The following is a 57,085-nucleotide window of genomic DNA, read 5'->3' as shown; positions in this document are numbered from 1 at the left end:
AGGCTCACCGGTTTGATGGGTGGGCGGATACGGTAGTAACCAACCTCCGCCACGGGCTTCGCATGTTCCTCGGCGAGCAGTTTGGCGACTGTCAGGCCGCATAGGCGTCCCTGGCACGGCCCCATGCCGCAGCGGGAGAACGACTTGGTCTGGTTGGGTCCGGTGCAGCCGAGACGCGCCATCGCACGAATCTCGCCTGCGCGCACTTCCTCGCAACGGCAGACGATGGTTTCATCCGCGGGACGGCGAAATGCGTCTGCTGGACGGTAAAGCGTATCGAGGAAAGGGCGCACCGCACGGTGCCGCTCAAGTTCGCGCCGCAGCGGTGCGGCGTGCTCATCACGCGCCTCACGACTCACCGCGCCAAGCCGATGAGACAGGGCCAGCGCGGTCAGCGCACCCGCCGTCTGAGCTGCGATTGCACCGTGGATGCCGCCGCCGTCACCCGAGATGAAGAGACCCGACACCGTGGTCTCCCCCCATGCGTCGGCGCACGGATGCCAGCAAAGTTGTGCCTCGTCCCAGCGATGCTCGCAGCCGATCGAGCGTGTGAGTTGCACATTCGGCACGACCCCCTGATGCAGCAGAACGACGCTCGCGGCGAGCCTCGTCGTACGCCCTTTCGCGATGTATTGCACCGCGTCTGCGCGACCGTCGCCTTCCACCGAGAGTCGTGTCACATGCCGGATGTGTGGAATGCCACTACGCCGGATCGCAGTCAGCAGACGCCTGCCCTTGAGCAGATACGCCGGCGTACGCAATGCGCGAGGCAAGTCCGCAAGCGCACGCCAATAGTTGCGCGAAGGCGTCGTATCAAGGATGGCCGCCGGTGCCCTGCCCGCCTGAATGAGCTGCCATGCAAACAGATACATGAGCGGTCCGCTGCCTGCGAGCACGACCGGCCCATCGGGTAGCAGCGCGGACGACTTGAACAGCGTCTGCGCCGCGCCAACCCCCATGACCCCAGGCAGGGTCCAGCCCGGAACCGGACACGGCCGCTCGTAGGCGCCGTTGGCGACCATCACGGCTTTCGCCTGAATCTGTCCGCTCGCCGCGGTACCGCTGCGGCGTGTGAAGCTGATCTCCAGCGAGCGCGTGATCTGCCACACGAGGGTTTCGGGCCAGTAGCGTATGCCAGATTGCGCGAAGCGCGCGACGAGATCCGCGCCCCGGGTATAGTCGTCACCGAGCAGCGCCGCATTCGGCAACGGCGAGCGCCCGACATTGCGATAGATTTGCCCGCCCGGCATCGGGTTCTCGTCCAGAACCAGCACATCGAGGCCGGCACGCGCCGCATCAAGCGCGCATGCCATGCCGGCTGGGCCGGCACCGACGATCACGAGGTCCACCGTCTCGATTGTCATACGAGTGCCCTCGCGCCAACCATGGCTTTCACTTCCATCCCGTCGCGCACGCGCACCATACAGGCCTGCTGGTTCGGCAAGCCGTCGATTTCAACCAGACAATCGAAGCACACACCCATCATGCAATACGGCGCGCGCGGCGCAGCACCCACAGGGGTATGACGGAAGACAGTGACGTCGGCGTACAGGAGTGCGGCCGCCACGCTGGCGTATTCCGGCACGTCCACACTGCGCCCATCGACGACAATCCGCACGGTGCGGGGCGACGCGCCGTCGATCTGACTAAACAGAGAAACGTTTTGCATAGAAGTAGTCGAGAAGAGAAGGACGTTGGCCGCCGAGCAACCAGGCGACGAGCAATTCGCAATGCGCGGCAGCAAGCGTCACGCCGCTGTGGCAGGTTGCGACAAACGCACCGGGATGCGTCACGGATTCTTCGTAGACAGGCATGCTGTCCGATGTCATCACGCGTAGTGCGCCCCATGCGCGCACGACCCGCACGTTTTTCAGAAGAGGAAACTGCGACACGGCTTTGCGGGCGATGTGCGCGACGATCTCAGGCGTCACGCCGTCGTCCATGCCCACGTCCTCCGCGGATTCACCGAGTAATACCGACCCCTCTGCCGTCTGTCTCACGGACATCGTCGGGTACTTGAGGAACGGACGCACGCGTTCCGTCACGAGGATCTGACCACGCAGAGGAACGACGGGCGCGGTGAGTCCGACCATCGGCGCGAGTTCGCGGTTGCCGAGACCCGCACACAGCACGACGCGCCCAGCTTCGAGGGTGCGCTTGCCGGTGTCGATACGAAAGCCGCCGTTCGCGCGTTCAATCGACTGCACAGGCGCCTCCGGCACGTAGTTGCCGCCTGCTCGCTCAAAGGCAAGGAACAGCGCTCGCAGCGTATAGAGCGGGCTCACATGACCGTCGTTTTCCGAGTAGACCGCACCGGCCACGTTCTGGCCGACCTCCGGGATGCGTTCAGCCAGTTGCTGACGGTCGAGAATGTCGTACGTGAGGCGTGCATCCTGGGCGTGTAAGTGGCACAGCGCATCCACACTGCCCGCCAGCGCGTCATCGGTCATCGCGATGCTGATACCACCCGGGCGCGAGTAGCCGATACTAAGCGCCGACGCTTCTTCAAGCTCAGCCGCGAACGCTGGCCACAGCAGCGCCGATTCGAGCGACCAGCGACCGTAATCGACCTGCCTCCTGCCTTTCCCCGAGACCCAGATCAGGCCGAAGTTTCCGCGTGCGGCACGTACGCTGGAATCCTCTCCATCGAGCACGATCGTCTTCTGGCCGCGCTTGGTGAGCCCGTAAGCGATCGCCATCCCAACCAGACCGCCGCCAACGATCGCAAAGTCGTATTCCTGTTTCATCAATGCTTCCCCATCAGAACCTTGTCGAGCCCCACGAGCCTGTCGAGTACGAACATCAGGCCAAGCGTGACCGCCATGATCACCGTTGCGACTGCCGCGACCATCGGATCGACGGTTTCAGTCATGCTCATGTAGATACGCACCGGCAGCGTGATCGTGGTCGGCGCCGCGATGAAGATCGTTGCGGTCAGCTCGTCGAAGCTGCTTGCGAAACCCAGCACCCAGCCGGCGGCAATACCCGGCACTAACGCGGGCAACGTGATACGCCGAAAGGTGGTCCATGCGTTTGCCCCGAGCGAGACGGCGGCGTGCTCGGCATCGCGCGTCGTCGTGACCAGCGAAGCCATGATGAGCCGCAGGCAATACGGGAACACCAGCATCACGTGCGCCATCACGAGCGAGACAAACGACCCGGACACGCCAATGCGCGTGAACAGCTGCAGCAGCGCGACGCCCAGCACGACGGGTGGAATCATCAGTGGCGAGAGCAGCAGCGAATTGATCGCGTCGCGACCGGCAAAGCGGTAGCGTATGAGACCCAGCGCGGCCGGCACGGCCAGGATCGCCGCGAGCGTGGCGGAGAGCGTCGCGAGCCACAGACTGTTCGCAAACGCCTGAGTGAAATCCGGATCGTCAACGATCGCCTTGAACCAGCGCATCGAAAAATGAATGGTCGGCACGCTGAGCAGATTGCTCGGCGTGAAGGCGACGAGACAGACGATCGCAAGCGGCGCGATCAGAAACACGGTGAACGCGGCGTGAAAGCCGAGCGCAACGGGACCGTTTCGATTCATGATGTAGCCTCCCCAAAACGGCGTTTGAGACGTCGCTCGACAAAGCGGCCATAGAGCCCAATGGCGCCGATATTCAGCACCAGCAGGCAAACCGCAATCGCGGCGCCCATCGGCCAGTTCATGCTGTGCAGGAATTCGTCGTAGGCTGCCGTTGCGACTACCTTGATGCGTCGGCCGCCGATCAGCGCAGGTGTCGCGAATGCGCTCGCGCTCAAGGCGAACACGATCAGGCTGCCGGACAGAATGCCCGGTGTGGCCTGCGGCAGGACGATGCGGCGCCATACCGTGAGTGGGCCGGCTCCGAGCGAGATGGCCGCGTTGGCGATCTGTGTATCGACGCTTTGCAACGAGGTCCAGACGGACAACACCATCAGCGGCACCAGTGCATGCACCAGCACCACCACCACGGCCCAAAACGAGAACAGCGTCTGCGGCGGTGCGTCGACCAGATGAAGGCGCATGAGCAATTGCGCGACGACGCCCTGACCGTCCAGCAGGATCGACCAGCCGAGCGTGCGCACGACGGCCGAGATAAACAATGGCCCGAGCGTCAGAATCAGGAAGAACGCGCGCCAGCGAGCCGACATGCGGAAGATGATGTAGGCCTCGGGCACACCCAGCACGACCGTTCCAAAGGTCACGCTGAGCGCGAGTCCGAACGTGCGCAGAAAGATCTCGTGATAGTACGGATCGACGACGATCTGCGCATAGTTATGCCAGGAGTAGACGTCGAGCACACCGCCCGAAGCCGCGTCGAAGCCTTGCAGGCTCAGCACGCTGACGAGCGCCATCGGAATGATGAGCAGCAACGCGAACAGCAGCGTCACGGGCGCGACGAGGAGCGGACCGTCCGGCCGCTTGCGGCGAGGGGCGCGTGGTGGCAGTGGCCGGATCATGGGGCGGGCGGCGCTCATCGTGGGCCACCTTCAGCGTGCGGCGCGAGCGGACGCAGCGCGCCGCCGGGCCAGTTGAGGCCAACCGCGTCGCCGACGTTCGCGACATCGCCGCCACCGTTCGCAAGCTGCACCTGCAGTTCGCCGATATCAGTACTCACGTTGACCGACCAGCAGTTGCCGTGAAACGCGCACGCCTTGACGAGCCCGTCCACGTGTCCGGCACCGCTTGCGACCAGTTCGATGCGTTCGGGACGTAGCGAGAATGCGTATTCGCCGCATGCGTGCGGCGCGTCAAGCGGCAGACTCGTGGGCCCCACTTTGAGCACCCGCTCCACGCCGTCGTGCGACACGTGTCCATGCAACACATTGGCGCGACCCATAAAATCTGCGGCGAAGAGACTGCCGGGATCGTCATAGATGCCGGTCGGGGTATCGAAACGGACCACCGCACCCTGATTCAGGAGCGCGACGCGGTCGCTGATTGCCAATGCTTCCGCCTGATCATGCGTGACCATGATGGTCGTGGTACCGACCTTCTGCTGGATTGCACGCAACTCGGCCTGCATATCGTGACGCAGTTTCGCGTCCAGGTTGGACAGCGGCTCGTCAAGCAGCAGCAAGGGCGGCTCGATGACGAGAGCACGCGCGAGCGCGACTCGCTGACGCTGCCCTCCCGACAGTTCGCGCGGGTACTTCGATGCATGGCGGCCGAGTTGAACCAGGTCGAGCGCGGTCATACACCGGCGCTCACGGGCCGCCCCGTCGACGCGCCGCATCTGCAGCCCGAACTCAACGTTCTCCGCAACCGTCATGTGAGCAAACAGTGCGTAGCTCTGGAACACAATGCCGAGGCCGCGCTTTGCAGGCGGCGTGCCGACCAGCGATCGGCCTTCCAGGCTGATATCGCCCGACGTAGGTTCGACGAAGCCAGCGATCATCTGCAGGGTCGTCGTTTTGCCGCAGCCCGACGGTCCCAGCAGGGAGACGAATTCCCCGCGCGCGACGTCGATGCTTAGGCTGTCAACCACGAAAGTCTCGCCGTACTGCTTGTTCAGGCGTTCGATGCATAAATAAGTCATGAGTTTGGTAGACCTTGCGATTCCTCTGGCGACCACAGAAAGGCACCCGGCAGCGTCGCCCACCGCGCACAGGTGCCATCAAACAGTCAGCGTTCTACGTCACGATTCCATTGTTGGGTCCACGTCGCGCGCTTGTCGTTGACCACGTCCCAGTCGACCTTGAGCATGTTCGCAACCGCACTCGGACCCGGTACACGCGCGGCAACGGCCGCCGGCAACTGAGTTTGTTTGTTGACCGGCGCGACGCCTTCTTCGTCTGCGTACAGCGCCTGGACTTCTGGCGACAACGAGTACTGCACGAACTTTTGGGCGAGATCGTTCGGCGCGTCATGTTTGAGCGGGCACATACTCAGCCCGAGTACGACCGCCCCTTCCTTTGGCGCGACGAACTTGACCGGCACGCCCTGGTTGCGCAATGCCTGCGAGCGGCCATCGCCCCATGCGGCAAGCGCGATGCTGTCGCTCTGGAAGAGTTCGGAGATCTTCCCCGGCGACGGATCGAATGACAGCACGTTCGGTGCGATCGATGCTTTCACCGTGTCGAAACCAGGCTGGATGTTTTGCTCGCTGCCCCCGTTCAGATGGGCCAGCACGATGAGCGCCTGCAGGCCATAGCCATTGCTGATGGTGGGGAATTCGACCTTGCCCTTGTAGCGTGGATCGGCGAGGTCGTGCCACGAGGTCGGCGGCGCCCACCCCTTCGCGGCAAACAGACGCTCGTTGTAGACGAGGCCCGTGGCGTCCAGCCCGATGGTCACCGCCTTGTTGCTCTTGAAGCGGGCTACGTCGTACAGGTTCTTGTAGACCGGCGCATCGGTGAGGGTGTCACAAAAACCGAGCTGGATCGCCTGATACATCGGACCGTCGTCGAGAAACACGACATCGAGGTTTTCCTTGCCTTTTTGCGCCTGAAGCCGCGCCATCGTCGTCGTGGAATCGCCCGGAACGACGACCACCTTGACATTGTTGGCCTTTTCGAACGGCGGGATGATCTTTTCCCGCAGGAGTTGTTCGAAGGATCCGCCGAAAGCGCCGACGTAGAGCGTCGTTTCAGCGTGGGCCTGCGCGGCAGCAAAAACGCCGGCGAGCATGATCGGGACGATACGTTTGCGCATTGAAGTCTCCATCGATATCGGAATGTTATGCTGCTGTTTATCCGGCTTTATCCCGGCATTCATACAGTTTTGTGCGCCAAATAGGGACCGTCAAATCAGATATTCTTGGCAATCGATGCCTAAATGTTATGAGGTAGGAGATGAAGAGCCGGCAGCTTGAAGCGTTCCGGGCGGTGATCCTGCGGCAGTCAATTACGCGGGCAGCCGAAATGCTGCACGTTACGCAGCCAGCCGTGACACGCCTGATCCTCGATCTGGAGACGGAAATCGGCTTCAGCCTGTTTACCCGCGAGAAAGGCAGACTTTTCCCTACTCCGGACGCGTTGCTGCTCTATCAGGAAGTGGAGCGTTCATTTATCGGCGTCGAGCGCATCGCCCACGCGGCGCAGCAAATTCGCTCGCTCACGAGGGGATCGCTGAACATCGCAGCGGCACCTGCATTGGCGTTGAACCTGCTGCCGGAGTGGATTAGCGATTTCACACGGATACACGAAGGGGTGACAGTGTCGCTACTCGTTCACGGTACGAGACTGGTCGGGGAACTTGTGGCGAGCGAGCAATGCGACATCGGATTCGTGACGTACACGACATGGCAGCCTGGCGTGCAACTCGAGACGCTGTTCAGTGCCGATATGAAATGCATCTTGCCTAAGGGACACCGACTTTCGCGCAAGCGGGTCATTACTCCCGAGGACCTGGCCGGCGAGAAGTTCATTTCGTTTCCGCGGGAGTACGATACGCGTCGCATCGTCGACGATATCTTCGCTGCGCGGCAGATTGAACGCGTGATGAGCGCGGAGTGTCAGTTGTCAGCCGCAATTGCAACGTTTGTGGCACGTGGCGCCGGTGTGTCGGTCATTGATCCGGTATCCACCGACTATATGACGGAAGCGGTTTCCGTCCATGATTTTATGCCTGCGATTCCGTTTGAATACGGTGTCGTCACATCCGACCGGCAGCCGCCGTCGCGTCTCACGTGCGCTTTCGTGGACTTCGTGCGAGAGAGAGTTAAGGAGCGAATAGGCCGCCCTCATGCCTGACTCGCAGCCGGCGCCGTCGGCATGGAATGATGGGTAGAACCGACAGGCACACCCGCTTAAGAAAGCGCACGTGCCAGCGCCTCAGACTGATGCCAGAAAGGAATTAGAACCGGTGCACAATCCCGACCTGTACACCGCGTGCATCCGCTCCTGGGTAAGCGAGGGGCAAGCCGGGATTCGCCGCGCCGGCGAGTGTATAACTCGCCTCGTTTCGATTACGCAGGAAGGACAGGGCTCCATAGAAGTTGGTGCGTTTCGACAGGTCGTACTCGTACATCAGTCCCACCTGATCGGCGTTATTGCCCTGCGAAGTGCTGTCATGCAGGTAGGCATAGCCCAGTGCGAGACTATTGTCCGCATTGAACTGGTACTTGGCGGACAGGCCATATACCCGTGCATCGATGTCGATATCATCCCACTTCACGGCGGAATAGCCGCCATAGACGGTTGCTTTGCCGATCGCATACGACACGCCCGCCATGATCGTGTGGTCCGTCGTCGTCGCATTCACGTTCTTCAGCCACTGGCCTGCTACGAAAGCGGCAAACGGTCCGTGTTCGTACGTCGCGTCGAACTGCTTGCTGGAACCTGCGGACTGGAAGCCGCCGGCATCGCCTAGTCCGATATAGACCCCCGCCTGGAATCCGCCGACTTCGGGACTCATGTAGGACACCGTGTTGCTCGTGCGGTAGGCAAACGTCGTCAGGTTATCCATGCCGGATGCCTGAGTCACGCCGCCGAACGCGTCCTGCCCGCTCTGGTCGTAAAACAGCGGAGAATTCTGCCGCCCCGCTCGCACCTGCCCCCACGAACCCGACAAGCCCACCCACGCTTGCCGGTTGAACATCGAGTTACTCTCGGCCAGCGTGCCGTCATTCGGATTGAAGCCGTTTTCAAGGTTGAAGATGACCTTCTGGCCCCCGCCGATATCTTCCGAGCCTTTCAAACCGAACCGGCTGCCCCACTGGCCGCTCGATCCGAGCGCAGCTGTATAACCGTTGCCGGTGTTGACGTATTGGGCGAATTCGTCAACCAACCCGTACAGCGTCACGTTATCCTGCGCAAACGCGTAGTGAGGTACAAGCAGAATCGTGGTCGCGCACGCGAACTGCATGCCGTAGCCAACGTAGGAGAAGGCGTGGCACAAGCTATTTTTTTTCATAATTAGTATTACTATTCAAATAAATGAAAGGTATCAATGTGCCACTCGTTGCCGAGGTGGCCGGCGTGCGCCGTGGTGTTCAGTCTGGAAAAACGGGGAGCGGCGGTCTTCCGTGCAGGTCGCACACGGTGCGGATGCCGCGGACACGTATGGCAACGGGCCGTGCGTGTCCGCGGAAGACCTTAAAAGGAAGTGCTTACACGTACTTCAACTACGTGCCTTGCCTTGCTCGACCGGGAGAATCAGACGCTCGGGGATAGTGCGCGAGGCGTTGCGAGCACACGCGTAATAGAGCACCGCGGGTACGATAAGACCGAGAATCCACGAGATGTCCGTTCCACCGAGTGCATCGACAAGCGGCCCCGTATAGAAGCTGGTCGAAATGAATGGCATCTGAACCAGCACCCCGGCGACATAGATCGCGATGGCCATGCCGTTCCAGCGGCCGTACCGGCCGTCCGGATTCGAGAGCGCCGGGACGTCGTAGCGCGATTTCGTAAAGCAGTAGTAGTCCACGAGGTTGATCGCGCTCCACGGCGTGAAGAAGGCGAGCAGGAACAGGATGAACGCTGAGAATTCCTTCAGGAACGAATGGCGGCCTGCCAGCGCGACCAACGTCGATACCCCTACCATGCCGAGGATGTAAAGCAGGCGGTGACGGGTTGATATGGCGCGCTGACCGCGAAAGCCGCTGACAATCGTGGCCATCGACATGAAGCTGCCATAAGCATTGAGCGTCGTGACGGTGACTTTGCCGAGGGCGATGCTGAAGTAAAGCAGCGCGGCAACCGCGCCGGTCGCGCCCAGTCCGACGATGTACGACACCTCGTGGTGCGAGAACTGGCTTCCTGCGAGTGCCGCAGCGAACACGCCGAAAGTCATCGCAGCCTGTGCCCCGATTACCGAGCCGAGCCCAACGGCGAGAAACGTGCGAACGGACGAGGTCGAGCGCGGCAGGTAGCGCGAGTAATCCGCGACGTACGGTCCGAACGCGATCTGCCACGAGGCGGACAGCGACATCGAAAGCAGGAAACTGGCGAGCGTGAAGTGCCGGTTCGCGAGCAGCGCGGCGACGTCGTGACGCGCGAAGAGCTGTGCAAACATGAAGACAAAAGCCGCGACGCCCACCACGCTGGCAATGCGCCCGACGAAGTGAATCGAGCGGTAGCCAAAGATCGTCAGGAGCACGATCACGGCGGCGAACATCACGATGCCGAGCGAGTCGTCAACGTTGAACAACTGCGCGACCGCCTGGCCGGCCAGCACCGAACCGCTTGCCGAAAAACCGATATACATCAGGCACACGAGCACAATGGGAATCATCGCGCCGTACACGCCGAACTGCACCCGGCTCGAGATCATCTGCGGGAGCCCGAGTTGTGGCCCCTGAGCGCCGTGCAGTGCCATGACGGTTCCACCAATGATCTGCCCGATCACCAAGGCGACGAGCGACCAGAACACGTCCCCGCCAAGTACGACAGCGAGCGCGCCCGTCACGATGGCCGTGATCTGCAGGTTGGCCGATAGCCAGAGCGTGAACTGGCTAAACAGGCTGCCATGCCTTTCTGCATCGGGAATGTAGTCAATCGAGCGGGATTCGATCAACGCGCCGCTAAGTGTTCCTGGTCAATCGATTTGAATTTGGCTATCCTGGCGCCTTCTGATGCCGGGGTAGCGGATGAAGTGTGTTGTAGAACAGAGCGAAGCCGAGGAAACGACGTTGCAGCAGCTGTCGATCAATCACAAACATCGGGACACGCGCACGCGAGCGGCGGGTCTGCTGATGCTCGGGCGCAGGATCAAGCCCAAGGTTATTGCCGAGCAGCTTGGTGTGAGCGCACAGAGCGTCTACAACTGGTCGCACGCATGGCGCGACAGCGGGGTGTGCGGCCTGATGGGTGGCCATAACGGTGGCCGTCCGCCTGCGTTGTCTGACGCAATGATCACCACGGCCCTTGAGGTGGCGCGAACCGAGTCGTTGACCCTTGGCCAGATTGCGCAACGCGTGCAGGAGATGCGTGGCGAGGCGCTGCCGTGCCGCATCGAAACGCTCGGAGAGGCTCTCAAGCGCGAAGGCTTCTCGTTCAAGCGCAACCGCTACACCCTGAAAAAAAGCGTGACGAAGAGGCGTTCGCCATGAAGCAGGCCACGCTCGACAAACTTCAGGTCGCCGCCCGCGACGGGCAATGCCGCCTGTTCTACCTGGACGAAGCGGGCATTTGCGCAGCACCACCGGTTCAGCGCAGCTGGTCACCACGCGGCTTGCCCCATGCCATTGAACCCAACAGCCACTGCAGGCGCTCGATCATCGGTGCGCTCGACTTCGGCAAGAATGCGCTGATCCATGCCGCGCACACGCGCACTGTCAAGCGACTCCATGTCGTCGAATTCATCGAAGCGCTGCTCCAGCAGGGCGACGGCAAACCCACCGTGATCGTGCTCGATAACGCGAGCATCCATCACAGCGTCGACCAGGCTACGCTGGATCGCTGGTTCATTGAACACAAAACGCTCCTCTTCCATCTGCCGCCATACAGTCCCGAGCTCAATCTGATTGAGATCGTCTGGAAACATTTCAAATATCACTGGCGACGCTTCGTCACCTGGACAAAAGAAACCATCGACGCTGAACTCGCCGAACTGCTGAACGGATACGGCACAAAATTCCAAGTCAATTTTTCGTGAACACTTAGCAGGGTTTTCGGTGGGAATTGCCACGGAACTGTCTCCAGAACGCTTCAGATGCCGCGTGCTCGACGCTGAGTCGGGCGAACGGACTATTGGAGTTACGGGTGTGGCGGCGCAGGCCGCCCCTTTATCTATCTGGCGAATCGGAGGCGAGCAGCGGTTTACTCGCTTGGCGGCGGGCGCTTTTGGTACCCGGTCATGTCGAACTTGATCACGCCGGGTAGTAATTTACTTGTATAGACAACTCCGTGCAAATAGGGTGTTACCCGGTTCGCATATATAAGATCTCAGCTTTCGCTTTTGTCAGAAACGATATTTCCTGAAGAAAGGCGGCTACTTGGCGAGAGTTAGCTGACTTTTAGCCAAATTGTGCGGCAGGCCATCCAGGGCCGAGCTTGCCCCAAGTACTTCAGTCGGATTGAAATAAGATGAACGATATGTATAGACATGTTGCAATGATCGCGCGGCTTCTACGCAACCCCGCCTCAATGCGAACTGTCAGAACGCGTACCACGGTCGAAGAATCCGAACAGAAGCGCGGCAATCGTGAATGCCAGTACCACCGAGCAAACACCGCTCCATCCGGCCCATGCCCACGCCGCCCCCGACAGCAAGGCACCCACCGCGCCGCCGATAAAGAAGATTCCCACGAAGAGCGCATTCAATCGGCCGCGCGCCGCCGGATTGATGAGATTAATCGCGCGCCGTCCGAGCGTTTGATCGGTGATCAGCCCCGCGTCGAGCGCTGCCGCGCCGACAACCAGCAGCGCGAGCGCGAGACCGGGGTGTGCCGTTACCGGGAATCCGCCCCAGCCTGCACCTGCCGCGCCCACTACGAGCACGGCCGCAATCATCAACAGATGCGCGATCCGTTGTGTGATGCGTTGCGCCCCGCGATCGCCGAGATAACCCGCGAGCGGCGTGACGATCGCCCCGCTCGCGCCAGCCAGCGCAAACGCGGCGATGCCGTGCATGCCTAGCGAGAACGGCGGCTCCGCCAGCAGCAAGGCGATGGCGGTCCAGAACGCGCTGAACGCGCCGAGCCCGAGCGCTGCCAGCGTGGCGCGACGTTGCAGGACAGGTTCCGTGCGCAGCAGTGTCCACAGGGAGCGCAGCAACGCTGGATAACGCGCCGTCGCGAGCGGCTTGTGGGTGGGCAACTGGGTGTACAGGACGACCGCCAGCAATGCGTCAGCGCACGCCTCGATGCCAAAGAATGCGCGCCAGCCGAACGATCCGGCAATCACGCTCGCGAGCGGACGCGACAACAGAATCCCGATCATCAGCCCGCTCATCACGTTGCCGACCGCCCGCCCACGCCGGTGTTCCGGCGCCATCGACGCCGCCATCGGCACGAGCATCTGGATCACGCTCGACGTCGCACCCGCGAGCGACACCGCTGCAAGAAACAGCCAGCCCGACCGCGCAAACGCCGCAACGCCAAGAAACACGGCACAGGACATCAGTGTCCGAAAAATGAGCTTCCTGCTCTCAACCAGATCGCACAGGGGCACGAGCAAAAGCAAGCCGGCCGCATAGCCCAATTGCGGCAGCATGGCGATCAGTCCGGCAAGTTCGGGCGGCAGGTTCAGCGCGCGGCTGACAGGCCCCGTCAATGGCTGCGCCGCCGTCAGGTTCACGATGATCACGCCGACCGCCGCGGCGAAAAACAAGGTAAGCGGCGCGGTCAGGACGGCACCAGGCGCCGCTGAAACTGCGGGCGTAGAAGACAGGGGAGACAGAGGCCGCGCAGCCGTCTCGGCGGGTCGAGTCATCGCTCCACTCCGGTTGATTTCATTCCGGGTTATCGTACGGACGCCGATGTTATGCGACAATTGAAATATCTCGATAATGTTTATGCGAGTTTGTTATGAATACGCGTGACCTGCAGGCGTTCGTGGCGGTAGTCGAAAGCGGATCGATGGTACGGGCGGCGGAGAAGCTGTTTCTCACACAGCCTGGACTCACACGCCGCGTACAGAACCTGGAGACGATGCTTGGCACCGAGTTGCTGGACCGGCAGAGCAAACCGCTCAAGCCGACAGCGGCGGGCAACGAGGTGTACGGTCTTGCGCGCACGGTGTTGCGCGCCGTCGACGACCTGATGGCCGTGGCGTCGCCCGAGAGCGAATCGACGGGCGAGATGAGAATCGGCGTCCCGCCGTTTCTATCCGAGCTCGCGCTCGAGCGGCCCATCGACCGTTTGCGCAGCACCTTTCCTAAGCTGACGCTACGCGTGACGGCAGGCTGGTCGCCGGGCCTGTTGCAGAAAGTCGAGCACGGCGCGGTGGATGCCGCCGTCGTGCTGATGCCCCCTGGGATTCCGCTGCCCGAGACGATGACGGCGACGTTGCTCGGCGACAAGCGGGTCATCGTGGTGGCGCCGCGTTCGTTTGGCTTGCCTGAAGAACCGACGACGCTCGCCGAGCTCTCGCGTTACCCGTGGGTGTTGAATCAGGACGGCTGCGGAATGCGTTCGACGCTGAGCCGCGCGATGTCGGCGGGCGGGTTGCCGTTCAACGTCGCGGTCGAAGCCTTTGGGTCGGAGTTACAGCTTTCGCTGGTGGCGCGGGGCATGGGCATCGGGCTCGCGGTGCCGGAAATGCTGGCGCGCAGCGCACACCGCGAGTCACTGCAGCAGGTCGATGTGACGGATTTCCACAACGTACTGAACGCCTGGCTCCTGCATGGCGTGCTGCCCGGTCGTCTGGTGCGGCCCGTCGCGTTGATGCGCGACGCGCTTGTGGAGAGACTGGAAAGCGATTCGGCCATGCCATCCATTGCGGATTCAACTGCGTGACATACATGCCGTCCGGTTGAATTTGCGAGGGGCCCGGTTCGAGAAAAGCCGCCAGGCAGGCCGATGCGATCTGTGAACGGCAGCCAAACCGCGCGGCCCAGCTTCCATTCATGCAGCAGCCGTAACTGAATCAGTCGGCACAACCAGCAGATCGCGGCAATGCACGAGCGCATTGCGCACCGACGCGCCCCCGGCGTAGAACATCAACTGCAGGATCGACTCAATGACCTGCTCGCGGGTCGCGCCCGCCGCAAGTGCGGCATGAACGTGCGCGCGCAACTGCGTGACGGGATGGCCGAGCGCCACGCACGACGCGATGACGACAAGCTCGCGTGTGATCAGGTCGAGCCCCGGGCGGGCCATGACGCCACCCAGGGCCCACTCGATGGACATCTCGACGAAGTCCGGGCACAGCCCTTCCATATCGGCCTTCAGCGCCTGGGCGGATCCGGCACCGTGCAGTTGCTCGAGCAGCGCTGCGCCGCGTTCACGAAGTGTCGGTTGCGATAGCACGCATGCCTCTCCCTCAATGGTCTGCGATGTCGTACGTGGAGAACTCCACGTCCCTGTCGAGATTGTTGCCGCGCAGAGCTGGCAGAAAAAGACCGCGTCGCTTCGAACATAACCAAAGGACACTTCGCAATTGGACAGACTGGAAAGCATGACGATCTTCGTGCGGGTCGTGGAGCGCGGCAGTTTCGCGGCCGCTGCGGAGGAGTTCCGGCTGACGGGGACCATGGTCGGGCATCACATCCGGGCGCTCGAAACACTGCTGGGCGGCCGGCTGCTGAATCGCACCACGCGCCGGCAGAGTCTCACCGAACTCGGGCAGCACTACTACGAGCGATGCAGGCGCATTCTCGCCGACGTGGCCGACGCCGAGGCGATCGGCGCCGAACTGCATGGCGAGGCACGCGGCCGGCTGCGCGTGCTCACACCCGTTTCGTTCGGCGTCCATGCGCTTGCGCCGGCCTGCATCGACTATCGTGCGGCGCACCCCGATGTCGCGATCGACCTCGTCGTTAGCGATCGGGCCATCGACTTCGTTGATGAAGGGTTTGACGTGGCGGTACGTATCGGCGAGCTCGCGAACTCATCTCTGGTCGCGCGTGCGTTGCGTCCGTACCGATCGGTGGTCTGCGCAACGCCTGGCTATCTCGAACGGCATGGCGTGCCCGTGGCGCCCAACGATCTCGCGCAGCACAGTTGTCTCGGATTCGCGCATCCGGTCGCGGGGCGCAACTGGCGGCTGCAGGGGCCCGAAGGTGACATCGTCGTGCCGGTGTCGTTGACCCTGACCGCGAACAATGGCGAAGCACTGCGAATGGCTGCGCTCAGTGGACTCGGCATCATCATGCAGCCCGAGATCCTGCTCGACGACGATCTTCGCGCCGGCCGGCTGGTGACGCTGTTGCCCGACTATGTGCCGCACGCACGGTCGATGCATGTGCTGACGGTCGCGGACCGTCACCCGCCGCCGAAGATTCGCACGTTCGTGGACTTCATCGTCGAGCGTTTTGGCGGGCGCGCTTCGTCGCCGAGGAAGCGGCGCAACGCTGCTGGTTAGCCGGGCATGATCCGTTCACAAGACGGCATCAAACTACCTGATCAGTAATGCGAACGTGAGCATCCGTGATGTGGAATCCACGCGTCTCGATGTCGTCCAGACACTCTCCCGAGTCAACGCCCGGAGTCGGGTTGTCCCGGCTCAGTTCGACTGACCTGAATGAAACCCAGGGAGCAAATCTTGCCGGCAGATTCGCCCCTGCCGGGTCTGCCGTAAAGCCGAACACCCGACCGGGTCCCCGAAAGATATAGACAAGCATGTCGCTCACTCCTGCGATGGACGAATACCTATAATAATCGAGCTACCGCTTAAGTTACCGCGACATCAGCGACCGGATCGCGCGCGGTGTTCAGATCGAAGACGAATCAACTCAGTCGTTGACGCATATCTTCGCTTTAGTCCCCAAGGACGTCACGCCGATGCCATCTACCATCCGCAACTCGCTCGTCTGGATCTTTGAAGCATTGGAGCGGGATGCTACTTACGTTCGCAAGCCGATGTTCGGCTGCGATGCCGCCTATGTCGACGGCCTGTTATGTCTGGTTGCGGCTGATCGCGACGCGCCGTGGAATGGCTTGCTGGTGTGCACATCACAAGAGCGCCATGCCGCTCTGACTGAAGAAATGCCCGCTTTGCGGCCGCATCCTGTGCTTGGAAAATGGCTGTATGTCCCGCAAGCCGACCCGGCGTTTGAAGACATCGCGGAAAGGATGACGTCGCTCGTGCTCGCGCGCGATTGGCGAGTAGGCGTCGAGCCGAAGCCACGCCGACGCGGTGGAAAATCTTCGCTGCCAAAGACATAGGGCGCATCCAGGTCTTCGCACCGCCGAAGGTCTCTCGCCCTATGATCGGGCATGTCGCGCCAGACAAGTGCATCTGACGGCAACGAGATCATGGCGTCTGGTGTGGGCCTCCCCCTCCTGAAAAGGCCCCGGCGAGATTCATCGTAGTTGGTACGATTCTTGAATACATGTACTCGATAACTTGTACACAAGAGGGAATACGAGATGCGTGGATGGACGATTTCGGAGTGGCAGGACGCCTATCGAAGGGGTGCAACGCCCGCCAAATTACTCAATGAACTGGTTAGCGGGCTGACGCCCGACGATCCCGCCTGGATATCGACCGCGACACAGGCCGCGCTCAACGCGCAGCTCGCACGGCTTGACTCAAAGCTCACAGCGGCCGGTGGCGATCTGACGAAACTACCGCTCTATGGCGTTCCCTTCGCCGCGAAGGACAACATCGACGTTTCCGGCTTCGAAACCACGGCCGGATGTACTGCATTCGCCTACCCGCCCGCTCGTAGCGCGACTATTATCCAGCGGCTGACGGATGCCGGCGCCATTGTCATCGGCAAGACGAACCTCGATCAGTTCGCAACCGGCCTTGTGGGCGTGCGCTCCCCTTACGGCATACCGACCAACTCGTTCGATCCCGAGTACATCTCCGGCGGCTCGAGTTCCGGCTCGGCTTCCGTGGTAGCGCGTGGCATCGTGCCGTTCTCGCTCGGCACCGACACGGCCGGCTCGGGACGCGTCCCTGCGGGCCTCAACAATATTGTTGGACTCAAGCCCACCCGCGGCGCCTTCAGCAATACGGGTGTCGTCCCTGCATGCCGCACGCTCGACTGCGTCTCGGTGTTCGCGACAACCGTTGACGACGCGGCGCTCGTGTATGACGTTGCTGCCGCACTCGATCTGGCTGATGGCCTCTCCCGCGAAGCACCCGCCGCTGCCCGCAACTGGCGCGTGCCCGCCGCGCCCCGTTTTGCCGTGCCTGTGAAACCGGAGTTCTTCGGCGACGAACTCGCCGCAGCGGCTTTCAAGGCGGCGATTGCACACATTGAAGCACGCGGGGCGACCTGCGTACCCATCGACTTTTCCATCTTCGATGACGTCACCGCGTTACTGTATGACGGCGCATGGGTGGCCGAGCGCTATGCGGCGATTCGCGACTTTGCCGGCAAGCATGAGGCAGATATTCACCCGGTGGTGCGCAACATCATCTTCAAGGCGAAGGAATTCTCCGCCGCCGACACGTTCGAGTCGATCTACAAGCTGGCCGACTTGAAGCGCCATGCCGACGCAGTGCTATCGCAGTTCGACGCGCTGCTCGTGCCGACCGCGCCAACGCACTACAAGATTGCCGAGCTGCTGGCAGACCCCGCGCGTCTGAACAGCAATCTCGGCAAGTACACCAACTTCGTCAACCTGCTCGACTGGAGCGCTGTGGCCGTACCGGCGAACCTGCGCGCGGATGGCCTGCCGTTCGGGATTACCTTCATCGGTGATGCGTGGCAGGAGCGCGCGCTCGCGGCCTTCGCCGCGCAGTGGCATCAAGCCACCGGGTTGCCTCGCGGGGCAACGGGGCTGCCACTGCCGTCGCGTTCTGCAGAGCAAACGCCCGCGGCTGGCATCAGCGAGCCTCGCGGCACGATCCGTGTCGCCGTGGTCGGCGCGCATTTGCGCGGGATGCCGCTCAATCACGAATTGACGAGTCGTGGTGCGCTCTTTGTAGAGAGCACCACCACGTCCAGTGACTATCGGCTCTTCTCGCTCGCGAACACCACGCCGGCGAAGCCGGGCCTGCTCCGTTCCAGCAACGGGTCGCCCATTCAACTCGAACTCTGGGACGTGCCGCTCGCTGCATTTGGCTCTTTCGTCGCGGGTGTGCCGGCGCCGCTTGGGATCGGGACCGTGACACTCGTCGACGGCAGGCAGGTCAAGGGCTTCATCTGCGAACCCTACGCCTTGCAGGACGCGCGCGACATCACCGGGTTCGGCGGCTGGGCAGCCTGGCTCGCCAGCCAGCAAGCAGCCTCTACGTCATCCCATTCATGATCTGGGGTAGGCTTCTTACCTACCCCCTTACAAACCGGGAAACGCAGATGGCGGACAACAGCGTGCCGACTGGGTCGGCGAAAAACGCTAGCAACCTTGCTGCGCAGATCTACACCCAACTCAAAGCCGACATCTTCGACTTTCGCCTGCTGCCCGGAGACAAATTCAGTGAAGGCGATATCGCGGCGCGGATGCAGGTCAGCCGCACGCCGGTGCGACAAGCGCTGTTCTGGCTGCAGCGCGAGGGCTACGTGGATGTCAATTTCAAAAGTGGCTGGCAGGTTCGCGCGTTCGACTTCAAGTATTTCGAGGATCTCTACGAAGTACGCGTGATGATGGAAACCTCGGCAATCGCGAAGATCGTCGAACTGGATGTCACCTCCCGGCTGGAGGCACAGCGCGAGATCTGGTGTGTGCCCGTGAAGAAGCAGCTTGACGACCCCGTCACGGTCGCCTCGCTTGACGAAGCTTTCCACGGGCGCCTTGTAGCCGCGATCGGCAACAACGAAATGTCCCGGATTCACGAGGACGTCACCGAGCGGATCCGGATCATCCGCAGGCTCGACTTCACCAAGAAGCCGCGCGTCGCGGCAACGTACAAAGAGCATGCGGCGATTCTCAAGGCTATCTTTGCCGGCGACGTTCCCGAGGCACAGCAGATGATCCGCGCCCACATCGCGGAAAGCCAGGCCGAGGTTAAACGCATCACGCTTTACATGATACAGACTGCACGCGAGCGCTACGGCGCGCGCGAAGATACCTGACATCACTTCAAACTGGACGCGCAAATCCCACGGATCTAACCGATGATTTCTCAATTTATTAAAGTTTTCAGTGACTCGAGTACTGGGGTGCGAAGCAAGCTCTTCGGTATCTACGGTGTGCTAATCGCGATCAATATGCTCGCGTGGATCTGGGCCGTCGTGGCATTCCGCAACCATCCCCTGCTGCTTGGAACCGCCTTGCTGGCCTATGGTTTCGGCTTGCGTCATGCCGTCGATGCCGACCACATCGCGGCAATCGACAATGTCACCCGCAAATTGATGCAGGAAAAGAAGCGGCCCGTAGCAGTTGGCTTCTTCTTCTCGCTCGGCCATTCAACGGTCGTCGTTCTCGCGTCAGTCGCGGTTGCCATTACCGCGTCCGCCATTCAGACGCGTTTTGATCACTACAAGGAAATTGGCGGGATCATCGGAACACTGGTGTCGGCGCTGTTTCTGTTCGCGATCGCGCTGATGAATCTGATCATTCTTAAGTCGATCTATCATGCGTGGCGCCACGTCAGAAACGGCGGCAAGTATGTTGAAGACGATTTCGACATGCTGCTGGCGGATCGCGGATTTCTGGCCCGGCTCTTTCGCCCACTGTTCCGCCTGATCACCCGCAGCTGGCACATGTACCCGCTGGGTTTCCTGTTTGGCCTGGGATTCGATACAGCGACCGAAATCGGCTTGCTCGGGATCGCCGCAACCCAGGCGTCAAAGGGTCTCTCGCCATGGGCAATCATGGTGTTTCCCGCACTGTTCAGCGCGGGTATGTCGCTGATCGATACGCTTGACGGACACCTGATGCTGGGCGCCTATGGTTGGGCCTACCTGAAGCCGATCCGTAAGATTTACTACAACATGACCATCACGTTGGTGTCGGTCATTGTGGCCGTGGTGATCGGCGGTATCGAAGCGCTGGGGCTGATCGCCGACCAGTTGAAGCTGCAAGGTCCGGTGTGGGATGCCATCGGCACGCTGAACGATAATTTTGGAACCCTCGGATACATCATTATCGGCATCTTCGTGCTTAGCTGGATTGCGTCGGTCCTGATCTATCGGGCGAAGCGTTTCGACGAACTGGACGTGAGCCGCTAGCGGCATGCGTCATGTCTGCATCGTCGCCCGAGCCGCAGGCGGAGAATTACCCGAGGAGATGCGGCCGACGATGCATCTCCTCTACCGGTATCACTGAGGCTTGCGCGCGTAGTAGATATCCCATTCGCCTTCTGTCTGTTTCACAAACCCGTGTCGTTGATAAAAGCGGTTTGAGTCACTATCGCGGAGCGCGCCTAGCCTGACTGCAATCGATCGCGCGTCAGCGTCTGAGAGGATCGCCGCGAGTACCGTCGAGCCGATGCCCTTCCCTTGATGTTCAGGCAGGACATAAAAATGCTCGAGCATCAGATGATCGTCCGCGGGCCTCGTTAGGACGAAGCCTACAGTTACGCCGTCAACCACGATGAACTAGCACAAGGCCGGATCAAACGATGACAGGAAACGGTCGCGCGCCCGTTGCGGGTCGAAACGTCCGATACGTTCCAGGCTCTCTCTCATCGCTTCGATGCGCATTTGAACCAGTGTTTCAGCGTCGTTGTGCGTTGTACTTGCGAACGCCAGTTTCACCTTCGATGCCTCGTTAATGTTGCGTGGGTTAAGCGGTCCGATTGTCGGCCATCTTTGCCTTACTGTTCCGCCGCGCAAAAATTGGCTTCCACGTATTGACTCGGTGTTTCACCCAGCACACGACGGAATGCGACCGCAAATGCGCTAGGGTTTGCATAGCCGAGGTCCAGCGCGACCTGGGTCACTGGCTGCCCCAAGCTCAGGCGTTCGATCGCCGCCAGTAGACAGACCTGCTGCCGCCATTCACCGAAACTTACGCCGGACTGCGCGCGAAACAAGCGCGTGAAGGTCCGCCGGCTCATTCCCGCTTCGGCCGCGACGGTGTCCAGACTAATTGTGATCAAGGGCTCCAGGAATATACGCCGGCACACTCTCGCAAGACGCGGATCTGCAGGCAACGGGGCGTTCAACGAAAGCTGCGGCATGATCGCTATCTCCGCGACTAGCAATGCCATCAACTTGCCGGCACGTCCATCGTCGTCGTACAGCGCCGGCAGATCAACTGCCTCGTCGAACAGTTGCCTCAGTAGCGGCGAGACACCATACACACCGCACTGGGCGGCCAGCCCTGCCGTTCGTACGGTCTCGTCCGAGACGAATGTGTTCAGCATCGTTACCGCGCCACTCATCTTCATTTCGTGCGCGACACCCGCCGGTACCCAGCACGCTCGCTGCGGTGGCACGAGCCAGTTACCCTCGGGCGTCGCCAGGCTGATTGCGCCACGAGAGGCAAACGCAAATTGCCCGCGCCGATGCGAGTGCGAAGGGAAAGTCGAGCCGGCCGGATAGTCGTTCACGGTAACGACAACGCTGCGGGGAATATCCTCGTAGGGATCGAGCAGAGTATTGCGCATGGCCGAAATTCTACCGCCATTGACGCGATACCGAAGGCGGACCGTTTCCGTCAACTTTACGAAGCAATTAGCGAGACCTTCATACGGCCGCATTCCTGACCACTCGCTCTCACTGCCCAGGAATGCCACCAACCCGGCGCGGTCATTTAGACGAATTCAGGATTGCCGCCAGAAAGAGTAGCGATGCCGCAAGACTCAACACGCTGCGAACTGCGTGGAGTCGGCCCCATTTCTCAAGTAACGCCCGCGTTTCAGCCGACGTGAGATCGCGCCCTTGCATCAATAGCTGTGCATTGGTGGGCTTGATGACGATCAACGTGAATGGCACGACACTGCCTATTAGCAGCGCGCCGATCAGCCAGGTTACGCCGGCGCCCAGCGACCACGCCACAATGCCAAAGACGCAACTCAGAACGGCCAACGGCGCCTGCATCATCGTCGCGCGAGTGTAGCTTGGTGCCCAAACCGTCGCAGCTGTCCTGGTGTCGCATTGCATCCGGGCTGGATGCTCGACAAGACTGATGTAGATCGCGGCGCCAGCAAAAACCGCACAAGTCAGCATAGCGACGAACTCAGCAATCCAGAGCATACGCACCTCCAGTTGGATGCCTATCGGCACGCGCGGCCGCACTGCCCGGAAACGCGGTACCTATCGCGACTCCCGGTATTGCCCGCCCCGCTAGATAAGTTCAGCGATGCGAACAATGATGAATGCCGCCGGAACGAGCACCGCCTGCGCACATAGTGTTCCGAGAACGCGCGCGCCCGCAAGCGTTGTAATGGCTCGTCGGAAGCTGTTCTCCGACACCCGGCCTTCGATTACGTCGTCCGTCATCACCGAAACTTGCGGGTCGATGACGACCGCCAGTACCACGGTTGCGAAGCCATTGATCACCGACGATAGATTCGCGCATGTCACTCGCAAATCGGGCTTCAGGTATCCCGCATAAAGTGACGCGAAAACGCCGACCGTCCAGATTGCCATCGCTACAACATTCAGTGCGATGACTTTCCAGGAAACACCTGCACCAGTTGTCAGTTGGGTAACGTTCTGTCGCGAAGGGAGTCGCGCTCCATCCCGGATGTAGCTGACGCCCCCGCGACTGAAGATATGGAGCAGCAAACGAGGAACCGAGCGATTCGCCTGAAAGTGATCGACGGCGCGGCTGAAATAACGCTGGAAGGTGGGGATGAGAAATGTACCGACGATGCTTGCCACCGTGGCGGTCAACAGGAAAAGCCGAAAGTCGCCGAGCAAACCATGTTCCGCGTGACGCGCAATATCCAGCTCAACCCGCTTCGCGATGAATGGCCCCTGAAAGGAATTCGCCGTTCGGGAGACTAAAGCGATGATCCCGAATAGAGAAAATGACACGGCGATACGGCGTGTGCGAACGCCAGCGATCCGCACGGCATAGGCCAGTGTCGCGATCACATGAATTACAAACGTAAGCCCGCATATGATCCAAAGCTGAGTGTCCATGCTATCGCGGCGAGTTTGGCAAGGCATCAGTCTACCGGAGTGCGTTCCCGGCCCGATTCGGCCTGTCGCGTTTCGCCAAAGCAGTCACTGAACCGAGGCCGCCATTCGCTCCTCCCGCATGCCCTCAAATAACTTGCGTCGCTGCTTACGTTTCACCCAGACGCAGCATAGCGTCTGCGATGTCGACCAGTTTTGTGGCGCGCGCAATGTCCCCCGCGCCTTCGGCGGCTGCCACAAAGCCGACGACCCACAAGGCCGCGTAGAAGTAGATCGCCCGCAAAGCGTCGGCTCCCGGGCTCCAGCAGCGAATCAGTTCTTCCCCGTAGAAGCGGCCGGCCTCTCCAACGTCAGCGGCGAGGTGAGCGAGTGTCGTGCCGACCGACATCAATGGGTCGCCATAGCAGACCGAGTCGAAATCGATGATGCCTTGCAACTCGCCGCGCTCGACCAGAACATTCCTCGTCGTCAGATCGTCAAGAAAGCACGTGGGCGTCATCGAGGCAAAGTGGGGCTCGACCGATCTCCGTACAGCGCGCAGACGGGCACGCAGTTGCGCCAGCGGCGTTGCATCGACGGAGATCTCACCATTTGCTGGCTCGCCAAAGATATTCGTCCATTGCCCAAACGTCGGGTGTCCGCCGATCGGCGCCCAGCCGAAACCATTGCTGCGGGGCAAGCAGCCGACGCGTTTCTGATAATCGGTCACGGTTTCAGCGACACGTGTCATCCGTTCCGGGCGCATCTGCGACAGTTCATACTCGAGATCGCGACCCGGTATCCAGTTCAGGATGATGAACGAGCCGCCCGTTTCCGTATCACCGCTTGCGAGCACGCTCTGGACCGGCAGCTCCATTTCGCGCAGGATGCGCAGATTGTGCCCGGTGTGTGCGAAGCCGTTGCGGTGCGGGCTGACGCGAAGCACCGTCGATTCTCCTTCGGGAAGATCAACTCGAAAGATGCAGTTGCCACTTTGCGTGAGTAATTGCCGCTCTGCGGCGAGCGGATGCGTATGCAGGGCCGCCCGAACCAGTCCGGTGGCTTGTTCGTCGTCAATCACGTTTGTCCCCGCCCATTTCGCACTACATGAAGTGTGGCCGATTACAACGGATCTGCGTCGATAGAGCAATGGGGCGAATGTTTCCGTTTGTTATGTCATTACATTTTGGCAATGCCTGCTTGCGCTTGACTGTCGACGCGTCCTTGAACGAATGATCGCCCGATTCGAGCGACGGCCCCCGGACAGAATCACTGCGCGCGCCGCGCGTTGCGATGCACCAGCATCGCATGCGAGACTTCGTTGTCCTTGACACCGCATCTCGCGCACCGCGCATAAGCGCTACTGACGGCGCGGCAGGCGCACTGCGAACACGGTTTCTGTCTCGTCGGACCGCACCTCGATCTCACCACCATGGGCCTTGGCAATCTCGCGCGCGATATACAGTCCGAGCCCCAGGTTGCCCTCGGCGCCAGATGAGCCTTCCTGATTCAGACCACGCTGGAGTGGTTCAAAGATCCGATCCAGCGCTATTCGCTCGATGGCGGGCCCGTGGTTCACGACCGCAAAACGAACGTCCCGCGCGTCGCCGGTCATCACCACCCGCACCGGCGCGTCTGACGCGCCGTACTTGATCGCATTCAAAACCAGGTTGCCGAGCAACTGCTGCAGACGGCGCCCGTCCCAAACACCCCGGCAGTCACCTTCCACATTGAGATCGACCTGACGGTCTGGATGCGCCGCCCGCAACTGGTCGAGTTCGTCGGCAAGCAGTTTCTCCAGGTCGGCATCAGTCGGCGCGATGTTGATGCCCAAACCGAGCCGGGTTCGGTTGAAATCAAGCATATCGTTCAGAAGGGCCTGCATGCGAGCGCCGCTTCTGATCAAACGGGATGCGGCTACGGATACTTGCTCCCCAGCGTTCAGCGCCGCCAGATATTGGGCGGTCATCAGGATGGTCTGGAGTGGGCTGCGCATATCGTGCCCGAGCATGCCCAGCAAAAGGTTACGAGCCTGGTCTACTTGCGCGCTGAAATACCCGACCGATTCGGCAAGTGCCTGGTCGATGGCCTCGTTGAACCGGATGACATCGTCTGGATGTGAGGCCTCGGGCTGACATTCGTCCATCCAGAGGCGCAGGACGCTCGCTCGCAGGGCACGGTACTCGGCAGCCAACTGGTTGATGTCGAACCCGCCTCGCGCCCGCAAAAGGGCGTGCGACTGCGCAGCCGTCTCTGGCGCCCCGATCAGTACGGGGGCTCGTCCCATTGATTTTTCGGCTTGCGCTTCCCTGGTCTGAGCCGTCGCCAGATCCTTCGCTACCGCTTGCAGAATCTGTTGCGCATGGTCTCGCAGAGCGAGAGATTTCATGTTGGCGGCTGCCGGCAGCAGGGTGCCGGCAAACGCTTCCCATTGAAGCAAAATCGTTTCCATGTCGCGCAGAATGAAGTCAGCCAATCTCATGTTCGCGCTCGAAGAAGTGGGAAAGTTCGTGTGGAGTATTCGCTGAATTGATATTACCCGCAAATAGCTGCTTTGATTCTATCGGGTCCCTAAATTGCGTGACATAGGGGGCAACCTATAGGAACCCAATGTCCACTGAGAAAGCAGAGCGCTTACTCATCGCAGACGACGACCCGAATCTGATCGACGCCTACGTGCTGTTCTTCGAGGCTTGCGGTTACACCATCCAAACGGCCGCAGACGGTGTAGGCGCGCTCGCCGCGTACTGCGCCTGGCGTCCTGACGTGGTGATGCTCGATGTCCAGATGCCCGGCATGGACGGTCGGGCGGTGGCAAGAGAAATCCGGCGCATGAGCGTCATCCCCTGCCCATTGCTGGTGGCGGTGACCGCACTGGGCGCGCCCTCCGAACGGGTCGAATCGCTCAAGGCCGGCTTCGATCACCATTTTGTAAAACCGGCGCAACTTCCGGTCATTCTGACTGCCATAGCGTCCCGCAGGCACGATCAAACGGACCGTCGTATGGCTCTGGCCAGAACTCGGCCATCAAGGTGATGTTGATTCGTGGCGCCCCGGAAACTTCAGTCGACGGCGTTGACGTTCGGAAACTTGCCGCGGAACGCCTGCGGCATCGGCACGACCTTCTTCATCTCGTAGTTGAAGAACACGAAACCCGACTTCGCCATCGCGACAAGCGCGCCATCTGCCGGCCGCGTGATGCGGAAGATGATGTCCCCGCCATACTTGTTGAAATCCATGATGCCGACTTCGAAGCACAACTGGTCGCGTGCGTAGGCTTCGGCACGATAAGTCGTGGCGAGATCCGTCACGATGATGCTCGTGTGCGCGTCTTTCATGCCTTCGATGCCGGCATCGAACAGGAAGCGTGCGCGGGCCTCGGAAATCATCGAGATCATCGAATCGTTCGCGAGGTGGTTCGCACCGTTGATGTCGGTGACGCGCACCGTGAGATGCGTCGAGTAGTAAAACTGGTCCTCGGGAAACTGTAGTTGAATGCGGGCCATGGCGTGAAAATCGGGGTTGTGGGGGCGCACTTGAAGCGCGCTGACGCCTGAGATTCTAGCGGTTCGACGTGCAGGACGCGCGTAGAACCCAATACGTCGATCGTATGCAGGTGATCATGCGACCCCAACCAGTCCCTCGCTTCTCCCGGAAGCGGCCACTCCGGAGACGGAGAGCTAGCGAGCGTATTGGACCGTGATCGTCGCTTTTGCCAGTTCCTGGTAGTGAGCGACAAACCCGACCACTGCTGGCGTTGCAGTTTTATCGACGGACAAATCGGGGACCTTGAGCGCAGCGACCGTGATGACGTAGCGATGACGCTCGCCTTCAGGCGGACAGGGGCCCAGGTACCCTGCGTTGCCGGTATCGTTTCTGACGGCCATCGCGCCTTCGGGAAGTCTGCTGATCTCGTTCCCTGCGCCAAGGCTGAGCGTGTGAACGCTCGCCGGCAGATTTGCTACGACCCAGTGCCAGAATCCCGAGCCGGTAGGCGCATCGCGGTCGTACATCGTAACAAGAAAGCTTTTGGTTCCTGCTGGCTCACCAGACCAGCTGATCGCCGGCGAAATATTCCCGCCGTGGCACCCGAAGGCATTGGATATCTGAGCACTATTAAAGTGTCCGTCTGCCAGGTCATTGCTCTGGATTGCAAAACCGCCTGCTATCGCGTTGCTCATGGCAACCAGTCCGGCAAAAAACGTGAAGATGAATTGACCAGTTTTCATCGTGGATGCCTTTCAGAATAAGGGTAACGAGCGACATTGACATCTGGATTGAATCAGGATTGTCGCAACGCTTACCACGGCGAACAAGGCAACGGCCGATACTGGTATGGTCAATACTGGCATCCAGGCCAGCGTTCGTCGATGCTGTCCGATCGTCCGTTGCCAGACCTCGACGAGACCACCGGATCGCATTCCATCTTCAAGTACCCGTCGAGGTGTACTTGCTCACCCCAAAGCGCCACGCTGCAAAGCTAAGCGCCAGGAACGCGAATCCGGCAGCCGGCGAGAGAGGCAATAACCAGCGGGGCGCACCCAGCGGGTCCGCCTTGCCCAGGATGGCTAGCACCGGAAAGTATGCGACGCAGGCAATCGGCACCACGAAAATCAGAAAATTGCGAAACCAGCTCGCGTAGAAGTTGAGGGGGTATTGCGCCGCTTGCACACCGCCATAGGTCACGACGTTGACCACCTCCAGGCTTTCGACCGTCCAGAACGCAAGCGTTGCCTGCAGGACCAGCAAGCCGAAGAACAACGCTACACCGCCCGCGATCGTCCAGAGCATCAACGCAACCGCACCCACAGTCCAGTGAAAATCCAGCGCGCTGGTGGCAACCGCTATAACGGCAAGGCCCTGGACCAGGCGCCCCACTACTCGCAGCCGGAAATCGTGTCCGATTAGCTGCAGCGTGGCGGTGCGGGGGCGCAGCAGTATTCTGTCGAAGTCGCCCGTGCGCACGAATTCGTGGCCAAACACATCGAAGCCCCGGCTCATAAAATCGGCAATCGAAAAGCTGATGCTGATCGTGCCGAAGAACATGCAGATATCGCCAAACCGCCAGCTCTCGACGTCGCCGAACCGGTTAAATAGCGCCCAGATTCCGGCGAGTTCGATCACATTGGTCAGGAACGCACCGAAGCCCAACATCAGGCTTGAGGCCGGATACTGCAACTGCGCACGGATTGAGGTGACGAAGTAACGGCGCAGCAGGTAAAGGGCGTTCATCGCGTCACCCCCCTTGCACTTCGAGCCGGGTCATCACACTGCCGATCCCTTTACGGCCGAGGATGACAAATACCAGCGTCCAGAAAGCCTGAAGAGCCAAGCCACCCCATGCCGCCCCGCCAGTGAGCGCACCGATGTAGATCCGGGTGGGAATGTCGAGCATCCCCGCAAACGGCTGCGCGATAAGAACAGGTTGTAGCCAGTCGGGAAACAGGCCCAGTGGGATCAGATTGCCCGAAAACAGGATCACGAACGCAGGCGCGAGCGTGTTGATCCCGCGGTCGGTTAGCGTCGCGGTGATACAGAGATTGATCAACATCATGAAAGCCGCGCCCAGCAGGATCATCAGCACGAGCGAGATCGCAAAGAGCCCGCCCTGAAGAGCGTCGGACGGTGCGCGCCAGGACCACTCGCCGAGGCCGGCGAGCGGTAGCAGGACGGCAGCGGCGACGAACATCAGCGCGGCTCGGGGTAATGCGCGCGAGCTCATCCATGCCGTTGCACGAATGAACCACCACGCATAGGTATCGACCGGCCGCAGACGGTCGTAGCCCACAGCGCCGGTCCGCACGGCAGCAGCAACCTCGGGGTCGCCGCTCCACGGCTGCAGCGTGAACAACGCCTGGCCCAGCCATGTGTAGGTAATCACCTGCGCCAGCGTCATTGACGCGTGAGCATGCGCTGAGTGGCGATAGAAGGCCGCGTACACCATGACTTTGAGCCCGCCCCACCAGCACTGCGTGGTGAAGCCGGCGAGCGCGGCGGCCCGGTATTGCAGCATGGTCTTGAAGCGAGCGACAAACGCCGCGACGTAGGGGCGAAGGACGTTCATCGGGTCAGGCTTCGACTGCGCCGTGCAAGTGGTAGAACCGGGCGATGACCTCTTCGATCGCGGGCTGCTCGACGCGGATGTCCTCGACTGCATGTTCGGCCGCAATGCGCGCGATGAGCGCCGGCGCACCGATGACACGAGGATCGAAGGCGAGTTCTACTGAACGACCTTCACGTCGCAGCAACTGCGCGCCATCGATGGCGATTGCGGGCGCTTCACCGGCGAAATCCACCAGCAGGCGGCGATCGACCAGCACGTCGGAGCGCAACGCATCAAACGACTGATCGGCCAGCACCCGACCGTGACCGATGACGATCACCCGCTCAGCCAGCGCCTCGATGTCGTGCATGTCGTGGGTGGTCAGGAGCACGGTGACGCCGCGCTCGCGGTTCAGCGTCTTGACGAACTCGCGCACGGCAAGCTTCGACGGCGCATCGAGCCCAATGGTCGGCTCGTCCAGGAAAAGGATCGGCGGGGCATGCAGCAGCGCGGCCGCGATCTCGGCCCGCATCCTCTGTCCCAGCGACAGTTGACGCACGGGCTGATCGAGCACGCGCTCGAGTCGCAGCATGGCGACCAGCTCATCGCGAGTACGCAGGTAGGCTGCCGGTTCCACGCGATAGATATCGCGAAGCAGATCGAAGCCGTCGATAACGGGCAGGTCCCACCATAGTTGACTGCGTTGACCAAATACCGCACCGATACGGGCAACGTGAGCAATACGATTGTCGAACGGCACACGACCCTCGATCAGGACCTTACCGGCAGTGGGGCGCAGGATGCCGGAGAGAATCTTGATGGTTGTCGATTTGCCCGCTCCGTTGGGGCCGATAAATCCGAGCAGTTCGCCGTGCTGCAGGCTGAAACTGACATCCTTGAGGGCTTCGATCTCGCGCCAGCGGCGGCGAAACATGCCGAGTATGCCGGGCTGTCGTTCCCCGATGCGATAGGTTTTCGCGAGGCCCTCAACCACGATCTGAGACATGCCATCTCCATTGATTCATCGACGCGCCGACGCGTATCGTCAGCCGAGCCATGCCGGCAGAAACGCGCCAGATGTTATCAGAGGCGGGACGTCGTCAAGATATGGCGGGAGGCGGCACGGCCTGCATTACGCGAGATCATGTGTCAAAAGGTGTGGCGCATACCGATCTCCGCACCGAGCGTCGTGCCATTGGCCGGCGCGTAGAGCGCGTTGTTCACCTGGAGCCCCGTATAAATCAGTCCGCGGTTGTTCACCACGCCGAACTCGCCATAGATGGAGGTCCGTTTAGACAAGTAGTATTCCGTGCCCAGTTCGCCCATGACCGAATGGTTCTGGGTATGGTTGCGGTCGCTCGTCACCGTCACCTCGCCATTGACGTACAGGGCTGGCGTAACCGCATAAAGAAGACCACCGTTATAGACATCGTAGTTCACGAATTGGGCCACCTTGTAGCTGGTGAATGAGCCTTTCGCGGTCAGGCCGCCCAGGTAAAAGCCGATGCCAAGCGTGCGGCCCAGGAAGGGCTCGAGCGACGTGTTCGTAAGACTTAGCCCGTTAGTGAGGCCATTGCCGTCGAAAAAACCCGCGTTGATCATGAAGCTGCCAGTGTTGTACTCGAGGCTGGCCGAATACTGCCGCCCCGCCTGGAAGTTGCCGGCCACGCCTCCGAGCGCCAGCATGGCGCTGCCCTTGAACCATGCCAGGTTCGGACTCATATAGGTCACCGCATTCGCGACGAAAGTACCCGTCGCGAATGCGTTATCGGAGTAGTTCACCTGGGGGCCGCCGAACAACCCGAACGACAGCACGTCGGAGTCTTCCATCACCTTGAAGAATGGAGACTCCTGCAGCCCCGCTCTGACCTGCCCGTACTGGTTGGCCAATCCGACCCACGCCTCGCGCCCAAACAGGCCACCGTTCGAATCCTGGAAGCCGCCATTGGCGAGGTTGACGCCACTTTCAAGCTTGAAGATTGCCTTTGTCCCGCCGCCGAGGTCCTCGTAGCCGGTTATCCCGAAGATCGATGGCGTCATGCCGCCATTGACCATGGAAAACTGGTCAGGCCCCGCCTTCCTGGTCGACGCGCTGTACGTCTTGCTCGTGTACAGCAACCCGACGTCCAGATTTCCGTACAGGGTTACGCTGCTCTGCGCTCGCGCGAGACTGCACGTCAACTGCAGCGCGGAGGCCACACAAACCATCGCTGCCCGTGATGCGAATCTTCCTCTGCCGTTCATTCAATACTCCTAATTTTATTTGGAACATTGTTGTCACTGCATTTACGACCAGCGTACATCGGGTGCACGAGCCAATGACACGACTGGCAGACAGGAAGACCAGCCGCTGGCTACACGTCTATCGCGCCTGCCCGTGCCCCCGTTTTGCCGGCGGTCCCGCAGCCGCTCGCTGGCGGCCTCGATACGGTCACGACGACGATCTCGCTCCATCCGCCAGCGCCTCGACCATAGCCGGTTGCGGCCACGCCCGCTGTGGTCCCCGCATCGCCTCCCAGGCGTGAGCGATCTGCAGCACGCCGAGGTCATCGAAACGGCGTCCGACGATCTGCAGGCCGATTGGCAGGCCGCTCGCCGTGTAGCCGCAGTTCACGGAGGCTGCCGGCTGCTCGGAATAGTTGAAGACGGTAGTGAAAGCGACCTGCTGGGCCGGATGGATACCCTGCAAATCCAGTTCCAGGTGAGTCTGCTCGGCGCCGAATGCGGGCTGCGGGAATACTGGCGACAGGACATAATCGAAATCACGCGTGGCCGCCACGGTCGCCGCGCGCAACGCGAAAATCTGGGCATGCGCCTGGTACAACTGCTCGGCCGACGTACCGACAGTGTGCTCCACCGCCCGTGTGACGATGGGCGCTACCCTGTCGCGCCGCGCCGGTGGGAAGGCGGCCAGGTCCATGCGGAGTCGCATCGAAAAGAAGCTGCCCACGCTTTCGAGCATACCTGGCCTGATCCAGGGCTTGACCGGCTCGACGCGCGCGCCGGCTGCCTCGAAGGCTCGTGCAGCCGCGAGCACCGCGTCGCGCACTTCGGGATCGACCTGCACGCCGCTGTCGAGTTCGAGCCAGAGCCCAATGCGCAGGCCATTCACATCGCGCTCGAGACGCATCCAGTCGATCGCCTGATAGGGCAGGCTCATATGATCGCGAGCGTCCGGCAGCGAAAGCACGCTCATGAGCAGTGCCGCATCCGTCACCGTGCGCGTCATCGGGCCAGCCACCCGCCCGGTGTAGGGCGGGTCGATTGGTACGCGTCCAAGGCTCGGCTTGAGTGCGAAGATGCCGCAAAAACTCGCCGGAATCCGAACGGAGCCTCCAATATCGGTCCCCACATGCAGCGGCCCGTAGCCGGCCGCGGCCGCCGCGCCCGCGCCCGAGCTCGAACCACCGGTATTGCGAGTCAGATCCCACGGGTTGCGCGTGAGCGGATGGAAGCTCGAAGGCGCCGCGGCAAGCATGCCGAAATCAGGCATCGTGGTCTTGCTGACGAAGACCGCCCCGGCTTCTCGCAGGCGCGCTGCGGGCGGCGCGTCCGCTTCCGCGGGAACCAGTTCGGTGGCCGCGCTGCCGAGCGGCACTGGCACGCCGCGCGTGGCGATGTTTTCCTTGATCGTAACGGGTACGCCGTCCAGCAGCCCCTGGGGCTCGCCTCGTTGCCAGCGGGCCTCGGACTCGCGGGCCATCGCCAGTGCGCCGTCGGCGTCGAGCGCGTAGGTCGCGTGGATATGCGGCTCCCACGCGTCGATGCGTTTCATCACGGCCTGCGTGACTTCAACCGGCGAAAGTGTCTTGCGGCGGTATTGCTCGAGTAGCGCGGTGGCGCTCAGGTCATACAGTGCGTTTGTCATCTTGAATGATCATCGAGTGGAGCAAGCCTAGGGGGTAGCAGCTCCGGTTGGAATCAGCTGCGGGCGATGCAGATGGGCCGCATGCGCCTTTCAGCTCACGACAGGCCAGCGATTTCAGATTCGGAATCCATGAGCGCTTTCGATTCAGTGCCAGTGCCGGCGTCGTCGCGTGGCACCAACGCACTCAGGCGACGCTTCGAGCGGCCCGGGTCGAGTAGCACCATGCCGAGCGCTGCGGCAACGATCAGTAATGCACCGATGGAAGCGAACGCGATCGAATAGCCGTTCGAGTGCACGCCGCCCATCGCGTCGAGCACCCAGCCCATCAAGACGGGCGCAATGAGCCCGGCCATGCCGGCAACCGAAACCACCACCGCAAGCAGCGTGCCGCGCTGCCTCTCGGGCGTGATCTCCGCAATCAGTTGCGGGCCGAACGAATTGATCTGCATGATCAGCGAACCACCGAGCGTCATCAGCGCGACCTTCGCGCCATGCGGCAACTCCGTGAGCAGCGCGACGTAACTGAGGCCGCCGATCAGGCAACACACGCTGCAGAACATGCCGCGGGCCACGCGCGTCGACACACCGCGCCCGATCAGGTGTTGGGACACCACGGACAGGGCGAGGCCCACGGGAATCTGCACGGCGACCTGCAACCCGAAAATCCACCCCGCTGCCCTGGCGCCATATGCGAGCCCCATGCGCATATAAACTGGCCCCCATGCGAGCGCGATAACGGTGACGAGCGAGGCGAGGAACCATTGCAGCATCACGCCGACGACCGTGGGATCCAGCAGGAGGCTGACAAAGCGCACCTCCCCGGCCGCTCCGTCCAACTCTACGGCTGTCGCGCTCGAATGGTGCGCCTTGGTCTGGCCGCCTTCGGCGCCAAGCGCCAGCCACAGCGCAACCCAGATCAACCCCACCACACCCAGCGCGAAAAAGGCTGCCCGCCACGAGTACGCATCGGTGATATAGGTCAGCGCAGGAGCGGCCACCACCACGCCGGCCGCCGCGCCGATCTGAATCAGCGTAGTCGGCACATTGCGCTTGTGGTCGTCAAACCATTTGTACGCAGCGTGCAGCGCGACTGGATAGGCCGGACCTTCGCCCAGGCCGAGCAGCACGCGGCAGACGATCACCGTACCGAAACTCACCGGCGCGGCCATTGGGAACTGCACCGCGGCCCAGATCAGCGCAAGCAGCGTGAGCAGCCACCGGGTCTTCACGTAACGCGTGATCGCGCCAAAGCCGATACCCGAGAGCGAGTACAGCAGATAAAACGCACTGCCGATCAAGCCGAACTGCGTAGCAGTCAGCTTCATGTCGCGCATCATCGGCACGGCGATCAGCCCCAGCACCGCCTTGTCAGCGTAGTTGACCATCATGAAAAAAAACAGCAGCGCGACCACGATCCATCCTCTCGCGCTTCCCGATTGCATCGACATTTGTGCCCCCAAGTGTATGCGGCTCGCCCATCGAGGCGCTGAGCCCGTCATGTCGCGGGCTGCGGCCGCACTATGCGTCAAGCGTCTCAGCCACGCCGGCCTCCCGGAAATGCGGATGGAGACACAGCAGGTTTTCGATTTCCGCCGTCCAGATCGCTGATCCAATACATCTGATTTGGACTACTGAATATGAGAAATGACCGGATTCGCGGCTTTCTCGACGGGGGTGCGGTACCTCCGGAAGAATCAATCCATCGAAGACAGCGTGCACGCGCCGCGAATACGGCCGATCAGGCTACGTCTTTCAGTTGGTTCGCCTTGGCTTTCTGCGCTGCAAGATGTTCAAGCAACTGCGTCGTCAGCTTGTCAATACTGCCATTGAGGACCCGCAACTCCTCGTCGCCCAGCGTCGCGAGAAACAGCCTTTCGAGCGTATTGCCGCGCTCGTAGGTCCGCTGCACTAGCGTTTCGCCTTCGGCACACAGGAAGAGATTGATCTGGCGCGCGTCGGATTCGCCGATCTCGCGGCGCAGTAGCGCCCTCCGCACCAGCGAACTCACGATTTTCGAAACTAGCGTCTTCTCCAGCATGGCCAATTCGATCAGCCGGCTCAGCGTCAATCCCGGCTCAAGCGCAACGAAACGCAAGATACGCAGGTCGCGCACCGACACGCCGAATTCGCTTTCGTAAAACTGCGTAGCCGCTTCCTTGCTCAATTCGCTTAGCCGATCAAGCCGGAACGTCAGGTATTCAAGGATGGGATGGTCTGACGTTGACATGGGCGCATCCGACACTCAGTTGGTATGCAACAGATTCTGCACGCAATAGTTGATGCGAGCAACAAAGTGATAACCCTAATCGGGGTCGGCGCACCTGCCGCGCGAAAACTGGCGACTGTGCGGAATGGGTGACCGTCTCAGGTCGCCCCGTTCCTGCCCGTGAGTTAGTTTGTACGAGTGTCGATACGGCGCTCCAAAGCGGCCATTTCGTCATTCGTCCCCGACAGGCGTGGGCCATCGCAGTACATCACAATTCGATCGGCATTCTTAACCGATCGAATCGCTAAACAGCGCACAAGGGTCGGGGACGTTATCTGATGTCAGTCGGATTTGAACACTGGTAGATGAATCCGCTAGCTGACGCTCTGAGCGGCCGCCGCGAGCGCTTTCATCGCCAGCATGTACGGGTACGGACCATGGCTGATTCGGGCAACGCCGTTTTTCGCGAGTTCCGCGATGGACGGCGTTTCCGCCAGACGCATGATGTTGACCGGGAGCGGTGAAGCAGCCGTCAACTCGCGAATGAGGGCGGGTGACTGAAGGCCTGGCACGAAGAGACCGTCGGCCCCCGCTTTTGCATAAGCCCGTCCTCGCGCCAGCGCTTCCTCGACCATGCGATTATCGTGCTCTTCAGGTGGGCGCGTGAAGAATACGTCGGTGCGCGCATTGATGAAATACTCAACCCCCGCGCGATCAGCAGCACTTCGCGCCGCGGCGATACGGGCGGCCGCGTCCTCAACAGCGCGCAAGGCACCCGTCACAGGAAAGCTATCCTCGATGTTGCAACCGGTTGCCCCTGCTTCGATGCTGAGCGTTATCGTGTCGGCGACGTCCTCGAGTCTTTCTCCATAGCCACTTTCCAGGTCCACGGTGACCGGAAGATCCGTCGCGCGTGCGATCTTTGCGAGCACCTCCAAGACGAGCGCCCGCGGCATCTTCTCTCCATCGGAAAAACCATTGGCCATGGCCACTGACCAGCTTCCTGTAGCCAGCGCAACGGCGCCTGCCTTGGCCACGGTGGCGGCGCTTCCGGCGTCCCACACATTGAACAGGATCAACGGATTTCCTGCTCGATGAAGCGATCGAAAATAGGCACCCTTGTCATTGCTGCTCATGCTCGTCGCTCCTTGTAAATATCGGGCTGGACACTGCGCCATAGGAAACCGTCACCGTATCGAGCGCGGCGAGAAAATCCCGGGCATCAAAAATTTCTCCCAGACTTACGACACCCCCTCCCGGCGCGACCTTGCCACTCAGCAGCCGCTCAGTCGCCTCTACGACGATCGGTGCACTGACGGCATAGATGTCGCGTCCCGTTGCCGTGACACGGCGCGTCGTTCCGCTCTGTACGATGACGACGTCCACAACGAATTGTTGGGCCGATCGTCCCTGCTCATCGTGAGGCTGGGGCGCTGGCGTATTGGGATCGCGAATGTCGCGCAGGGCCGAAAGAGCGAACCAGGACTCGACCGTGTCGATGCGCAAATGACGCGAGACGGTGAGTACTTCCGTAAAGGGGAGCATCACCACGTCCATGTTGCCGAACGGCGGCCGGAAAGACCACACACCTTCGGGCGCGGGCTGCGGGACAGGCGCCAGTCGCCCCGCCTCCTGGATGAGCCGTATTGCGCGATTGCGTTCGCCAGTCAGGCGCGTTCCACGCGTCGGATGCCAGCTGTCGAGGCCAATGGCGATATCGACCCTGTCGAGCGGCCTATCCGCGTCAGCGGTTGCCGTGACGAGCAAATCGGCAAGTCCGCCATAGAACGCCGCCGCCGGGATGAGCTTCACCCCCGCAGCGCGTGCGCTCGTATCACGTTGCTCGATCAGCGCCTGGAGCGCGGGCTGTTCCGCCGTGACGTCGAGATAAGGAATACCGGCGCGCAACGCAGCATCGACGACCGGCAACGCGGTATCGAGAAAAGGTCCGGCGCAGTTAATGACGGCGTCCGTGCCGCGGATCGCTGCGTCGAGTTGCTCGGGGTCGTCGATGGCAGCGACGCGCCATGGCGTCGTGTCACCGGCACTGCTTTCCCGCAAGCGTGCGGCATCGCGCCCTATCCGGACGACGCCGAGGCCACGCCGCTTTAATTCCGCGACAACAAAGCTTCCTGTGTGGCCTGTGGCCCCGTAAACCGCAACAGTCATTCGATCGTTCATGGCCCCATCCGATACAGAACGGTTTGTTTTATAATACAGATCTGTAGCGCCGTCAATCTTCGAGTGCTATGATTGAAACCTGTGTTATCGGCACAAGAAATCTTTGAGGTTGAGCCTGAATGAAGAAGGGAGAACAAGCACGCGGACTCGCACCCAATACGCGCGAGCGCATTCTGCGGACCGCTAGCGAACTTTTCTATCGAGAGGGCACGCGTGCGGTTGGCGTCGACCTTATCGTGGAGCAGGCGGGTGTCGCCAAGACGAGCCTTTATCGTCATTTCGGAACAAAAGATGACCTCATCGAAGCCTTCCTCCTCCTTGAGGACGAAGACTTCTGGCGACATTGGGATGCGGTTGCGGCACAGCATAAGGGTGCCCCGCGTGAGGAACTGGACGCGCAACTTCAATGGATTGGTGAACGCATTGCGCGACCGGGTTATCGCGGCTGCCCGCAGATCAACATCGCCGCCGAATATGCGGACGATAAACACCCCGCCCGCAAGGTCGCGGTGGCGCATAAGCGAGAACTGCGGCGGCGACTTGCGGATCTGGCGCGAGCCCTGCGCGTCGATAAGCCCGAGACTGTTGCGTTACGGCTAGGAACGATGATCGACGGCGCACTAAGCAGCGGGAGCGCACTGCATGCAGAGGGGCCCGTACAGTTCCTGCAGGAATTAGCGCAAATACTGATCCCGAAAAGAACCAGGAAGTGACCGTCGCATGAATCCACGAGCCATACGTCCACGCCATTCAAGTTGCAGGGTAAGGCTCAATCAATTCCGCGAAACGGTCTGCGAGCGTCTGTCTCGCACGTGCTGGCCAGATTGCGCTGAGTTCGAAACGCGGCAACGCGGCGCCGTCGACGATCTCGCACAACCTGACTCCGCTAAATTGCAACGCGCGCACTGAACGCGGCAGCAGCGACACACCGCACCCCGCGGCGACGCACGCGAGCACGGTCAGCGACCGGTTCGCGTCCTGCACGATCTCCACCTCGCAACCCGCTTGCCGGAATGCGCTCAGGATGCCCGCGCGAACGCCAGGCAACTGGCCTTGCGGAAACCATACGAGCCCGTGCGCAGCGAGTTCGCGTAAAGACACACTCGCGCCGGCCTCCAATGGAAACGTCTGCGGCAACACTGCGATCAATTGCTCCCGCGCGATCAACTTCTCCCGCATCTTGCCCGCGACCGCCACCGGCGTATGCAGCAAGCCAATGTCGATTTCCCCTTTCTCGAGCGCGCTTGCCTGCTCGGCATTGCTCATCTCGCGCAGCACCAACTCGACATCCGGCACCGATGCGCGCAAGGCCGCGATTGCGTGCGGCAGCACTTCGAACAGCGCCGCCGACGCGAAACCCACGGTCAGACGCCCAGCTCGTTGGGCACCGATTTCCCGGGCACGGTGCGAGGCAGCGTCGATTCTCGCGACGCTCATCCGCACATCCTCGACGATCGCCAGTCCGGCAGCGGTCAGGTCCGCACCACGCCGCGTCCGGCTAAAGAGCTTGACGCCCAGTTCCTTCTCCATACGCGTGAGCGACTGACTCAGCGCGGGTTGCGCGATGTTCAGACGCTCAGCGGCGCGCGTGACGCTGCCTGCATCGACGACGGCGAGGAAGTACTTCAGGTTGCGCGTGTCCATATTAAAACGATATGAAAATTGATCATTTTCATCATATATGTTTATCCAATCGCTCGCTAGAATGCCTCCACGGACGATGCAGCGAGTGACCGTCGTCACGGAAAAATAGACTCAGCAACCATGTTGCATGGGACCAGAGTAAGGCACTAAAGCGCCAACTCTGGTCGACAGGAGACAACGATGACTTGGTATCGCGACATATCCGCGCCGGAAAAGCGCACCCTGTGGAGCTGCTTTGCCGGATGGGCGCTCGACGGCGTGGACACGCAGTTGTTCAGCCTCGTGATCCCGACCTTGCTCGTGACCTGGGGCATCGGCAAGGGCCAGGCGGGCTTGATCGGGGGCGCAACGCTCGTCGCCGGTGCGTTGGGCGGACTGCTCGCGGGCATGCTATCGGACCGCTACGGCCGCGTGCGTGCGCTGCAGATCACCGTGGTCTGGTTCTCGCTCTTCACCTTCCTCAGCGCTTTTGCACAGAACTTCGAACAGTTGCTTGTCCTCAAGGCGTTGCAGGGCGTGGGTTTTGGCGGCGAATGGACCGCGGGAGCGGTGCTGCTGAGCGAGACCATCCGCGCGGAGCATCGCGGCAAGGCGATGGGCATCGTGCAGAGCGCGTGGGGTTTCGGCTGGGCGGGCGCGGTGCTTCTGTACACGCTGGTTTTCTCGTTCGTGCCGCCAGATTGGGCGTGGCGGCTGCTGTTCGGCATCGGCGTGATTCCTGCCGGGCTCGTGCTTTATCTGCGCCGTAACGTGGCCGAACCACCGAGAGCCCTCACGCCTGCCGGGTCGCCGAGGCACGCCCTCCCCGCGGCAACCAACATCTTCGACCGCTCGGTGATCCGCACGACGATCGTGGGCGCACTGATCGGCGTGGGCGCGCACGGCGGCTATCACGCCATCACCACATGGCTGCCGACTTACCTCAAGACCGAGCGGCATCTGTCCGTGCTCGGCACGGGCGGTTATCTTGCCGTCGTCATCACGGCGTTCATCTGCGGCTGCTTCGTGAGCGCGTGGCTCCAGGACCGGATCGGCCGCCGGCTCAACGTGATCCTCTTCGCCGTGTGCTGCATCGCGACGGTCAACCTCTACGTCTTCCTGCCGATGGGAGACACCGCCATGCTGTTCCTCAGCTTTCCGCTGGGCCTCTTTGCAGCGGGCATCCCCGCCACGCTCGGCGCACTTTTCAACGAACTCTATCCGCAAGGCATTCGCGGCACCGGTGTGGGCTTTTGCTACAACTTCGGGCGGATCGTCTCGGCAGGTTTTCCGGTGCTGGTCGGACACATGGGTAATTCGATGCCGCTCGGCTCAGCGCTCGGCATCGATGCCGGTATTGCCTACGGACTCGTGGTCGTGGCCGCGCTCATGCTGCCGGAAACGAAGAACCGCCGGATCGCGACGGTAGCGGCCAACGCCGCGACGCGTGCCTAAGGGGGAAACCCATGATCGACGAACAGATTCAAACGATGCAGATGCAAGCCACTACGGTAGCGGATCAGTGGTACCACGCCAAAGATAGCCGGATTATCGCAATCGACGCGCACGCCCATGTGTTCGTGCGCGGCTTGCCGCTTGCGGCGCAGCGTCGCCACGCGCCGGATTACGACGCAACGGTCGACGCCTACGCCGCTCACCTGCTGTCGAACGGTGTCTCGCACGCGGTACTCGTGCAACCCAGCTTTCTCGGCACGGACAACACCTTTTTGCTCGATGTGGCGAAGCGCTATCCGCGACGCTTTCGCGGGGTGGCGGTCGTGGATTGCGCGGTCACCGATAGCGAGCTCGCACGGCTCGATAGCGCGGGCGTGGTGGGAATCCGCTTGAATCTCGTCGGCTTGAAGCTTCCTCAACTGACTGCGCCCCACTGGCAGCGGCTGTTCGCGCGTGTCAAGGCGCTCGGCTGGCACGTCGAAGTCCACCGTGAGGCGAGAGACTTGCACGCCGTTGTCGAGCCGCTGCTCGAGCAAGGCTGCACCGTGGTCGTCGATCACTTCGGCCGCCCCGATCCACGCACCGCGGCTGACGATCCGGGCTTTAAATACCTGCTCTCGCTTGCTGCCAGAGGACATGTCTGGGTAAAGCTGTCGGCGGCTTACCGGAGTGCTACGGCCGATGACGGTACGGCGTTGGGCATCGCCCTGACGAGCCAGATTCTCGACGCTTACACGCCCGATCGACTGGTCTGGGGCAGCGACTGGCCGCATACACAGCATCAGCACATCGTCGATTACGACGCCACCCGGCGGGCCCTCGATCAGTGGGTTCCGGACGTGGCGCAGCGCGAGTCTATTCTGACGAACTCGGCACGCACGCTTTATCGATTCGAATAAGCCGCTCGACCGGGCGACGATCCGGACCTTGCAGTGCCGTTCAGCGAGCGCTGAACGTCGGGGCAGCAAGCCGCTCTGCGACCGCATCGATGACAAACAGGCTGCACGTGATGACTAAAGCGAACTGTGTCGATCGAATGCCGCTACGTGCCGCAAAAACAGCGGATCGCCCGCGCCGCCGCATAACAAATAAAGGAGACTGCACATGACTGCCCCACGATTAGATCGACCTTCGGATCGCCCCCCGCCATTGCGATCCATCGCAGGCGGCCTGGCGGGCAACCTGATCGAGTGGTACGACTTTCTCGCGTACAGCATCTTTTCCATCTACTTCGCCAAGGCGTTCTTTCCCAGCGACAACGCGACGGTCCAGTTGATGAACGCGGCGGCAATCGCCGCGGTAGGTTATGTGGCTCGGCCACTCGGCAGCTGGTTGATCGGCTTGTATGCGGATCGCCGTGGCCGTAAATCAGCGCTGACCGGTTCAGTGTCGGTGATGTGCATCGGTTCGCTGATCATCGCCGTTACGCCGGGATATGCGACTATCGGCGCCTTCGCCCCCGCGATTCTGATCTTCGCGCGACTGCTGCAAGGTTTGAGCATGGGCGGCGAATACGGCACGAGCGCGACGTATCTCAGTGAGATCGCGCCGGCAAATCGTCGCGGCTTCTACCTGGGCTTTCTGCAGGTCAGCGTGGTGGCGGGTCAATTGCTGGCGCTGGGTCTGCTGCTGGTTATGCAGCACATGCTGTTTACGTCCGGTCAGATCGACCGATGGGCGTGGAGAATACCGTTCGTCATCGGCGGCGTGCTCGCACTGTTCGCGCTCTACATGCGGCGCAATGTTGTGGAAAGCGAGGCATTCCAGCACAGTGGGACCCGGCGCGGCCCAACCATCAGCCGTGAAATGCTGCGCCACTGGCGACAACTGTTGCTGGCTGTCGGCATTACCGTGGGCGGGACGGTCGGTTTCTATACGTACACCGTCTATATGCAGAAGTTCCTCGTCAATACCGTGGGACTCGGCAAGGAAACCGCCACCCTTGTCTCGGCTTTAGCGCTGCTGCTGTATATGCCGTTGCAACCGCTTTTTGGCCTCGCTTCCGACATCCTGGGCCGGCGCCCCGTCCTGATTTTTTTCGGGCTGAGTTGTACGCTGTTTTCCGTGCCGCTCTTCAGCGCGCTCGCCCACACGCATGACCCGCTGGTCGCGTTCGCGTTGTCGTTTTGCGGACTCTTTATGCTGAGCGGCTTCACGTCGGTCCACATGCTGGCGAAAACCGAACTGTTCCCCGTGCGCATTCGCGCGCTCGCAGTCGGCCTGCCCTATGCCCTGACCACGGCTATCCTCGGCGGCACAACCGAGTTCGTCGCGCTGAAGTTCAAATCGATTGGACACGAGCCATATTTTTACTGGTACGTCACCGCATGGTCCGCCATCTCCCTGCTCGTCTATCTCAAGATGCCGGAGACGCATGTGCGCAGCCCCCAACCTGAAATTCAAACGGTGATCGAATGATGAAAACGGCCGGCAAGTACAAGGTACTCCTGATGATCTGGCTACTCCAGTTCGTCAACTATCTCGACCGTATCAACCTGTCGATCGCAGCGCCTACCATGATGCGCGATATGAAACTGAACCCCAACGCGTTCGGTTTCGTCCTCGCCGCATTCACGTTTGGCTACGCAATTGCGCAGATCCCCGGTGGCTATCTGGCTGACCGTTTCGGCGCCCGGTGCATGCTCATCGCAAGCCCGATCCTGTGGAGTATCTTCACCGGCATGACCGGGTTCGCGTCGACGCTTGTCGCGCTGGTGGCTGTGCGCGTCCTGTTCGGTGCATCGGAAGGCTTGTCGAACGGCGCAAGCTTCAAACTGATCGGCGACAATTTTGCGCCGCATGAACGCTCTGCCGCGAATGCTGCGTATCTCTCCGCACTGGCGCTTGGGCCCGCATTCATCGCACCGGTTGCGGTATGGTTCCTGACGCACACGGGCTGGCAGGGCATGTTTCGCTGGCTTTCGCTGCCGGGCCTCGCAATGGCGGTATTGATCTGGTGGGTGATTCCGAAGCGAGTCCCGACCGCTGCGACCCACCACACCAACCTGTCCACGGATGCCCCTGCGAGCGGCCTGCGAGAGATCGTTCGTCAACCGACATCGTGGCTGATATTTGTCGCCTATCTCGCCTTCAACGTCGCGTTTTGGGCTTACCTCGGTTGGATGCCGAGTTATCTGTCAATCGCGCGCCATATCGATCTGAAAGCCCTGGGCGTCGCGGCGTCCATTCCTTATCTCTTTGGCGCGGCCGGTATGATCGTGTTCGGCTGGATCGGCAGTCGTTCGCTTTATCGATACCGTTGCCTTCTCATTGCCGCGATCTACGTTTGCACGGCGATATCGCTCTACGTCACGTACAACGTTGCCACGAGCGCGCAAAGCATTGCCGGTCTGTCGGCATCGGCGTTTTTTCTGTACGGCGGGTTCGGCCCGGTGTGGTCGATCGTGCTGGACCTGACGCCTGAGAATCTGCGTGGGGCATTTTCCGGATTCGTCAATCTTGGGGGACAAGTGGGGGGATTTTTCGCACCCATTGTCGTTGGCTACGCGGTCTCTGCGACCGGATCGTTCACCGGCGGCTTTCTTTTCATGATTGCAGCCTTGTTCGTCTCAGCGCTTTGCTTCACCCTCCTCCACGCAGCGCGCAATGGTCATCATCGCAAGGGAATCTCGCGCGAACCTGCGTAGTCAGCCCCCGGTAGCGATGATGACCGCACTGCGCGCCGACCCACAACGCTCAGTCACCCGCGGCACACGCGGCCATTCATCGATACCGGTCTCGAGCAACTCACCACGTGCCCGCCGTCGCGCCGCCATTGACAGGCAAGACGACACCCGTTGTAAATTCAGCATCGGTCAGATAGAGCACCGCATCCACCACGTCCTTCGTTGAACCGATCCGTCCCACAGGTTGCAGCGTCTTCATGAACGCGTGCCGGGAAGGATCATGCAGCGGCGTATCGATCGCACCCGGCGCTACCGCCGACACCTTGACGTTGCTCGATGCAAGTTCAAGCGCGAGCGCCTTGGTGGCCTGATTCAAACCGCCTTTGATCAGCACGGGCAGCAACGCGGGCACCTTCACGTTCGGTTGCATCGCGATGCTCGCCGTGATGCTGACGATGTGGCCCTGCCGGTTGCGGGACATATGCTCGGCCGCCTGCTGAGTGGGATAGAAGAAGCCCTTCAGGTTGGTATTGATCAACGCGTCGAGATCCTCGGTCGTGTAGCTGCTGACCGGCTTCGCAATGAATATCCCCGCGTTGTTGACAAGAATGTCGACCTTGCCGAAGGCCTCGATCGCGCGCTCGAACAGCGTGCGCGACGTCGCCGGATCGGCGATATCGCCAGGCACCGTCAGAAAATTGTGCGGCTTATCCAGCTTCTGCGCGGCCAGTTGCAGACGGTCGATCGTGCGGGCGTTGCCGACCACGTTGAAGCCACGGGCGAGATACGCCTGCGCCAATGCATAGCCGATGCCGCTGGATGCGCCTGTAATGATCACGGTTCGCGCTTCAGTATTCACGTTTGAACTCCTGCCAAAGAAGTACGGGAAAGAGCAGGCAGACGCGCGTCGCAACGCGTCGCTGCAGGAAACCGGCCGTACCTCGTCGACTCCCTGTGGCCGACTATACTGATGCTGTTTGTGCCGATAAATCAGGTTTTTTACAAATCACTTGATACACCATGTAATGAATACCAAACGGCAATTCAACGACCTTCTACTCGGCAGCATTGAACTGTTCTGCCTTGCGGCCGAACTGGCGAGCTTTACGGCCGCAGCGGCGGCTGCCGGTGTCACGCCGGCAGCGGTTAGCCGTTCGGTGTCACGCCTTGAAGAAAGAATGGGCGTGCGCCTGTTTGTCCGGACCACGCGGCAGATCCGCTTGACCGACGCGGGCCGCGCATATTTCGAGCGATGCCGGGAAGGGCTGTCACACCTGGTGGACGCGGAGCGTCAGGCAACCGGGCAGCAATCTGTCCCGGCTGGACTGCTGCGAATCAGCATGCCGACGCCTTATGCGCACTATCGGGTGCTGCCGCTGCTGCCGGAGTTTCGCGATCGGTACCCACGGGTGCAGGTCGACGCGCACATCAGCAACCGGAACGTCGACTTCGCTGAGGAGAGCTACGATCTCGCGATCCGCGGACGCGCGCCGGCGGATTCCAATCTGATCGCCCGCACGCTCGAGGATGCGGAACTGGTCGTTGTAGCCACACCCGCTTACCTGTCGCGCAACGGAACACCCACGTCGCTGGACGATTTGAAGCAGCACGAGTGCATTCAGTTTGAGCGGCCGAGCACAGGCCGGAAAAACCCGTGGACGTTCAGGCAGGAAGGCGAAATCGTCGAACTGATGACCGATGGCGGCTACTCGAGCGGCGGCGACGTGCTAGGTGGTGTGACGCTGGCACGCAACGGCGCTGGATTGTTTCAGACGTATCGTTTTGTGGTCGAGCGTGACCTGCGCGAAGGGACGCTGGTTGAAGTGCTGCCGGTGTTCAGCGGTGCGTCGAGGCCTTTCGTGCTGCTGTATCCACATGGACGGCACCTGTCGCTACGGATGCGGTGTTTCGTGGATTTTCTGCTTGAGAAGCTGGTGGAGGGTCGCGCTCGGTAGACAATCTGCGAATGCTGAGCTCAAGCCCAATTTGGCGTATGAGCGGCACGCGTGATACGATCGAGACACTTTCAAAACGCCCTCGCGGTTCGCCGCGAGGGCGTTTCTTTTTGGTTTCCAACCCCAGAAAGGAACACGTTGAAATGAACCCACATGACTCTCTGACCCAAGCTTCGACTTCAGGCTTAGGCTACGTGCAACATGGAGCAGGACCCGAACGCGTGCTGGTCATGCATGACTGGCTTGGTGACCACACAAACTACCAATCCGTGATGCCCTACCTCGACGGGGCAGCCTTTACGTACGTCTTTGCGGACCTGCGCGGGTATGGAAAATCCATCCATATGCGCGGCGACTATAACGTCCAGGAGATTGCCGCTGATTGTCTGAATCTCGCTGATCAGCTTGGCTGGCATCGTTTTCATCTGATCGGTCATTCGATGACCGGAATGGCGACACAACGCATCGCGGCCGACGCACCTGATCGTATCAAGAGTGCGATCGCCGTATGTCCTATCTCCGCCGCTGGTAATCAGTTGAACGAGGACGCGTTGCGTTTCTTTTCAAGCACGTGCGAAAACGACGACGCGTTCCGCCGGCTAGTGAAGTTTGCGACGGGTGGCCTTTCAGATCGGTGGGCCGAAGTCAAGCTGCGCCAGAACCGCGAAAGGGTCGCACCTGAATGCCGTTCGGGTTACCTTCAAATGCTATCCACGACCCACTTCGTCGAGGATGTTCGCGGGCTGGAAACCCCTTATCTGGTGATCATTGGCGAAAAGGATCCGGGGCTCGATGAGCATGCAATGAAGAACACATTTCTTGCATGGCACCCCAATGCAAATTTATTAAAAATTCCTAACTGTGGACACTATCCCATGCAGGAGTGCCCGCCATACTTTGCGATGATCATAGAGGACTTCTTGCGCAGTCAGGCCCGTTGATTGCCGACGCAGTCCTGGGATGTCTCGGGGCTGCGTCGTTTCTGGAAGGCGGCTCACTGCCGTGCCCCAAAGTTTCCTGAAGAAAGGCGATGGAGCTCACCAGCCTCGGTGGCATGTGCGCATCGGGCAGGTGTACCACATGGACGGGCCAGGTCGGAGCTGGCCCGCATCCAGATCTTCCTGCAGCATCAAGTCAGTGCGTCGCTGAGGCACTCGACTGGCGGTGCCGGACCTCCCGCCTGGCCTTGAGACTCAGACCCGCGCACTGCTGGCTCGGCTGGATGCAATCCATGCGGTGCCACGCAGTCGTGGCACCGCATGATCGGGCATAGAGTACGCGACGTCCATGGCGGTGGCGCCTACGATCCGCATCCTTGCTCATCACCCGCCATTCAGGGCGCACCGGCCACGACGGCTGCCGGATGAACGTCCCGCTGAGGACGCGCCGGCGAGTTGCGCATCGGTGACAGGCTCTTGATCGGCCAAAGCCGTCATTCGAATATCGGTGCTGGTCAGACGGCTACCGATCGCTTTCCTGACATTCGGAGGTCGGCGGTCGCGAATGAAGGTAGCTTTGTAGAGCACCACTCCGGTCAGCCGAGCCTGCCGATAATTGGCCGATCGTGAACCGGTCCAGGAAAAATCGAACAGGCGTCAACGAGGGGGAGCGCAGTTCAAAGCCAGGTGCCGCCCTGGCGTTCGGTCGGCTCTTGTGCAAGGGCGTCGAAATCGTGAATCCAGTCCAGATGATGCAGCAGACTGTCGCGTGCGCGAAGGCGGGCGTTGCGCGCCTGCGCCTCGGGTCCGTCCGGCAGATGCAACACGTCAGCCGTCGATATCGAGGCGTATTGCACCTTGCGCGTGCGGCCCCGCCGCAACCGCTCGTAAGCCTCCTGCGCCTCGCGCCAGCGACCCGGGCCTGCCTTGGCCAGTTGCGCGGCCAGCACCACGGCATCTTCGATCGACTGATTGGCGCCCTGGCCATGGTGCGGCACGAGCGCATGCGCGGCATCGCCGATGAGCGTCACGCGGCCCTTGCTCCAGCGCCCGAGCGGGGGACGATGGAACAGGCCCCAGCGCTGGCTGATCGGCACCGCCGTGATCATCTGCACCGCCGCCGGATGCCAGTCCTTGAACAGGCGCAACTGCTCACCCTCGCTCGCCGTCGTGACCCAGTCGCGCGACGGCCACGGCGAGGGATGGCGCTCGACGAGCAGAAAGTTCTGGTCGCCTTTGTCGCCGATCGGATAGTGAAGCAGATGGCCCTGTGGTCCGACCCAGAACTGAATGGCCTCGGGATCGGGCAGCAGATCCATATGCCCAGCCGACACCACGCCACGAAAACCTGAGCAGCCCGAATACAGGGCGTCGTCATAGCCGAGCATCCAGCGCCGCGTGATCGAGCGCGCCCCGTCCGCGCCGATCACCAGATCAGCGTCGATGTGCCGGCCGTTGGCGAAACTCAGACTCACACGATCGGGGTGCTGCACGAGATCGGTCAGCCGATGGCTGAGATTGATGCGCTCGAGGCCGACCGCGTTCGACAGCACGGCCTGCAGATCCGCGCGGTGTACGCCCCAATAGGCCCCCCCGAACTGCTGGCGATAGCTCGGTTCGCCACGATGCTGTCCAATCACTTCGCCGCTGCGCCCGTCCCGATAGATCAGCGCGGGTATTTCAGCGCACACCGCGTCGAAGGCTGCACGCAGTCCCATGCGCTCGTAAAACCGCGTCGCATTCGCCGACAGCGCGACTGCCGCTCCGACCTCGCGAAGCTCGTCGGTCTGCTCGTAGAGCTGCGCGTCGATGCCATGTTCTCGCAGTGCGAGCGCGAGCGTGAGGCCGCCGATGCCAGCACCGATTATTGCGATCTTCAGATCCAGCTGTTCCATGGGGTGTCTCCAATATTCAGACTGTGTGATTGAGTCGGCACGGCACGCGTACTGTGCTGAAGTCGGATGCGTGCGCCGTATCCGAATTCTCGGCACTGGTCGTTCATTTCACAATAAAATGGGGTGAATCCGCATCATCACTGAAATCAATGAGCCCGGGATACCCGCGTCATGAAGCTGAGTGAAGTTGATCTCAATCTGCTGCTACTTTTCCAACGGTTGATGCAGGAGCGGCGCGTATCGACCGTGGCCGAGCAGATGAACATGAGTCAGCCCGGCGTCAGCAACGCCCTCGCCAAACTGCGTCGACGGCTCGGTGACCCGCTGTTCGTGCGTGGGCCGGGCGGAGTAGTGCCCACGCCGTTTGCGTTGCGCCTGGCAGAGCCGGTTTCTCAGGCGCTCGCGATCCTGCACGCCGCACTCAATCCCGAGACCGGTTTCGATCCGCTGCGTGTCACGCGCACGATAACGATCGGCATGACCGATATCGGCGAGGTCGTCTTTCTGCCCGCGCTTGTCGAACGACTGTCGCGCGAGGCGCCGGGCATCGCGCTCAATACCGTTCGCGACACGAGCGTCAATCTGAGCAACGAGATGGCCGAGGGCCGGGTCGATCTCGCCATCGGCCTGCTGCCGCAGCTCAAGGGCGGTTTCTATCAGCGCCGCCTGTTCGATCAGCGGTATGTCTGCCTGTTCAGGCGCGGCCATGCGCTCGAAGATGCGCCGCTCACGCTCGCTGCCTGGCGTGAAGCCGAGCATCTGGTAGTGGTGTCCGCCGGCACCGGACACGGTCAGGTGGACGATTGGCTAAAACGGCGAGGCGTACAGCGCCGGGTGCGATTGACGGTGCCGCACTTCATGAGCGTCGGCTACATCCTGCAACGCACCGATCTGATTGCCACGGTGCCGGAGCGACTGGCCTTGCAACTGGCAGCGCCGTTCTCACTGAGCCTTCGCACATTGCCCTCGACGTTGCCTGCCGCGCCGATCCATTTGCTCTGGCACGAGCGAGTCCAGCAGGACGAAGGCAATCGCTGGCTGCGCGGGGTGGTGATCGACCTGTTCGCGGACTCGGCAATGCAAACGCGCAGAACGAAATCCGTGCAAAAAAGATCGTAGTTCGAAACAAGACATCGGGTCGAGCGGCCTGATCGAGGCGGGCGAGCGAGCATATGACTGGATCTGCCGCCATAAACTGCGGCTCACAGGCGTCGTCGGTCGGACATTCCGGGGTCGGCTCCGCAAGCGGCCGTTGACGGCGTGCCGACACGACCGTCAGTTGTGGGTCGGGAGTGTGAGTTCACCGATGCAGCAAGCTGCCGTCCGCCTGCTTGACGCTGTCACCGTCCGTAGTTCTCCGCATTGTGGACGTAGAACCCAGTCCTTTCCAACGGCGGCTCCGGCCAATCAACCGTCTGTCACAACAAGCGGCCAAGCCCTAACAAGAGGGCTCTACAGTTCACTATCCTGCCCCAACGTCTCCTGAAGAAACGCAATAAAACTCACCAGCTTCGGTGGCATGTGCGTATCGGGCAGATGCACCACATGGACGGGCCAGGTCGGCGCCGGCCAGTCGGGGAAAAGACGAACGAGCCGGCCCGCGTCCAGATCTTCCTGCAACATCACCTGAGGTTGAAGAATGACCCCCAGTCCCGCGAGCGCGGCCTCGCGAAGCGCCAGGCCGCCATTGACGTCGAGGCGGCCGCGCACCGAGATGTGCTCCACGCCATTGCCGTCAGGGCGGGGAAAGCGCCATTCGCGTTCAGGGCCGTTCGTAAACATAAACGCCAGGCAGTTGTGCTGCGCCAGATCGGCGGGCACCTGCGGATGCCCATGGCGCGCCAGATAAGCCGGAGACGCGCAGGCGATACGCGGCGAATGGGCCAATGGCCGCGCAATCAAGCCCGAGTCCGGTAGCACGCCAACGCGGATGGCGGCGTCAAAGCCTTCTTCCGCCAGATCGACGAAGCGGTCGCCGAGGGACAACTCAACCTGGACCTCGGGATACCGGTCGAGGTAGCTGGCAAGCGCGGGCACGATGACCCGCGTGCCATAGATGACCGGGCAACTTACCCGCAATCGGCCACGCGGGCTGCTCTGCATCTCGCGCGCATCCAGTTCGGCGGCGTCCACCAGCGTCAGAATTTCAAGGCATCGTGCGTGATAACGCTGGCCGAGTTCGGTCAGGCTCTGGCGTCGCGTGGTGCGATTCAGCAGCCGGCCGTTAAGGCGTCGCTCCAACTCACGAATGTGGTTACCGACCATCGTCGGCGTCATGTCGATGCCTTCGGCCGCAGCGGTGAAGCTGCCGCGTTCGACCACGCGCGCAAATATCGCCATGCTGCTGAATCGATCCATTCGCAAGTCCTATTAAGGAGTGTTCGAAGAGATGATGGGTTTATCAAGTTTGGCTAAAGAATAATACTCGGGTCCTCGCTTCACTCACAACCCGCATCAAGGACTCGCTATGACTAGTGCAAGCACGAACCTTCAGCATCAACACGTCGTCCTGCTGGGCGGCACGTCGGGAATCGGCCTTGCCACGGCCCATGCCGCGCTGACCGCCGGTGCCTCGGTGACGGTGGTTTCATCGCGCAGTCAGCGTGTCGATGAGGCGCTCGCCCAGCTCGGTGATCGGGCCAAGGGATACACGGTCGATCTGACTGACGAAACCGCTGTGCGCGGGCTGTTTGAGCAAGTCGCAGCTTTCGACCATCTGGTCTACACAGCCGGCGATTCACTGCAAACCGGCGCGCTTGTCGACATGGACCTCGATACGGTCCATCAGCTTTTCGATGTGCGAGTTTTCGGCGCCATTGCCGCCGTCAAGCATGCGGTGCCGTATCTGCGTCCCGGCGGCTCCGTGGTACTAACCAGCGGTGTCGCCAGCCGGCGACCGCACAAAGGATGGGTGGCGCTGGCCAGTGTCTGCAGCGCGATGGAAGGCCTCACGCGGGCACTCGCGGTGGAGTTGGCGCCGATTCGCGTCAATCTGGTGAGTCCAGGTTTGGTGCGCACCCCCCTGTGGGCCAACTTGCCGGAACCTGATCGCGAGGCGCTATACGCCGCGAGTGGAGCGACCCTGCCGGTGGGGCGTGTCGGCGAGGCGGAGGACCTCGCGCAAACTTACCTCTATTTGATGACCAATCGCTATGCCACGGGACAGACCGTCATCGTGGACGGCGGTGGCGTGCTGGTCTGATAAACATACCGCACCGTAAACGCGATAACCTGGACCGGATCGTCCGGCCAGGTCTATCAGCGTCACAGATGCATTGCTGCAGCGATGCCGGGCTGGCAACCGTCAACTCATTCGCCCGGCACCCTCACCCACCCTTCCATCAACACCCGCGCACTCCGGCTCATGATCGCTTTGGTGACGGTCCATGCCCCGCCTTCCTCGCGAGCCTCGGCCCCCACCCGCAGCGTGCCGGACGGATGCCCAAAGCGCACCGCATCCCGCGCGCCACCGCCCGCTGCGAGATTCACCAAGGTCCCCGAAATGGCAGCCGCCGTGCCAATCGCAACCGCAGCGGTTCCCATCATCGCGTGATGCAGCTTACCCATCGACATCGCCCGCACCAGCAGATCGACGTCACCTGCGGCAACGCGCTTGCCGCTGGAAGCCACGTAGTCGGCAGGTTTCGCGACAAAGGCGATCTTCGGCGTGTGCTGCCGCGTCGCGATCTCATCGATATGCTTGATAAGACCCATACGCACCGCACCATACGCGCGAATGGTTTCGAACATCGCCAGCGCCTTCTCGTCGCTATTGATCGCGTCCTGTAGTTCGGTGCCCTTATAACCGATCGATTCCGCATCCACGAAGATGGTCGGAATGCCGGCATTGATCATCGTCGCCTTCAGCGTGCCGACACCCGGCACCTCGAGGTCATCGACAAGATTCCCAGTCGGGAACATCGCGCCGCCTGCGCCCTCTTCTTCGGCAGCAGGGTCCATGAATTCGAGTTGAACCTCAGCAGCCGGAAACGTCACGCCATCGAGTTCAAAGTCCCCGGTTTCCTGCACGGCGCCGTCGGTAATAGGCACATGCCCGATGATCGTCTTACCGATATTCGCCTGCCAGATACGCACAACAGCCACACCGTTTTGCGGAATCCGGCTCGCATCGACGAGGCCCGCGCTAATTGCAAACGGCCCGACCGCAGCAGAAAGATTTCCGCAGTTACCACTCCAATCGACAAACGCCTTATCGATCGAAACCTGCCCGAACAGATAGTCCACATCATGATCCGGCTTGCTGCTCTTCGCGATGATGACCGTCTTGCTCGTGCTCGACGTCGCACCGCCCATGCCATCGATCTGCTTGCCATAAGGGTCCGGGCTGCCGATCACACGCATCAGTAGCGCATCTCGCGCGGCGCCTGGCACCTGGGCCGCCTCCGGCAAATCCTGCAGCCGGAAGAACACGCCTTTGCTGGTACCGCCGCGTATGTACGTCGCCGGAATCTTGATCTGAGGTTTGTGGGCCATGAAAATAGTGTCCTGATGAGGGCGGGCGGAATGGCATAGCGCGTTGCGCCACACCGCCCAAACCTGCGTTACGTTCGCCGCTGAACCGACTAAGCCAACTCAGTCGACTCATTCGACCAAGCCAGTTCAAACGGCTGAATCAACTTAAGAAGCCTGAAAGCCTTAGGCCGCAGCCTTTGTCGATTCAAGAAAGTCCTGTGCAAAGCGTTGCAGCACACCGCCGGCTTCGTAGATCGACACCTCTTCCGCGGTGTCCAACCGGCACGTTACCGGCACTTCCACGCGATCACCGCTCTTGCGATGAATCACGAGCGTGAGGTCAGCGCGTGGTTTGCGTTCGCCGATCACGTCGAAGGTCTCGGTGCCGTCGATAGCCAGCGTCAGACGATTCACGCCCGGTTTGAATTCCAGCGGCAACACGCCCATGCCCACCAGATTCGTGCGGTGAATCCGCTCGAACCCTTCAGCAACAATCGCCTCCGCGCCGGCAAGACGCACGCCCTTCGCCGCCCAGTCACGCGACGAACCCTGACCGTAGTCGGCCCCGGCAATCACGATCAGCGGCTGCTTGCGCTCCATGTAGGTTTCGATCGCTTCCCACATGCGCGTCACCTTGCCCTCAGGCTCGATGCGGGCCAGCGAACCTGCCTTCACCTTGCCGTCTTCCAGCACCATCTCGTTCTTGAGCGTGGGATTCGCGAAGGTGGCACGCTGCGCGGTCAGGTGATCGCCACGGTGAGTTGCGTACGAATTGAAGTCCTCTTCCGGCAAGCCCATCTTGGCGAGATATTCACCCGACGCACTGTCCGCCATGATCGCGTTGGACGGCGACAGGTGGTCAGTCGTAATGTTGTCGCCCAGCACAGCCAGCGGACGCATACCCTTCAGCGTGCGCTCACCGGCCAGCGCGCCTTCCCAATACGGCGGACGGCGGATATACGTGCTCATCGGACGCCAGTCGTACAACGGATCGGCCTTCTCACCCGTGTCGACGGAAACGGCGAACATCGGCTCATACACTTTGCGGAACTGCGCCGGCTTCACGCTCGAAGCGACGATCGCGTCGATCTCTGCATCGGACGGCCAGATGTCCTTCAGCCTGATGGCATTGCCGTCAGCGTCGACGCCCAGCACATCCTTCTCGATATCGAAGCGAATCGTGCCCGCAATCGCGTAAGCCACCACCAGCGGCGGCGAGGCCAGGAAAGCCTGCTTCGCGTACGGATGGATACGGCCGTCGAAGTTACGGTTGCCGGACAGCACCGCTGTCGCATACAGATCGCGATCGACGATTTCCTTCTGGAGCACCGGATCCAGCGCACCCGACATGCCGTTGCACGACGTGCACGCATACGCGACCACGCCGAATCCCAGTTGCTCCAGTTCCGGCAGCAAGCCCGCTTCTTCCAGATACAGCGTGACCGCCTTCGATCCCGGCGCGAGCGAGGTCTTTGCCCAGGGCTTGCGGGTCAGTCCGCGTTGATTGGCGTTACGCGCCAGCAAACCGGCGGCGATCATGTTGCGCGGGTTGTTGGTGTTCGTGCAGCTCGTGATCGCGGCGATGATCACCGCGCCGTCCGGCATCAAACCAGGCTCGTTCTCCACCTTGCCGCTGATGCCGCGCGCCGCCAGTTCCGACACCGGCAAGCGGCGATGGGGGTTCGACGGACCCGCCAGCGTACGCACCACGGTAGACAGGTCGAACGTCAGCACGCGCTCATACTCCGCGTGCTTCAGCGTATCGGCCCACAGACCCGTTTCTTTCGCGTAGGTCTCGACCAGCTTGACGAGTTCATCGTCGCGACCGGTGAGTTTGAGGTACTTGATGGTCTGCTCGTCGATGTAGAACATCGCGGCCGTCGCGCCGAATTCGGGCGCCATGTTGGCGATGGTCGCGCGATCGCCGAGCGTCAGGTTGGCCGTGCCCTCTCCGTAAAACTCGAGGTACGCGCCGACCACTTTTTCTTTACGCAGGAATTCGGTCAGCGAGAGCACGACGTCGGTCGCCGTGATGCCTTCAGCGGGCTTGCCCGTGAGCTCCACACCGATGATGTCCGGCAGGCGCATATAAGACGCGCGGCCCAGCATCACGCTCTCAGCTTCAAGACCGCCCACGCCGATCGCGATCACACCGAGCGCATCCACCATCGGCGTGTGCGAGTCGGTACCGACCAGCGTATCGGGGAAGGCCACGCCGTCTTTCACCTGCACCACCGGGCTCATGCGCTCCAGGTTGATCTGATGCAGGATGCCGTTGCCCGGCGGAATGACGTCGACGTTCTTGAACGCGCGCTTGGTCCAGTTGATGAAGTCGAAGCGGTCTTCGTTGCGGCGATCTTCGATCGCGCGGTTCTTCGCGAACGCGTCCGGATCGAAACCGCCGCACTCGACGGCGAGCGAATGGTCCACCACCAACTGCGTCGGCACGACGGGATTCACCATCGCGGGATCGCCGCCTTGCGCGGCAATCGCATCGCGCAGGCCGGCGAGATCGACCAGAGCGGTCTGGCCGAGAATGTCATGACAGACCACGCGCGCCGGGAACCACGGAAAATCCAGCTCGCGTTTGCGTTCAATGATCTGCTTGAGCGACGCGACGAGCGTCACCGGATCGCAGCGGCGCACGAGGTTTTCGGCCAGCACGCGCGAGGTGTACGGCAGCGTGTCATAGGCGCCGGGCTGGATCGCATCGACGGCGGCACGCGTGTCGAAGAAATCCAGTTGGGTGCCGGGAAGGCGTTTGCGGTTGGCAGTATTCATGGCTTAGGGGACAAAACAATAATGATCCGGGGACGATGGCGGCAGCCGTGCTTCACAATCCGCTGCCCCTCTTTCAGGCGGTGCAACGCTCGCGTGTCAATCGCACAGTTTGTGTAGTTTAGCTTGCAGTGGCGCTCGCGGTGGCGCGCTGGCTTGCAGTGTATTTTTGTTGATGCGCCGCACAATGCAACGCAACGTACGCTTCAAAAAAACAGCCTTGGCTCGGGGTTCCAGCGAGCCAAGGCCTAACTTCATCACGCCGCTCTCACGAGACGCAATGGAGGAGAAACACTTGCGGCTTTGCTCTTAAACGCGCTTGGCGAGCGGCACGAACGGCAGATCGTCGGGACCGGTGTAATTCGCGCTCGGACGAATGATCTTGTTGTCGATCCGTTGCTCGATAATGTGCGCGCTCCAGCCTGCCGTACGGGCGATCACGAACAGCGGCGTGAACATCGCCGTCGGCACGCCCATCATGTGATACGAGACCGCGCTGAACCAGTCCAGATTCGGGAACATTTTCTTCGCGTCCGCCATCACCGACTCCAGACGTTCGGCGATGCTGAAGAGCTTCGTGTTGCCCGCTTCCTTCGAGAGATTCTTCGCA

General features: G+C 61.3%; 53 protein-coding genes and 1 pseudogene (1 of these 54 cut by a window edge). 19 read left to right on the top strand and 35 right to left on the bottom strand.

Annotation, left to right across the window (positions count from 1 at the left end; all coding sequences use genetic code 11):
* From PQQ96_RS10235 to PQQ96_RS10205, 7 genes are all read right to left on the bottom strand, one after another.
* A protein-coding gene (locus PQQ96_RS10235; RefSeq protein ID WP_408291339.1) for an FAD-dependent oxidoreductase crosses the window boundary here: on the bottom strand, positions 1 to 1,364 show its 5' portion. It extends 70 nt beyond the left edge of the window; 1,364 of the gene's 1,434 nt are visible here — the first part of the coding sequence; its start codon is at positions 1,362 to 1,364; its stop codon lies off the left edge, out of view.
* Positions 1,361 to 1,669 (bottom strand): (2Fe-2S)-binding protein, encoded by a 309-nt coding sequence (locus tag PQQ96_RS10230; protein ID WP_408291337.1) that lies wholly within the window; start codon positions 1,667 to 1,669, stop codon positions 1,361 to 1,363. Before PQQ96_RS10230 ends, PQQ96_RS10235 begins: the two co-directional genes overlap by 4 nt.
* Positions 1,647 to 2,750, bottom strand: a complete 1,104-nt coding sequence (locus PQQ96_RS10225; protein ID WP_408291335.1) for an NAD(P)/FAD-dependent oxidoreductase — start codon at positions 2,748 to 2,750, stop codon at positions 1,647 to 1,649. Before PQQ96_RS10225 ends, PQQ96_RS10230 begins: the two co-directional genes overlap by 23 nt.
* Entirely contained in the window at positions 2,747 to 3,541 is a 795-nt protein-coding gene (locus PQQ96_RS10220; RefSeq protein ID WP_408291334.1) for an ABC transporter permease, read from the bottom strand. Before PQQ96_RS10220 ends, PQQ96_RS10225 begins: the two co-directional genes overlap by 4 nt.
* On the bottom strand, positions 3,538 to 4,455 hold the full coding sequence (locus tag PQQ96_RS10215) for an ABC transporter permease (RefSeq protein WP_408291332.1): 918 nt from the start codon (positions 4,453 to 4,455) through the stop codon (positions 3,538 to 3,540). The genes PQQ96_RS10220 and PQQ96_RS10215 overlap by 4 nt, the downstream gene beginning before the upstream one ends.
* Complete coding sequence (locus PQQ96_RS10210) at positions 4,452 to 5,516, bottom strand: ABC transporter ATP-binding protein (protein WP_408291330.1); 1,065 nt, start codon at positions 5,514 to 5,516, stop codon at positions 4,452 to 4,454. The genes PQQ96_RS10215 and PQQ96_RS10210 overlap by 4 nt, the downstream gene beginning before the upstream one ends.
* An 86-nt stretch (positions 5,517 to 5,602) precedes the next feature.
* Positions 5,603 to 6,631, bottom strand: a complete 1,029-nt coding sequence (locus tag PQQ96_RS10205) for an ABC transporter substrate-binding protein (protein ID WP_408291329.1) — start codon at positions 6,629 to 6,631, stop codon at positions 5,603 to 5,605.
* Positions 6,632 to 6,771: 140 nt separating this feature from the next.
* Between PQQ96_RS10205 and PQQ96_RS10200 the strand changes: the two genes are divergently transcribed.
* A complete protein-coding gene (locus PQQ96_RS10200; RefSeq protein ID WP_408291327.1) occupies positions 6,772 to 7,671 on the top strand; it encodes a LysR substrate-binding domain-containing protein in 900 nt (299 codons plus the stop codon).
* 103 nt (positions 7,672 to 7,774) lie between these two features.
* On the opposite strand, the gene PQQ96_RS10195 is transcribed toward PQQ96_RS10200, so the two are convergent.
* Positions 7,775 to 8,785 carry a porin gene (locus PQQ96_RS10195; RefSeq protein WP_408291454.1) on the bottom strand — a complete coding sequence of 337 codons (1,011 nt, stop codon included), beginning with the start codon at positions 8,783 to 8,785 and terminating at the stop codon, positions 7,775 to 7,777.
* Between the two features lie 255 nt (positions 8,786 to 9,040).
* Positions 9,041 to 10,438 carry a purine-cytosine permease family protein gene (locus tag PQQ96_RS10190; protein ID WP_408291325.1) on the bottom strand — a complete coding sequence of 466 codons (1,398 nt, stop codon included), beginning with the start codon at positions 10,436 to 10,438 and terminating at the stop codon, positions 9,041 to 9,043.
* A 73-nt stretch (positions 10,439 to 10,511) separates the two neighbouring features.
* On the opposite strand from PQQ96_RS10190, the gene PQQ96_RS10185 reads away from it, so the two are divergent.
* Positions 10,512 to 10,973 carry a helix-turn-helix domain-containing protein gene (locus tag PQQ96_RS10185; RefSeq protein ID WP_408291323.1) on the top strand — a complete coding sequence of 154 codons (462 nt, stop codon included), beginning with the start codon at positions 10,512 to 10,514 and terminating at the stop codon, positions 10,971 to 10,973.
* Positions 10,970 to 11,518 (top strand): IS630 family transposase, encoded by a 549-nt coding sequence (locus tag PQQ96_RS10180; RefSeq protein ID WP_408291321.1) that lies wholly within the window; start codon positions 10,970 to 10,972, stop codon positions 11,516 to 11,518. The genes PQQ96_RS10185 and PQQ96_RS10180 overlap by 4 nt, the downstream gene beginning before the upstream one ends.
* Positions 11,519 to 12,006: 488 nt before the next feature.
* Here PQQ96_RS10180 and PQQ96_RS10175 read toward each other — a convergent pair whose 3' ends face one another.
* Entirely contained in the window at positions 12,007 to 13,296 is a 1,290-nt protein-coding gene (locus tag PQQ96_RS10175) for an MFS transporter (RefSeq protein ID WP_408291320.1), read from the bottom strand.
* A gap of 95 nt (positions 13,297 to 13,391) precedes the next feature.
* On the opposite strand from PQQ96_RS10175, the gene PQQ96_RS10170 reads away from it, so the two are divergent.
* Positions 13,392 to 14,321, top strand: a complete 930-nt coding sequence (locus PQQ96_RS10170; protein WP_408291318.1) for a LysR family transcriptional regulator — start codon at positions 13,392 to 13,394, stop codon at positions 14,319 to 14,321.
* A gap of 108 nt (positions 14,322 to 14,429) precedes the next feature.
* Here the strand turns inward: PQQ96_RS10170 and PQQ96_RS10165 are convergent, their stop codons facing one another.
* Positions 14,430 to 14,834: a carboxymuconolactone decarboxylase family protein gene (locus PQQ96_RS10165; protein WP_408291317.1), complete on the bottom strand. Its 405-nt coding sequence runs from the start codon at positions 14,832 to 14,834 to the stop codon at positions 14,430 to 14,432.
* A gap of 130 nt (positions 14,835 to 14,964) precedes the next feature.
* Here PQQ96_RS10165 and PQQ96_RS10160 point away from each other — a divergent pair, with 130 nt between their 5' ends.
* From PQQ96_RS10160 to PQQ96_RS10140, 5 genes are all read left to right on the top strand, one after another.
* Positions 14,965 to 15,888, top strand: a complete 924-nt coding sequence (locus PQQ96_RS10160) for a LysR family transcriptional regulator (RefSeq protein ID WP_408291315.1) — start codon at positions 14,965 to 14,967, stop codon at positions 15,886 to 15,888.
* A 419-nt stretch (positions 15,889 to 16,307) separates the two neighbouring features.
* A complete protein-coding gene (locus PQQ96_RS10155; protein WP_408291313.1) occupies positions 16,308 to 16,691 on the top strand; it encodes a hypothetical protein in 384 nt (127 codons plus the stop codon).
* Positions 16,692 to 16,895: 204 nt separating this feature from the next.
* Entirely contained in the window at positions 16,896 to 18,731 is a 1,836-nt protein-coding gene (gene atzF / locus PQQ96_RS10150) for an allophanate hydrolase (protein ID WP_408291312.1), read from the top strand.
* A gap of 47 nt (positions 18,732 to 18,778) precedes the next feature.
* The gene (locus tag PQQ96_RS10145) at positions 18,779 to 19,495 is read left to right on the top strand and encodes a GntR family transcriptional regulator (RefSeq protein WP_408291310.1); all 717 of its coding nucleotides are present in this window, start codon (positions 18,779 to 18,781) and stop codon (positions 19,493 to 19,495) included.
* A 42-nt stretch (positions 19,496 to 19,537) separates the two neighbouring features.
* A complete protein-coding gene (locus tag PQQ96_RS10140; protein ID WP_408291309.1) occupies positions 19,538 to 20,593 on the top strand; it encodes a HoxN/HupN/NixA family nickel/cobalt transporter in 1,056 nt (351 codons plus the stop codon).
* A 90-nt stretch (positions 20,594 to 20,683) separates the two neighbouring features.
* On the opposite strand, the pseudogene PQQ96_RS10135 reads toward PQQ96_RS10140, so the two are convergent.
* The 6 genes and pseudogenes from PQQ96_RS10135 to PQQ96_RS10110 all read right to left on the bottom strand — a co-directional run bounded on the left by PQQ96_RS10135 (position 20,684) and on the right by PQQ96_RS10110 (position 25,916).
* A pseudogene (locus tag PQQ96_RS10135) lies at positions 20,684 to 21,121 on the bottom strand (GNAT family N-acetyltransferase).
* A gap of 59 nt (positions 21,122 to 21,180) precedes the next feature.
* Positions 21,181 to 21,975, bottom strand: coding sequence for an AraC family transcriptional regulator (locus PQQ96_RS10130; RefSeq protein ID WP_408291307.1), 795 nt, complete (start codon positions 21,973 to 21,975; stop codon positions 21,181 to 21,183).
* 142 nt (positions 21,976 to 22,117) lie between these two features.
* Positions 22,118 to 22,564: an anthrone oxygenase family protein gene (locus tag PQQ96_RS10125; protein WP_408291305.1), complete on the bottom strand. Its 447-nt coding sequence runs from the start codon at positions 22,562 to 22,564 to the stop codon at positions 22,118 to 22,120.
* A 90-nt stretch (positions 22,565 to 22,654) separates the two neighbouring features.
* The gene (locus tag PQQ96_RS10120; RefSeq protein ID WP_408291304.1) at positions 22,655 to 23,458 is read right to left on the bottom strand and encodes a lipid II flippase Amj family protein; all 804 of its coding nucleotides are present in this window, start codon (positions 23,456 to 23,458) and stop codon (positions 22,655 to 22,657) included.
* A gap of 145 nt (positions 23,459 to 23,603) precedes the next feature.
* Positions 23,604 to 24,515, bottom strand: a complete 912-nt coding sequence (locus tag PQQ96_RS10115; protein WP_408291302.1) for a phosphotransferase family protein — start codon at positions 24,513 to 24,515, stop codon at positions 23,604 to 23,606.
* Between the two features lie 279 nt (positions 24,516 to 24,794).
* A complete protein-coding gene (locus PQQ96_RS10110; protein WP_408291300.1) occupies positions 24,795 to 25,916 on the bottom strand; it encodes an ATP-binding protein in 1,122 nt (373 codons plus the stop codon).
* 128 nt (positions 25,917 to 26,044) lie between these two features.
* Here PQQ96_RS10110 and PQQ96_RS10105 point away from each other — a divergent pair, with 128 nt between their 5' ends.
* The gene (locus PQQ96_RS10105; protein WP_408291298.1) at positions 26,045 to 26,470 is read left to right on the top strand and encodes a response regulator; all 426 of its coding nucleotides are present in this window, start codon (positions 26,045 to 26,047) and stop codon (positions 26,468 to 26,470) included.
* A gap of 26 nt (positions 26,471 to 26,496) precedes the next feature.
* Here the strand turns inward: PQQ96_RS10105 and PQQ96_RS10100 are convergent, their stop codons facing one another.
* The 11 genes from PQQ96_RS10100 to PQQ96_RS10050 all read right to left on the bottom strand — a co-directional run bounded on the left by PQQ96_RS10100 (position 26,497) and on the right by PQQ96_RS10050 (position 37,732).
* The gene (locus PQQ96_RS10100) at positions 26,497 to 26,940 is read right to left on the bottom strand and encodes a thioesterase family protein (protein ID WP_408291296.1); all 444 of its coding nucleotides are present in this window, start codon (positions 26,938 to 26,940) and stop codon (positions 26,497 to 26,499) included.
* A 174-nt stretch (positions 26,941 to 27,114) separates the two neighbouring features.
* Positions 27,115 to 27,663: a YbhB/YbcL family Raf kinase inhibitor-like protein gene (locus tag PQQ96_RS10095; RefSeq protein ID WP_408291294.1), complete on the bottom strand. Its 549-nt coding sequence runs from the start codon at positions 27,661 to 27,663 to the stop codon at positions 27,115 to 27,117.
* 199 nt (positions 27,664 to 27,862) lie between these two features.
* Positions 27,863 to 28,666: an ABC transporter permease gene (locus PQQ96_RS10090; protein ID WP_408291292.1), complete on the bottom strand. Its 804-nt coding sequence runs from the start codon at positions 28,664 to 28,666 to the stop codon at positions 27,863 to 27,865.
* Positions 28,667 to 28,670: 4 nt separating this feature from the next.
* The gene (locus PQQ96_RS10085; protein ID WP_408291290.1) at positions 28,671 to 29,498 is read right to left on the bottom strand and encodes an ABC transporter permease; all 828 of its coding nucleotides are present in this window, start codon (positions 29,496 to 29,498) and stop codon (positions 28,671 to 28,673) included.
* A 4-nt stretch (positions 29,499 to 29,502) separates the two neighbouring features.
* Positions 29,503 to 30,483, bottom strand: a complete 981-nt coding sequence (locus PQQ96_RS10080; RefSeq protein ID WP_408291288.1) for an ABC transporter ATP-binding protein — start codon at positions 30,481 to 30,483, stop codon at positions 29,503 to 29,505.
* Between the two features lie 143 nt (positions 30,484 to 30,626).
* On the bottom strand, positions 30,627 to 31,721 hold the full coding sequence (locus PQQ96_RS10075; protein WP_408291286.1) for a porin: 1,095 nt from the start codon (positions 31,719 to 31,721) through the stop codon (positions 30,627 to 30,629).
* 187 nt (positions 31,722 to 31,908) lie between these two features.
* Positions 31,909 to 33,345, bottom strand: coding sequence for an amidase (locus PQQ96_RS10070; RefSeq protein WP_408291284.1), 1,437 nt, complete (start codon positions 33,343 to 33,345; stop codon positions 31,909 to 31,911).
* Positions 33,346 to 33,440: 95 nt separating this feature from the next.
* Positions 33,441 to 34,793: an MFS transporter gene (locus PQQ96_RS10065; RefSeq protein WP_408291282.1), complete on the bottom strand. Its 1,353-nt coding sequence runs from the start codon at positions 34,791 to 34,793 to the stop codon at positions 33,441 to 33,443.
* Between the two features lie 290 nt (positions 34,794 to 35,083).
* The gene (locus PQQ96_RS10060; protein WP_408291280.1) at positions 35,084 to 35,572 is read right to left on the bottom strand and encodes a MarR family winged helix-turn-helix transcriptional regulator; all 489 of its coding nucleotides are present in this window, start codon (positions 35,570 to 35,572) and stop codon (positions 35,084 to 35,086) included.
* A 353-nt stretch (positions 35,573 to 35,925) separates the two neighbouring features.
* Complete coding sequence (locus PQQ96_RS10055; protein ID WP_408291278.1) at positions 35,926 to 36,687, bottom strand: isocitrate lyase/PEP mutase family protein; 762 nt, start codon at positions 36,685 to 36,687, stop codon at positions 35,926 to 35,928.
* Complete coding sequence (locus PQQ96_RS10050; protein ID WP_408291276.1) at positions 36,674 to 37,732, bottom strand: saccharopine dehydrogenase family protein; 1,059 nt, start codon at positions 37,730 to 37,732, stop codon at positions 36,674 to 36,676. Before PQQ96_RS10050 ends, PQQ96_RS10055 begins: the two co-directional genes overlap by 14 nt.
* A gap of 119 nt (positions 37,733 to 37,851) precedes the next feature.
* On the opposite strand from PQQ96_RS10050, the gene PQQ96_RS10045 reads away from it, so the two are divergent.
* Positions 37,852 to 38,445 carry a TetR/AcrR family transcriptional regulator gene (locus PQQ96_RS10045; protein WP_408291275.1) on the top strand — a complete coding sequence of 198 codons (594 nt, stop codon included), beginning with the start codon at positions 37,852 to 37,854 and terminating at the stop codon, positions 38,443 to 38,445.
* Positions 38,446 to 38,482: 37 nt separating this feature from the next.
* Here the strand turns inward: PQQ96_RS10045 and PQQ96_RS10040 are convergent, their stop codons facing one another.
* Positions 38,483 to 39,376: a LysR family transcriptional regulator gene (locus PQQ96_RS10040; RefSeq protein ID WP_408291273.1), complete on the bottom strand. Its 894-nt coding sequence runs from the start codon at positions 39,374 to 39,376 to the stop codon at positions 38,483 to 38,485.
* A 180-nt stretch (positions 39,377 to 39,556) separates the two neighbouring features.
* Between PQQ96_RS10040 and PQQ96_RS10035 the strand changes: the two genes are divergently transcribed.
* The 4 genes from PQQ96_RS10035 (at position 39,557) to PQQ96_RS10020 (ending at position 44,457) form a co-directional block, all read left to right on the top strand.
* A complete protein-coding gene (locus PQQ96_RS10035) occupies positions 39,557 to 40,810 on the top strand; it encodes an MFS transporter (RefSeq protein WP_408291271.1) in 1,254 nt (417 codons plus the stop codon).
* 11 nt (positions 40,811 to 40,821) lie between these two features.
* Entirely contained in the window at positions 40,822 to 41,709 is an 888-nt protein-coding gene (locus PQQ96_RS10030; protein ID WP_408291269.1) for an amidohydrolase family protein, read from the top strand.
* 205 nt (positions 41,710 to 41,914) lie between these two features.
* Positions 41,915 to 43,228 carry an MFS transporter gene (locus tag PQQ96_RS10025; RefSeq protein ID WP_408291268.1) on the top strand — a complete coding sequence of 438 codons (1,314 nt, stop codon included), beginning with the start codon at positions 41,915 to 41,917 and terminating at the stop codon, positions 43,226 to 43,228.
* Positions 43,225 to 44,457 (top strand): MFS transporter, encoded by a 1,233-nt coding sequence (locus tag PQQ96_RS10020; RefSeq protein WP_408291266.1) that lies wholly within the window; start codon positions 43,225 to 43,227, stop codon positions 44,455 to 44,457. Before PQQ96_RS10025 ends, PQQ96_RS10020 begins: the two co-directional genes overlap by 4 nt.
* Before the next feature lie 100 nt (positions 44,458 to 44,557).
* Here PQQ96_RS10020 and PQQ96_RS10015 read toward each other — a convergent pair whose 3' ends face one another.
* Positions 44,558 to 45,295, bottom strand: a complete 738-nt coding sequence (locus PQQ96_RS10015; protein ID WP_408291265.1) for an SDR family NAD(P)-dependent oxidoreductase — start codon at positions 45,293 to 45,295, stop codon at positions 44,558 to 44,560.
* A 166-nt stretch (positions 45,296 to 45,461) separates the two neighbouring features.
* Between PQQ96_RS10015 and PQQ96_RS10010 the strand changes: the two genes are divergently transcribed.
* Together PQQ96_RS10010 and PQQ96_RS10005 are read left to right on the top strand one after the other, a co-directional pair.
* Positions 45,462 to 46,391 carry a LysR family transcriptional regulator gene (locus PQQ96_RS10010; RefSeq protein ID WP_408291263.1) on the top strand — a complete coding sequence of 310 codons (930 nt, stop codon included), beginning with the start codon at positions 45,462 to 45,464 and terminating at the stop codon, positions 46,389 to 46,391.
* A gap of 143 nt (positions 46,392 to 46,534) precedes the next feature.
* Entirely contained in the window at positions 46,535 to 47,332 is a 798-nt protein-coding gene (locus PQQ96_RS10005; RefSeq protein WP_408291261.1) for an alpha/beta fold hydrolase, read from the top strand.
* Between the two features lie 674 nt (positions 47,333 to 48,006).
* On the opposite strand, the gene PQQ96_RS10000 is transcribed toward PQQ96_RS10005, so the two are convergent.
* On the bottom strand, positions 48,007 to 49,224 hold the full coding sequence (locus PQQ96_RS10000) for an FAD-dependent monooxygenase (protein WP_408291260.1): 1,218 nt from the start codon (positions 49,222 to 49,224) through the stop codon (positions 48,007 to 48,009).
* 171 nt (positions 49,225 to 49,395) lie between these two features.
* Here PQQ96_RS10000 and PQQ96_RS09995 point away from each other — a divergent pair, with 171 nt between their 5' ends.
* Positions 49,396 to 50,343, top strand: a complete 948-nt coding sequence (locus PQQ96_RS09995; RefSeq protein WP_408291259.1) for a LysR family transcriptional regulator — start codon at positions 49,396 to 49,398, stop codon at positions 50,341 to 50,343.
* A 333-nt stretch (positions 50,344 to 50,676) separates the two neighbouring features.
* Here the strand turns inward: PQQ96_RS09995 and PQQ96_RS09990 are convergent, their stop codons facing one another.
* Complete coding sequence (locus tag PQQ96_RS09990) at positions 50,677 to 51,582, bottom strand: LysR family transcriptional regulator (RefSeq protein WP_408291257.1); 906 nt, start codon at positions 51,580 to 51,582, stop codon at positions 50,677 to 50,679.
* Between the two features lie 109 nt (positions 51,583 to 51,691).
* On the opposite strand from PQQ96_RS09990, the gene PQQ96_RS09985 reads away from it, so the two are divergent.
* On the top strand, positions 51,692 to 52,426 hold the full coding sequence (locus tag PQQ96_RS09985) for an SDR family oxidoreductase (RefSeq protein WP_408291256.1): 735 nt from the start codon (positions 51,692 to 51,694) through the stop codon (positions 52,424 to 52,426).
* A gap of 107 nt (positions 52,427 to 52,533) precedes the next feature.
* Here PQQ96_RS09985 and prpF read toward each other — a convergent pair whose 3' ends face one another.
* The 3 genes from prpF to PQQ96_RS09970 all read right to left on the bottom strand — a co-directional run.
* Complete coding sequence (gene prpF, locus PQQ96_RS09980) at positions 52,534 to 53,718, bottom strand: 2-methylaconitate cis-trans isomerase PrpF (RefSeq protein WP_408291254.1); 1,185 nt, start codon at positions 53,716 to 53,718, stop codon at positions 52,534 to 52,536.
* 162 nt (positions 53,719 to 53,880) lie between these two features.
* Positions 53,881 to 56,478, bottom strand: a complete 2,598-nt coding sequence (gene acnD, locus PQQ96_RS09975) for a Fe/S-dependent 2-methylisocitrate dehydratase AcnD (protein WP_408291252.1) — start codon at positions 56,476 to 56,478, stop codon at positions 53,881 to 53,883.
* Between the two features lie 306 nt (positions 56,479 to 56,784).
* Positions 56,785 to 57,085, bottom strand: a 301-nt coding sequence (locus PQQ96_RS09970; RefSeq protein WP_408291250.1) for a citrate/2-methylcitrate synthase, incomplete at its 5' end; no start/stop codon positions are given.

Origin of the sequence: Paraburkholderia sediminicola (assembly GCF_046027825.1) — a bacterium.
GTDB lineage: Bacteria > Pseudomonadota > Gammaproteobacteria > Burkholderiales > Burkholderiaceae > Paraburkholderia > Paraburkholderia sediminicola_D.
This window is presented reverse-complemented; position numbering and strand designations above follow the sequence as displayed.

Bases quoted from the DNA above. Each gene is read 5' to 3' on its own strand.
- PQQ96_RS10230 (WP_408291337.1), bottom strand. From the start codon at position 1,669: ATGCAAAACGTTTCTCTGTTTAGTCAGATCGACGGCGCGTCGCCCCGC.
- PQQ96_RS10220 (WP_408291334.1), bottom strand. From the start codon at position 3,541: ATGAATCGAAACGGTCCCGTTGCGCTCGGCTTTCACGCCGCGTTCACC.
- PQQ96_RS10215 (WP_408291332.1), bottom strand. From the start codon at position 4,455: ATGAGCGCCGCCCGCCCCATGATCCGGCCACTGCCACCACGCGCCCCT.
- PQQ96_RS10210 (WP_408291330.1), bottom strand. From the start codon at position 5,516: ATGACTTATTTATGCATCGAACGCCTGAACAAGCAGTACGGCGAGACT.
- PQQ96_RS10205 (WP_408291329.1), bottom strand. From the start codon at position 6,631: ATGCGCAAACGTATCGTCCCGATCATGCTCGCCGGCGTTTTTGCTGCC.
- PQQ96_RS10200 (WP_408291327.1), top strand. From the start codon at position 6,772: ATGAAGAGCCGGCAGCTTGAAGCGTTCCGGGCGGTGATCCTGCGGCAG.
- PQQ96_RS10195 (WP_408291454.1), bottom strand. From the start codon at position 8,785: ATGCAGTTCGCGTGCGCGACCACGATTCTGCTTGTACCTCACTACGCG.
- PQQ96_RS10185 (WP_408291323.1), top strand. From the start codon at position 10,512: ATGAAGTGTGTTGTAGAACAGAGCGAAGCCGAGGAAACGACGTTGCAG.
- PQQ96_RS10180 (WP_408291321.1), top strand. From the start codon at position 10,970: ATGAAGCAGGCCACGCTCGACAAACTTCAGGTCGCCGCCCGCGACGGG.
- PQQ96_RS10175 (WP_408291320.1), bottom strand. From the start codon at position 13,296: ATGACTCGACCCGCCGAGACGGCTGCGCGGCCTCTGTCTCCCCTGTCT.
- PQQ96_RS10170 (WP_408291318.1), top strand. From the start codon at position 13,392: ATGAATACGCGTGACCTGCAGGCGTTCGTGGCGGTAGTCGAAAGCGGA.
- PQQ96_RS10155 (WP_408291313.1), top strand. From the start codon at position 16,308: ATGCCATCTACCATCCGCAACTCGCTCGTCTGGATCTTTGAAGCATTG.
- atzF (WP_408291312.1), top strand. From the start codon at position 16,896: ATGCGTGGATGGACGATTTCGGAGTGGCAGGACGCCTATCGAAGGGGT.
- PQQ96_RS10145 (WP_408291310.1), top strand. From the start codon at position 18,779: ATGGCGGACAACAGCGTGCCGACTGGGTCGGCGAAAAACGCTAGCAAC.
- PQQ96_RS10140 (WP_408291309.1), top strand. From the start codon at position 19,538: ATGATTTCTCAATTTATTAAAGTTTTCAGTGACTCGAGTACTGGGGTG.
- PQQ96_RS10130 (WP_408291307.1), bottom strand. From the start codon at position 21,975: ATGCGCAATACTCTGCTCGATCCCTACGAGGATATTCCCCGCAGCGTT.
- PQQ96_RS10125 (WP_408291305.1), bottom strand. From the start codon at position 22,564: ATGCTCTGGATTGCTGAGTTCGTCGCTATGCTGACTTGTGCGGTTTTT.
- PQQ96_RS10120 (WP_408291304.1), bottom strand. From the start codon at position 23,458: ATGGACACTCAGCTTTGGATCATATGCGGGCTTACGTTTGTAATTCAT.
- PQQ96_RS10110 (WP_408291300.1), bottom strand. From the start codon at position 25,916: ATGAGATTGGCTGACTTCATTCTGCGCGACATGGAAACGATTTTGCTT.
- PQQ96_RS10105 (WP_408291298.1), top strand. From the start codon at position 26,045: ATGTCCACTGAGAAAGCAGAGCGCTTACTCATCGCAGACGACGACCCG.
- PQQ96_RS10100 (WP_408291296.1), bottom strand. From the start codon at position 26,940: ATGGCCCGCATTCAACTACAGTTTCCCGAGGACCAGTTTTACTACTCG.
- PQQ96_RS10095 (WP_408291294.1), bottom strand. From the start codon at position 27,663: ATGAAAACTGGTCAATTCATCTTCACGTTTTTTGCCGGACTGGTTGCC.
- PQQ96_RS10090 (WP_408291292.1), bottom strand. From the start codon at position 28,666: ATGAACGCCCTTTACCTGCTGCGCCGTTACTTCGTCACCTCAATCCGT.
- PQQ96_RS10085 (WP_408291290.1), bottom strand. From the start codon at position 29,498: ATGAACGTCCTTCGCCCCTACGTCGCGGCGTTTGTCGCTCGCTTCAAG.
- PQQ96_RS10080 (WP_408291288.1), bottom strand. From the start codon at position 30,483: ATGTCTCAGATCGTGGTTGAGGGCCTCGCGAAAACCTATCGCATCGGG.
- PQQ96_RS10075 (WP_408291286.1), bottom strand. From the start codon at position 31,721: ATGAACGGCAGAGGAAGATTCGCATCACGGGCAGCGATGGTTTGTGTG.
- PQQ96_RS10070 (WP_408291284.1), bottom strand. From the start codon at position 33,345: ATGACAAACGCACTGTATGACCTGAGCGCCACCGCGCTACTCGAGCAA.
- PQQ96_RS10065 (WP_408291282.1), bottom strand. From the start codon at position 34,793: ATGTCGATGCAATCGGGAAGCGCGAGAGGATGGATCGTGGTCGCGCTG.
- PQQ96_RS10060 (WP_408291280.1), bottom strand. From the start codon at position 35,572: ATGTCAACGTCAGACCATCCCATCCTTGAATACCTGACGTTCCGGCTT.
- PQQ96_RS10055 (WP_408291278.1), bottom strand. From the start codon at position 36,687: ATGAGCAGCAATGACAAGGGTGCCTATTTTCGATCGCTTCATCGAGCA.
- PQQ96_RS10050 (WP_408291276.1), bottom strand. From the start codon at position 37,732: ATGAACGATCGAATGACTGTTGCGGTTTACGGGGCCACAGGCCACACA.
- PQQ96_RS10045 (WP_408291275.1), top strand. From the start codon at position 37,852: ATGAAGAAGGGAGAACAAGCACGCGGACTCGCACCCAATACGCGCGAG.
- PQQ96_RS10040 (WP_408291273.1), bottom strand. From the start codon at position 39,376: ATGGACACGCGCAACCTGAAGTACTTCCTCGCCGTCGTCGATGCAGGC.
- PQQ96_RS10035 (WP_408291271.1), top strand. From the start codon at position 39,557: ATGACTTGGTATCGCGACATATCCGCGCCGGAAAAGCGCACCCTGTGG.
- PQQ96_RS10030 (WP_408291269.1), top strand. From the start codon at position 40,822: ATGATCGACGAACAGATTCAAACGATGCAGATGCAAGCCACTACGGTA.
- PQQ96_RS10025 (WP_408291268.1), top strand. From the start codon at position 41,915: ATGACTGCCCCACGATTAGATCGACCTTCGGATCGCCCCCCGCCATTG.
- PQQ96_RS10020 (WP_408291266.1), top strand. From the start codon at position 43,225: ATGATGAAAACGGCCGGCAAGTACAAGGTACTCCTGATGATCTGGCTA.
- PQQ96_RS10010 (WP_408291263.1), top strand. From the start codon at position 45,462: ATGAATACCAAACGGCAATTCAACGACCTTCTACTCGGCAGCATTGAA.
- PQQ96_RS10005 (WP_408291261.1), top strand. From the start codon at position 46,535: ATGAACCCACATGACTCTCTGACCCAAGCTTCGACTTCAGGCTTAGGC.
- PQQ96_RS10000 (WP_408291260.1), bottom strand. From the start codon at position 49,224: ATGGAACAGCTGGATCTGAAGATCGCAATAATCGGTGCTGGCATCGGC.
- PQQ96_RS09995 (WP_408291259.1), top strand. From the start codon at position 49,396: ATGAAGCTGAGTGAAGTTGATCTCAATCTGCTGCTACTTTTCCAACGG.
- PQQ96_RS09990 (WP_408291257.1), bottom strand. From the start codon at position 51,582: ATGGATCGATTCAGCAGCATGGCGATATTTGCGCGCGTGGTCGAACGC.
- PQQ96_RS09985 (WP_408291256.1), top strand. From the start codon at position 51,692: ATGACTAGTGCAAGCACGAACCTTCAGCATCAACACGTCGTCCTGCTG.
- prpF (WP_408291254.1), bottom strand. From the start codon at position 53,718: ATGGCCCACAAACCTCAGATCAAGATTCCGGCGACGTACATACGCGGC.
- acnD (WP_408291252.1), bottom strand. From the start codon at position 56,478: ATGAATACTGCCAACCGCAAACGCCTTCCCGGCACCCAACTGGATTTC.